The organism is Clostridium algidicarnis DSM 15099 (assembly GCF_002934235.1).
In the GTDB taxonomy this organism is placed as follows: Bacteria; Bacillota; Clostridia; order Clostridiales; family Clostridiaceae; genus Clostridium_L; species Clostridium_L algidicarnis.
In genome coordinates this window covers 288,358-346,028 of sequence record NZ_PTIS01000001.1, presented here as the reverse complement: position 1 = coordinate 346,028, position 57,671 = coordinate 288,358, and the positions used below count along the sequence as shown (strand labels likewise).

The 57,671-nt window shown below is 29.9% G+C and carries 57 protein-coding genes, 1 tRNA gene and 1 riboswitch (2 of these 59 only partly in view); of the genes, 5 read left to right on the top strand and 53 right to left on the bottom strand.

Translation table 11 applies throughout. The features are described from left to right. The 18 genes from rpe to BD821_RS01580 form a co-directional block, all read right to left on the bottom strand. Window positions 1-368: the 5' portion of a ribulose-phosphate 3-epimerase gene (rpe, locus tag BD821_RS01665; RefSeq protein ID WP_104409015.1), read on the bottom strand. The gene continues 286 nt to the left of window position 1, outside the view; the window shows 368 of its 654 coding nt (coding positions 1-368); its start codon is at window positions 366-368; its stop codon lies off the left edge, out of view. Next, on the bottom strand, window positions 362-1,225 hold the full coding sequence (gene rsgA, locus BD821_RS01660; RefSeq protein ID WP_104409014.1) for a ribosome small subunit-dependent GTPase A: 864 nt from the start codon (window positions 1,223-1,225) through the stop codon (window positions 362-364). The genes rpe and rsgA overlap by 7 nt, the downstream gene beginning before the upstream one ends. Window positions 1,226-1,248: 23 nt before the next feature. Beyond that, the gene (pknB, locus tag BD821_RS01655) at window positions 1,249-3,243 is read right to left on the bottom strand and encodes a Stk1 family PASTA domain-containing Ser/Thr kinase (protein WP_104409116.1); all 1,995 of its coding nucleotides are present in this window, start codon (window positions 3,241-3,243) and stop codon (window positions 1,249-1,251) included. Continuing rightward, on the bottom strand, window positions 3,218-3,979 hold the full coding sequence (locus BD821_RS01650) for a Stp1/IreP family PP2C-type Ser/Thr phosphatase (RefSeq protein ID WP_104409013.1): 762 nt from the start codon (window positions 3,977-3,979) through the stop codon (window positions 3,218-3,220). The genes pknB and BD821_RS01650 overlap by 26 nt, the downstream gene beginning before the upstream one ends. 2 nt (window positions 3,980-3,981) lie before the next feature. Then, on the bottom strand, window positions 3,982-5,031 hold the full coding sequence (gene rlmN, locus BD821_RS01645) for a dual-specificity RNA methyltransferase RlmN (RefSeq protein ID WP_029453295.1): 1,050 nt from the start codon (window positions 5,029-5,031) through the stop codon (window positions 3,982-3,984). Between the two features lie 10 nt (window positions 5,032-5,041). After that, window positions 5,042-6,361 carry a 16S rRNA (cytosine(967)-C(5))-methyltransferase RsmB gene (rsmB, locus tag BD821_RS01640; protein ID WP_104409012.1) on the bottom strand — a complete coding sequence of 440 codons (1,320 nt, stop codon included), beginning with the start codon at window positions 6,359-6,361 and terminating at the stop codon, window positions 5,042-5,044. Between the two features lie 18 nt (window positions 6,362-6,379). Next, window positions 6,380-7,066: a zinc metallopeptidase gene (locus BD821_RS01635; protein ID WP_104409011.1), complete on the bottom strand. Its 687-nt coding sequence runs from the start codon at window positions 7,064-7,066 to the stop codon at window positions 6,380-6,382. 14 nt (window positions 7,067-7,080) lie between these two features. Next, complete coding sequence (fmt, locus tag BD821_RS01630; RefSeq protein ID WP_104409010.1) at window positions 7,081-8,010, bottom strand: methionyl-tRNA formyltransferase; 930 nt, start codon at window positions 8,008-8,010, stop codon at window positions 7,081-7,083. A gap of 7 nt (window positions 8,011-8,017) precedes the next feature. Beyond that, window positions 8,018-8,467 (bottom strand): peptide deformylase, encoded by a 450-nt coding sequence (gene def, locus BD821_RS01625; RefSeq protein ID WP_104409009.1) that lies wholly within the window; start codon window positions 8,465-8,467, stop codon window positions 8,018-8,020. A gap of 43 nt (window positions 8,468-8,510) precedes the next feature. Then, complete coding sequence (gene priA, locus BD821_RS01620; RefSeq protein ID WP_104409008.1) at window positions 8,511-10,724, bottom strand: primosomal protein N'; 2,214 nt, start codon at window positions 10,722-10,724, stop codon at window positions 8,511-8,513. Between the two features lie 33 nt (window positions 10,725-10,757). Continuing rightward, window positions 10,758-11,945, bottom strand: coding sequence for a bifunctional phosphopantothenoylcysteine decarboxylase/phosphopantothenate--cysteine ligase CoaBC (gene coaBC / locus BD821_RS01615; RefSeq protein WP_104409007.1), 1,188 nt, complete (start codon window positions 11,943-11,945; stop codon window positions 10,758-10,760). A 2-nt stretch (window positions 11,946-11,947) separates the two neighbouring features. Continuing rightward, complete coding sequence (rpoZ, locus tag BD821_RS01610) at window positions 11,948-12,166, bottom strand: DNA-directed RNA polymerase subunit omega (RefSeq protein WP_029453302.1); 219 nt, start codon at window positions 12,164-12,166, stop codon at window positions 11,948-11,950. After that, window positions 12,147-12,776 (bottom strand): guanylate kinase, encoded by a 630-nt coding sequence (gene gmk, locus BD821_RS01605; protein ID WP_029453303.1) that lies wholly within the window; start codon window positions 12,774-12,776, stop codon window positions 12,147-12,149. Before gmk ends, rpoZ begins: the two co-directional genes overlap by 20 nt. Continuing rightward, window positions 12,776-13,048, bottom strand: coding sequence for an extracellular matrix/biofilm regulator RemA (gene remA, locus BD821_RS01600; protein WP_029453304.1), 273 nt, complete (start codon window positions 13,046-13,048; stop codon window positions 12,776-12,778). The genes gmk and remA overlap by 1 nt, the downstream gene beginning before the upstream one ends. A 20-nt stretch (window positions 13,049-13,068) precedes the next feature. Continuing rightward, window positions 13,069-13,950 carry a YicC/YloC family endoribonuclease gene (locus BD821_RS01595; protein ID WP_104409006.1) on the bottom strand — a complete coding sequence of 294 codons (882 nt, stop codon included), beginning with the start codon at window positions 13,948-13,950 and terminating at the stop codon, window positions 13,069-13,071. A 92-nt stretch (window positions 13,951-14,042) separates the two neighbouring features. Next, window positions 14,043-15,197, bottom strand: coding sequence for a pyridoxal phosphate-dependent aminotransferase (locus BD821_RS01590; protein ID WP_029453306.1), 1,155 nt, complete (start codon window positions 15,195-15,197; stop codon window positions 14,043-14,045). Between the two features lie 242 nt (window positions 15,198-15,439). Then, window positions 15,440-16,801: an NCS2 family permease gene (locus BD821_RS01585; protein WP_104409005.1), complete on the bottom strand. Its 1,362-nt coding sequence runs from the start codon at window positions 16,799-16,801 to the stop codon at window positions 15,440-15,442. A gap of 162 nt (window positions 16,802-16,963) precedes the next feature. Continuing rightward, window positions 16,964-17,063: riboswitch (purine riboswitch) on the bottom strand. 120 nt (window positions 17,064-17,183) lie between these two features. Further along, window positions 17,184-18,173, bottom strand: a complete 990-nt coding sequence (locus tag BD821_RS01580) for an asparaginase (protein ID WP_104409004.1) — start codon at window positions 18,171-18,173, stop codon at window positions 17,184-17,186. Window positions 18,174-18,697: 524 nt separating this feature from the next. On the opposite strand from BD821_RS01580, the gene yedE reads away from it, so the two are divergent. From yedE to cls, 4 genes are all read left to right on the top strand, one after another. Beyond that, the gene (gene yedE / locus BD821_RS01575) at window positions 18,698-19,789 is read left to right on the top strand and encodes a YedE family putative selenium transporter (RefSeq protein WP_104409003.1); all 1,092 of its coding nucleotides are present in this window, start codon (window positions 18,698-18,700) and stop codon (window positions 19,787-19,789) included. Beyond that, entirely contained in the window at window positions 19,773-19,988 is a 216-nt protein-coding gene (locus tag BD821_RS01570; RefSeq protein WP_104409002.1) for a sulfurtransferase TusA family protein, read from the top strand. Before yedE ends, BD821_RS01570 begins: the two co-directional genes overlap by 17 nt. Further along, complete coding sequence (locus tag BD821_RS01565; RefSeq protein ID WP_104409115.1) at window positions 19,975-20,229, top strand: putative Se/S carrier protein; 255 nt, start codon at window positions 19,975-19,977, stop codon at window positions 20,227-20,229. The genes BD821_RS01570 and BD821_RS01565 overlap by 14 nt, the downstream gene beginning before the upstream one ends. Before the next feature lie 195 nt (window positions 20,230-20,424). Next, on the top strand, window positions 20,425-21,861 hold the full coding sequence (gene cls / locus BD821_RS01560) for a cardiolipin synthase (RefSeq protein ID WP_104409001.1): 1,437 nt from the start codon (window positions 20,425-20,427) through the stop codon (window positions 21,859-21,861). Window positions 21,862-21,908: 47 nt separating this feature from the next. On the opposite strand, the gene BD821_RS01555 is transcribed toward cls, so the two are convergent. Continuing rightward, window positions 21,909-22,562: a pentapeptide repeat-containing protein gene (locus BD821_RS01555; protein ID WP_104409000.1), complete on the bottom strand. Its 654-nt coding sequence runs from the start codon at window positions 22,560-22,562 to the stop codon at window positions 21,909-21,911. An 89-nt stretch (window positions 22,563-22,651) separates the two neighbouring features. Between BD821_RS01555 and BD821_RS01550 the strand changes: the two genes are divergently transcribed. Further along, window positions 22,652-23,230 (top strand): HdeD family acid-resistance protein, encoded by a 579-nt coding sequence (locus BD821_RS01550; RefSeq protein WP_104408999.1) that lies wholly within the window; start codon window positions 22,652-22,654, stop codon window positions 23,228-23,230. A gap of 125 nt (window positions 23,231-23,355) precedes the next feature. Here BD821_RS01550 and BD821_RS01545 read toward each other — a convergent pair whose 3' ends face one another. From BD821_RS01545 to BD821_RS01380, 34 genes are all read right to left on the bottom strand, one after another. Then, a complete protein-coding gene (locus BD821_RS01545; RefSeq protein ID WP_104408998.1) occupies window positions 23,356-25,221 on the bottom strand; it encodes a type IA DNA topoisomerase in 1,866 nt (621 codons plus the stop codon). A gap of 216 nt (window positions 25,222-25,437) precedes the next feature. Next, a tRNA-Glu gene (locus BD821_RS01540) sits at window positions 25,438-25,512 on the bottom strand. Window positions 25,513-25,675: 163 nt separating this feature from the next. Beyond that, on the bottom strand, window positions 25,676-26,236 hold the full coding sequence (gene pyrE / locus BD821_RS01535) for an orotate phosphoribosyltransferase (protein WP_104408997.1): 561 nt from the start codon (window positions 26,234-26,236) through the stop codon (window positions 25,676-25,678). Between the two features lie 18 nt (window positions 26,237-26,254). Then, complete coding sequence (locus BD821_RS01530; RefSeq protein ID WP_185158481.1) at window positions 26,255-27,157, bottom strand: dihydroorotate dehydrogenase; 903 nt, start codon at window positions 27,155-27,157, stop codon at window positions 26,255-26,257. Window positions 27,158-27,166: 9 nt separating this feature from the next. Next, window positions 27,167-27,922, bottom strand: a complete 756-nt coding sequence (locus BD821_RS01525) for a dihydroorotate dehydrogenase electron transfer subunit (protein ID WP_104408995.1) — start codon at window positions 27,920-27,922, stop codon at window positions 27,167-27,169. Between the two features lie 16 nt (window positions 27,923-27,938). Then, entirely contained in the window at window positions 27,939-28,802 is an 864-nt protein-coding gene (gene pyrF / locus BD821_RS01520) for an orotidine-5'-phosphate decarboxylase (protein ID WP_104408994.1), read from the bottom strand. Window positions 28,803-28,804: 2 nt separating this feature from the next. Beyond that, on the bottom strand, window positions 28,805-30,001 hold the full coding sequence (locus BD821_RS01515; protein WP_104408993.1) for a dihydroorotase: 1,197 nt from the start codon (window positions 29,999-30,001) through the stop codon (window positions 28,805-28,807). A 15-nt stretch (window positions 30,002-30,016) separates the two neighbouring features. Next, window positions 30,017-30,448 (bottom strand): aspartate carbamoyltransferase regulatory subunit, encoded by a 432-nt coding sequence (locus BD821_RS01510; protein WP_104408992.1) that lies wholly within the window; start codon window positions 30,446-30,448, stop codon window positions 30,017-30,019. Between the two features lies 1 nt (window position 30,449). Further along, entirely contained in the window at window positions 30,450-31,373 is a 924-nt protein-coding gene (gene pyrB / locus BD821_RS01505; protein WP_104408991.1) for an aspartate carbamoyltransferase, read from the bottom strand. 298 nt (window positions 31,374-31,671) lie between these two features. Then, a complete protein-coding gene (gene gltX, locus BD821_RS01500; RefSeq protein WP_104408990.1) occupies window positions 31,672-33,330 on the bottom strand; it encodes a glutamate--tRNA ligase in 1,659 nt (552 codons plus the stop codon). A 293-nt stretch (window positions 33,331-33,623) separates the two neighbouring features. Further along, window positions 33,624-35,102: a stage IV sporulation protein A gene (spoIVA, locus tag BD821_RS01495; RefSeq protein WP_029453324.1), complete on the bottom strand. Its 1,479-nt coding sequence runs from the start codon at window positions 35,100-35,102 to the stop codon at window positions 33,624-33,626. 99 nt (window positions 35,103-35,201) lie between these two features. Beyond that, window positions 35,202-36,194: an NAD(P)H-dependent glycerol-3-phosphate dehydrogenase gene (locus BD821_RS01490; protein ID WP_104408989.1), complete on the bottom strand. Its 993-nt coding sequence runs from the start codon at window positions 36,192-36,194 to the stop codon at window positions 35,202-35,204. Window position 36,195: 1 nt separating this feature from the next. After that, entirely contained in the window at window positions 36,196-37,512 is a 1,317-nt protein-coding gene (gene der, locus BD821_RS01485; protein ID WP_029453326.1) for a ribosome biogenesis GTPase Der, read from the bottom strand. After that, window positions 37,497-38,828 (bottom strand): DUF512 domain-containing protein, encoded by a 1,332-nt coding sequence (locus BD821_RS01480; RefSeq protein ID WP_029453327.1) that lies wholly within the window; start codon window positions 38,826-38,828, stop codon window positions 37,497-37,499. Before BD821_RS01480 ends, der begins: the two co-directional genes overlap by 16 nt. Window positions 38,829-39,047: 219 nt before the next feature. After that, window positions 39,048-39,704: a phosphate signaling complex protein PhoU gene (gene phoU / locus BD821_RS01475; RefSeq protein WP_029453328.1), complete on the bottom strand. Its 657-nt coding sequence runs from the start codon at window positions 39,702-39,704 to the stop codon at window positions 39,048-39,050. A 20-nt stretch (window positions 39,705-39,724) separates the two neighbouring features. Beyond that, window positions 39,725-40,474 carry a phosphate ABC transporter ATP-binding protein PstB gene (gene pstB, locus BD821_RS01470; protein WP_029453329.1) on the bottom strand — a complete coding sequence of 250 codons (750 nt, stop codon included), beginning with the start codon at window positions 40,472-40,474 and terminating at the stop codon, window positions 39,725-39,727. Between the two features lie 11 nt (window positions 40,475-40,485). Continuing rightward, entirely contained in the window at window positions 40,486-41,370 is an 885-nt protein-coding gene (pstA, locus tag BD821_RS01465) for a phosphate ABC transporter permease PstA (protein WP_207655259.1), read from the bottom strand. A 2-nt stretch (window positions 41,371-41,372) separates the two neighbouring features. Further along, on the bottom strand, window positions 41,373-42,254 hold the full coding sequence (gene pstC, locus BD821_RS01460) for a phosphate ABC transporter permease subunit PstC (RefSeq protein ID WP_029453331.1): 882 nt from the start codon (window positions 42,252-42,254) through the stop codon (window positions 41,373-41,375). Window positions 42,255-42,302: 48 nt separating this feature from the next. Then, window positions 42,303-43,211: a phosphate ABC transporter substrate-binding protein gene (locus BD821_RS01455; protein ID WP_104408987.1), complete on the bottom strand. Its 909-nt coding sequence runs from the start codon at window positions 43,209-43,211 to the stop codon at window positions 42,303-42,305. A 293-nt stretch (window positions 43,212-43,504) separates the two neighbouring features. Then, complete coding sequence (locus BD821_RS01450; protein ID WP_104408986.1) at window positions 43,505-45,214, bottom strand: HAMP domain-containing sensor histidine kinase; 1,710 nt, start codon at window positions 45,212-45,214, stop codon at window positions 43,505-43,507. 2 nt (window positions 45,215-45,216) lie between these two features. Beyond that, window positions 45,217-45,921 carry a response regulator gene (locus BD821_RS01445; RefSeq protein ID WP_104408985.1) on the bottom strand — a complete coding sequence of 235 codons (705 nt, stop codon included), beginning with the start codon at window positions 45,919-45,921 and terminating at the stop codon, window positions 45,217-45,219. Window positions 45,922-46,005: 84 nt separating this feature from the next. Then, window positions 46,006-46,719 (bottom strand): peptidoglycan editing factor PgeF, encoded by a 714-nt coding sequence (pgeF, locus tag BD821_RS01440; protein ID WP_104408984.1) that lies wholly within the window; start codon window positions 46,717-46,719, stop codon window positions 46,006-46,008. Between the two features lie 124 nt (window positions 46,720-46,843). Beyond that, complete coding sequence (gene nrdR, locus BD821_RS01435) at window positions 46,844-47,296, bottom strand: transcriptional regulator NrdR (RefSeq protein ID WP_029453336.1); 453 nt, start codon at window positions 47,294-47,296, stop codon at window positions 46,844-46,846. 72 nt (window positions 47,297-47,368) lie between these two features. After that, a complete protein-coding gene (locus BD821_RS01430; protein ID WP_029453337.1) occupies window positions 47,369-47,626 on the bottom strand; it encodes a YlmC/YmxH family sporulation protein in 258 nt (85 codons plus the stop codon). 209 nt (window positions 47,627-47,835) lie between these two features. Next, window positions 47,836-48,609 (bottom strand): RNA polymerase sporulation sigma factor SigG, encoded by a 774-nt coding sequence (gene sigG, locus BD821_RS01425; RefSeq protein WP_029453338.1) that lies wholly within the window; start codon window positions 48,607-48,609, stop codon window positions 47,836-47,838. A gap of 72 nt (window positions 48,610-48,681) precedes the next feature. After that, on the bottom strand, window positions 48,682-49,386 hold the full coding sequence (gene sigE, locus BD821_RS01420) for an RNA polymerase sporulation sigma factor SigE (protein ID WP_104408983.1): 705 nt from the start codon (window positions 49,384-49,386) through the stop codon (window positions 48,682-48,684). A 14-nt stretch (window positions 49,387-49,400) separates the two neighbouring features. Continuing rightward, window positions 49,401-50,213 carry a sigma-E processing peptidase SpoIIGA gene (gene spoIIGA / locus BD821_RS01415; protein ID WP_169993889.1) on the bottom strand — a complete coding sequence of 271 codons (813 nt, stop codon included), beginning with the start codon at window positions 50,211-50,213 and terminating at the stop codon, window positions 49,401-49,403. Window positions 50,214-50,396: 183 nt separating this feature from the next. Beyond that, window positions 50,397-51,500, bottom strand: coding sequence for a cell division protein FtsZ (gene ftsZ, locus BD821_RS01410; protein WP_029453341.1), 1,104 nt, complete (start codon window positions 51,498-51,500; stop codon window positions 50,397-50,399). Window positions 51,501-51,515: 15 nt separating this feature from the next. Beyond that, window positions 51,516-52,766 carry a cell division protein FtsA gene (ftsA, locus tag BD821_RS01405; protein ID WP_104408981.1) on the bottom strand — a complete coding sequence of 417 codons (1,251 nt, stop codon included), beginning with the start codon at window positions 52,764-52,766 and terminating at the stop codon, window positions 51,516-51,518. A gap of 181 nt (window positions 52,767-52,947) precedes the next feature. Further along, window positions 52,948-54,222: a glycosyltransferase family 2 protein gene (locus BD821_RS01400; protein ID WP_029453343.1), complete on the bottom strand. Its 1,275-nt coding sequence runs from the start codon at window positions 54,220-54,222 to the stop codon at window positions 52,948-52,950. 212 nt (window positions 54,223-54,434) lie between these two features. Next, window positions 54,435-55,490 (bottom strand): type IV pilus twitching motility protein PilT, encoded by a 1,056-nt coding sequence (locus BD821_RS01395; protein WP_104408980.1) that lies wholly within the window; start codon window positions 55,488-55,490, stop codon window positions 54,435-54,437. Between the two features lie 17 nt (window positions 55,491-55,507). After that, window positions 55,508-56,269: a shikimate dehydrogenase gene (aroE, locus tag BD821_RS01390; RefSeq protein WP_104408979.1), complete on the bottom strand. Its 762-nt coding sequence runs from the start codon at window positions 56,267-56,269 to the stop codon at window positions 55,508-55,510. Between the two features lie 85 nt (window positions 56,270-56,354). Continuing rightward, a complete protein-coding gene (gene sigK, locus BD821_RS01385; RefSeq protein WP_104408978.1) occupies window positions 56,355-57,059 on the bottom strand; it encodes an RNA polymerase sporulation sigma factor SigK in 705 nt (234 codons plus the stop codon). 76 nt (window positions 57,060-57,135) lie between these two features. Then, on the bottom strand, window positions 57,136-57,671 hold the 3' portion of the coding sequence (locus BD821_RS01380; RefSeq protein WP_104408977.1) for a penicillin-binding transpeptidase domain-containing protein. Its footprint extends 1,108 nt past the window's final position; only the last 536 of its 1,644 coding nucleotides appear in the window; its start codon lies off the right edge, out of view; the stop codon is at window positions 57,136-57,138.

Below are 57,671 nucleotides of genomic sequence, written 5' to 3'. Positions count from 1 at the left end.
AATACATTAATAGGTGTTGCTGGATTTAATGCTACAGCAGCTTTTATTCCAAGCTCTTTTATATGAGTAATAGTTTTATCTAAATGCTTTTCTGATTCATAATGTACAGTAATAATATCTGCTCCTGCTTTAGCAAACTCTTCTATATATTTTGACGGTTCCTCTATCATAAGGTGTACATCAAATTCTTTCTTTGTGTAAGGTCTTATAGATTTAATAATTGGCATACCAAAACTAATATTAGGTACAAACCTTCCATCCATAACATCTATATGTATAATGTCCGCCTCGCTATTATCTAATCTTGTTATATGCTCTCCTAATTTTGAAAAATCTGCTGATAATATTGAAGGTGCTATCTTTACCATTTTTTTCTCCTCCCCATAATTTCTTCTAATGTTTTAATATAAAAGTCATACCTAACTTTACTTATGTTACCTTTATCTAATGCTTCTTTTACTTTACAACCTGGCTCTTTATTATGAAGGCAAGAATTAAACTTACACTGCCTGTAAGATGAAAATTCCGGAAATAAATATTGGAGTTCTTCCTTTGGCATAATATCAACATCTAAAGTAGAAAATCCGGGAGTATCTAATAAAAATCCCTGTTCTATTTGAATTAATTCACTATGCCTTGTAGTATGCTTTCCTCTACCAATTTTTTTACTTACTTCGCCAGTCTCCATCTTATAATTTCCTATAAGACTATTTAATATAGTGGATTTCCCAGATCCAGAAGGACCACAAAGTACTGTTACATTATCTTTAAGCATTTTTTTTAATGGCTTAAGATTATCCTCTTCTTTTGCTTTTATAAATAAAAGTTCATAACCCAAATCTTTGAAAATATCTTTAATATAAAGATATTCCTCTTTTTCACAAAGATCTATTTTATTTATACATATTATCGGTTTTATATTGTTGTATTCACAAAGTAATATAAACCTATTTAAAAGTTCCATATTAAGGTCTGGGTCTTTAATTGCAAAAACTATAAATGCTTGACTTACATTGGATACCATAGGTCTTGTAAGTTCGGAGCTTCTCTCATAAATCTTTTCTATTACGCCCTTACCGTTTTCTACTGTTATTTCAACTTTATCACCAACCATAGGAGTAAGTTCATCATGTCTGAACTTACCCCTAGCCTTACACTCAAAAACTTCATCTACAGTATCTATATAGTAAAATCCTCCGATGCCTTTTGTTATTATACCTTTCATCTATAGCCTCCATTATTAATAAGTTATGGTTTAGGTTTCTCCCCTGGTTCTACTGGTTCTACTGGTTCTACTGGCTTTTCTGGCTTTTCTGGTTTTTCTGGTTTTTTAGGCTTTTCAGCCGCTGTAACCGTTACAGTTCCCCCAGGTAAAACACTTGTCACATCTAGTGCAGTAATTTTATCTTCAGCAGCAAAACCACCTATATTAAGTTTTACACCTAAAGAATTTGCTCTTCCTTGAGCTTCACTTATTGTTTTACCAACAAGTTCACCTACATTTAATTTTTCTGGCTCTTTATAGACGTAATATTTTATATTAATAGTAGATCCTGCTTCTACTTTGGTACCTGCTTCTATTGATTGATAAAATACTTTTTGATCTTTACCTTTATCTGTAGTTTCTTCCGTGGATTTATTTACAGCTAACTTAGAACTTTTCAAAGCATTTTCAGCATCATTAATATTTGCACTCATTACATTTGGAACACCTATTAAAACAACCTTAGGTCCCTTACTTACAACCAAATTAATTTTTGTACCCTTTTCAACTTGCTTATCTGGAGCTGGATCTTGTTTTATTACATTATCTTTACTTACTGTATCACTAAAATCTGAATCAATACTTCCGACTTCAAGTTCATAACTTTCTATCATATCCTTAGCTGATTTTATGTCTATATCTTTAAGGTCCGGAACATTTACAGATGACTTTCCTCCGCTTATAATAACTTTTACTACATCGCCTTCTTTTGCTGTTTCACCTTCTTTAGGGTTTGAATCTATTATGGTCCCTTCTTCTTTGTCACTTTTCTCTGTACCTGCTACTTCCATTTTAAGTTTATTGCTTTCAAGAACCTTTTTAGCCTCTTCTTTTGTTAGATTTAATATTTGAGGCACTGTTACTTCTTTATTCTTTTTAGTTGTGAGTGATGATCTATCAATTAAATAAGCACTTAATAGTCCTAAGGATATGGCTAATACAGCCATAAGCGATATTATTATTATTTTTTTACTTTTCTTTGTTATCCCTGCTTTTTTCTTATGATCTTCATCTTTATATTCTTCTTCTTCTTCATCTTCATCATTATCCTCTATAATTGTTTTGTCCTTTTCAAGTTCCTCTTGAAGTAGGGCTTGATTTACAGGATCCATTATTCTAGTAAATCCATTGTCTATATTAGCATACTGCATTTGAGAATCCGGATTCTTTTGTATTTTAATTAAGTCATTCATCATATCTTTAGCAGTTTTATACCTTTTAGCTGGCTCTTTTTCTATAGCATTTAATATTAATTTATTTAAACTTTCAGGTATGTTTTGAACTATTTGCTTAGGTGGTATAGGTGCTTCTTGTATATGTTTTAATGCTACAGAAACTGGACTTTCAGCATCAAATGGGACTCTTCCTGTAACCATTTCATATAGCACTATTCCTAAAGAATATATATCCGTCCTAGCATCAATATAGGCTCCCTTTGCTTGTTCTGGAGAAAAATAATGAGCAGAACCTAATATCTTTTTAGAATTAGTTATAGTGGCTGAATCTGGTGATTTTGCTATACCAAAGTCTGTTACTTTTAAAACGCCTTCTTCTGTAACTAAAATATTTTGGGGCTTTATATCTCTATGAATTATATTATTTCTATGGGCACAATCTAGTGCCTTTGAAATTTGTATACCATAATCCAAAACCTTATCATAAGGTAATCTTCCATCTTCTTTAATAACTTCCTTTAATGTTTTTCCTTTTACATATTCCATAACAATATAATTTATATCACCTTGACTTCCAACATCAAAAATATTAACTATATTATTATCCGATAAGTTAGCAATTGCTGTAGCTTCTTTTTTAAACTTATCAACTAAATCACTATCTGATACAAATTCTTTCTTTAAAATTTTAACGGCATCAAACCTATTTAATTTATGGCACCTAGCTTTATAAACTATAGCCATGCCACCTTCTCCTATTTTTTCTAAGAGCTCGTATCTATCGCCTAATATCGTTCCTATCATCATAATCTTGCTCTCCTTTAACTAAAATTAAAGATATGTTGTCTCTTCCCCCGCGTTTTTTAGCCTCTTCTATTATCTTTTTGCAAAGTTCATCGTAGCTCGCGCAACTATTTTTATTAATAATATTATATAATTCATCTTTTGGTATATCATTAGTTAGGCCATCTGTACATAACAAAATCATATCCATATCTATATCAGATATATCAAATATATCTATTTCTAAATGTTCATATGTGCCAACTGCTCTTGTTATTACATTTTTATTTGGGTGATTCACAGCTTCTTCCTCCGTTATGCTTCCCTTATCTACAAGCTGCTGTACTAAAGAATGATCTTTAGTTATCTTAATTATATTATCTTTCTCTATAATAAAGCAACTACTGTCTCCTACATTTGCTATTAAAGTCTTATCTTCATACATTATGCAAGCTGTTATAGTAGTTCCCATTCCTCTGCATTCTTTTTTTTCATTTGAAATGTTAAATATCTTTTCATTAGCATAAGTTATAGCCTCTTTAAAATCACTTGATAAATTTTCTTTTAAGATATTTTGTTTTGCCTCAAAATAACTTTTTACAGTCTCTACAGCTGTTTTACTTGCTATCTCTCCTGCATTATGGCCACCCATACCATCAGCTACTATAAATAATTTAATATTATCATTAATTAAATAACCAACATAATCTTCATTTAGGCTTCGTACCATTCCTAAATCTGTTATCATTCCAAACATGACTAGCACCCCTTTTTTGATATTTGGGTCTTCTCAATGTGGCTTCTTCTAAGTTGTCCACATGCAGCATCAATATCTGATCCCATTTCCCTTCTTACAGTGGTGTCAATTCCTCTCTTATTCAAAACATCTGCAAACTTCTTAATATTTTCTTCGGAAGATTTTACATATACCTTTTCTTTAATTTCATTCACGGGTATTAAATTCACATGACATAAAATACCCTTAAGTAAATTACTTAATTCTATAGCATTTTCTTTGGAATCATTTATTTCATTAACCAATGCATATTCAAATGTAATTCTTCTGCCTGTCTTATCAATATAATCTTTGCATGCATTAATTATTTCTTCTATAGAGTACTTATTAGCTATTGGCATTATCTTCTTTCTATCTTCATCGTTAGATGCATGAAGTGAAATAGCCAACGTTATTTGCATGTTTTCTTTTGCCATTTCATTTATTTTAGGCACAATTCCACAAGTAGATAGTGTAATATGCCTTTGCCCTATGTTTAGTCCATATTCTGCATTTACTATCTTCAAAAATTTAATCACATTGTCATAGTTATCAAATGGTTCTCCGCTTCCCATAAGCACAACATTTGATATCCGATCTCCATTCAACTTTTCTGCAGCTAATATCTGCGAAATCATTTCCCCCGCTGAAAGGCTTCTAATTACGCCATCTACTGTAGATGCACAAAATTTACATCCCATTCTACATCCTACTTGCGTAGATATGCAAATAGACTTACCATATTTATAATCCATTATTACACATTCTATAAGATTATTATCTTCAAGTGCTAATAGTAATTTTTTAGTATTATCTTTTTTTGACTGAAAGCTATTAACCACTAGTGGTATATATATTAAGAAGTGACTTTTTAACTTCTCTCTAAGAGGTTTTGATAAGTTTGACATAAGATTAAATTCAAAAATACCTTTATAAATCCAGTCCATAACTTGCTTTGCTCTAAATTCACTTTCTTTATTCTCTTTCATCCAGATTTTTAGTTCTTCTAACGATAGGTCTAAAATATTTTTCATACAGCACCTACTAAACTCTCATTAATTTAGCTATAAAAAAGCCATCCATGTTCTCTTGTGGTAATATAGTAACAGAACCTTCTTCACTATAAATAATATTATTTGCTTCTTTAAAATATACTTTTTCCAACTTAAAATTATTGTTGTTTTTCAAAAACCATTTTATATTATCTTCGTTTTCTTCTTTATTTAATGTACAAGTAGAATAAAGGAGTATACCACCTTTTTTTACATATTGAGAAGCATTTTTCATAATCTCTCTTTGTATAGCTATTAGTTCCTTAAGATTTTTTAAATTTTTATTCCATTTTATTTCTGGTTTTTTTCTTATTATGCCTATACCAGAACAAGGTACATCTATTAACACCTTATCTGCTTTATTAATAAGCTTTTCATTAAACCTTGTAGCATCCATAGTATCAAGTACTATGTTTGAAAGTCCCAATCTGTCCATATTCTCTTTTATAAACTTTAATTTACCCTCTTGTATATCAAAAGCCAAAACCTTACCAGTACCCTTTAAAAGCTCTGCTATATGCGTAGTTTTACCTCCTGGTGCTGCACATAAATCTAAGACTATATCATCTTTATTTATATCCATAACATTTGCTACAAGCATAGCGCTTTCATCTTGCACTGTAATTTCACCTTCTACAAATGCTCTGTTTTTTTCTATACTGCTACCCTTTGATATAACTATGGCATCATCGCATACATATCCCCTACTAATTTCATACCCAGCATCTTGTAAGCCTTTAAAAATGTCATCATAAGAACCTTTAATTGAGTTTGTTCTAACCGTTACTGCTGGTCTGTTATTCAAACCTTTTAATATAAGTTCTGTATATTTATTTCCATACTGTTTATATAATGATCTTATCATCCAAGGTTCAAAAGAATACTCATAGGCCCATCTTTCAAATCTATCTTGATTATTTAAAAAGTCCTTTTCTTCATTTCTCAAATAATTTCTAAGTACTGCATTTACAAATTTAGAAGATGCTTTAGATTTTTTCTTAGCCAAATTTACAGCTTCATTTACTGCAGCATAATTTGGAACTTTGTCTAAATATCTAATTTGATATACAGTAATCCTTAATATATTTAATACATAATTATCTACTTTTTTTATATCTTTTACAAAAGATTTTATAATAATATCTATAGTATATTTATATTTTATAGTCCCATATACTATTTCAGTAATAAGTCCCCTGTCCATATCTTTTAATTCTTTACCTTTTAATTCTTTATTTAATGCAATATTAGAATAAGCATTTTCATTAAATACTTTACATAAAACATTAGTGGCTAATTCTCTCGCGTTCATATTTCTACCTCAAATTCCTTAATCATTTCTTCTATTACTTAATGCCATTAATCTTAATAATTGTGATATTGCTGTAAGTGTAGCTGCCACGTAAGTAAGAGCTGCAGCACTTAACACCTTTTTTGCGCCAACTATTTCATTTTCATAAAGTATAGATTTATCTTCTAGTATTTTAATAGCCCTATTAGAAGCATTAAATTCAACTGGCAAAGTTATAAGTTGAAATAAAACTACTGCTGAAAATAATACTATTCCTATGTTTGTTAAAAGTGGCAACCCCATTATTATTCCAATAAAAAATATTATCCAGGATGCACTAGAACTTATATTTACAACAGGTACTATATTATTTCTAATTATAAGAGGTCTATAATCCTGTTGATGTTGAATTGCATGACCTACTTCATGAGCCGCAACTCCTATAGATGCAACTGACGTGCTAGAGTACACCTTTTCTGAAAGCCTAAGTACCCTATCCCTAGGGTCATAGTGGTCTGTAAGATTACCAGCCACCCTCTCAATACGTACATCAACGAGTCCATTACTATCAAGAATCATCCTTGCAACCTCTGAACCTGTATATCCTTTGGAACTATATATTTTTGAATATTTATTGAAAGTAGATGATATTTTAGATTGAGCCCATATAGAAAGTATTAAGGCTGGCACTAAAATTAAATAAGTACTATCATAAAACAAAAAAATTACCTCCCTTTAATTTAAATTAATATTAAACCTTCTTTGATATCATGTCCATTTATATATTCTTCAACCTTTAGTGGTTTTGCATTAGGAAATTGTATAATTTCAATACGAAGTATACTATCCTTTGTAGCTACTTCTATACCTTCTTTACTTACATTTAATATTGTTCCTGGTGTTTTTGTGGACTTTTTATTTATAACACTACTTTTATATATTTTCATTCGTTGTCCTTCGTAATCAGTATGAGCTATAGGCCATGGATTTAATCCTCTTATAAGGTTATGTATATTTAAAGAGTTTTCATTCCAATTTATTTTAGCAATATCTTTATTTAACATAGATGCATAACTATTTCCCATATTTTCTTGCTTTATTGACTTTAAACCTCCCTTATACATAGACTCTATAGTCTCTATAAGAAGATCTGATCCACTACTCATTAAATTATCATGAAGCTCACCTGCTGTAATCTCATTATCTATATCTACCTTATTAGTTAAAAGTATATCTCCTGTATCTAACCCTACATCCATAAGCATAGTAGTATTTCCACTTTCTTTTTCGCCATTAATTATTGCCCAGTTAATTGGAGCTGCTCCCCTATATTTAGGTAGTAATGATGCATGAAGGTTTATACATGCGTACTTTGGCAGTTCCAAAACTTCCTTTGGTAATATTTGACCATAAGCAACTACTATTATGAAGTCTGGATTTAAATCTTTAAGTATTCTAATAACTTCTTCATTGCCCTTTACTTTTTCTGGTTGAAAAACAGGTATATTATAATCTAAAGCTAATTCTTTAACCGGAGACATAGAAATCTTTTTTCCTCTACCCTTTGGTCTATCAGGCTGTGTAAATACTGCAACTACACCATACTCATCTATAATCTTTTTAAAAGAGGGTACTGCAAAATTTGGAGTACCCATAAATACTATATTCATTTATCTTTTATTCCTCCTCTGGAATAACTTTGTCCGTAAACAAAATACCATCTAAATGATCTACCTCATGACAAATCGCTCTTGCAAATAAATCTTCTGCGTCAAAGTTAATTTCTTTTCCTTCTTCATTTAAAGCTTTTACCTTTATGTGCTGTGGCCTTTCAACTTCACCCTGCTTTTCTGGTAAACTTAAGCACCCTTCTGTATCTATATAAGATCCTTCTTTTGAAATTATCTCAGGATTGATTAATGCTATAGGACCTTCTCCAATATCCACTACTACAACTCTTTTTAGTATACCTACTTGTGGAGCAGCAAGACCTACGCCATCTTCATAATACATAGTTTGAAACATATCCTTAATTAAAATCTTTATTCTATCGTTAACCACCTCTACAGGTTTGCTTTTTTTTCTTAGGATAGGATCTCCATAAATTCTAATATTTCTTAATGCCATAAAAACTCTTCCTTTCTATATTAAAATAATAAGCTAAGTTACATTATATTAGACTACTGGGGTTAATATCAATACTTAATCTTATATCTTTATAGTAACTTTTAGTACTGGCATATAAAAAGTCTTTTATTTCCTTTGCTAATTGGTCATTTATTTCACCTTTTATTATTATTTGCCATCTATATAATTCTTTAATCTTGCTTATCATACAAGGACAAGGTCCTAGTATGACTATTTTATCATTATATTGTAGCTTATTCTTTAAATTAATGCTAATATCTTGTATACATTTTATTAATAATTCTTCATTTTTAGAGCTCATATTTATAAGCAATATTTCTGCAAAAGGTGGATAATTCATACTCTTTCTAATAGATAATTCTTCTTTATAAAAACTACTATAATTGTATTCCTTCGCAGCCTTTATACTATAACTATCTGGTAGATAACTTTGAACTACTACATTTCCTATAGTTTTACCCCTTCCAGCTCTACCAGAAACTTGTGTTATAAGTTGAAATGTTCTTTCCGATGCCCTATAATCAGGTAAATTCAAAGATAAATCTGCTGCCAAAACGCCTACTAGAGACACATTTGGGAAATCTAATCCTTTAGCAACCATTTGAGTTCCAATTAAAATATCTGCTTCACCTTTTTTAAAGGAGTTATATATCTTCTCATAGGAATCCTTCCTTCTTGTAGTATCTAAGTCCATTCGTAATATTTTAGCCTCTTTAAAGTATTTCTTTACTTCTGTTTCTACTTTTTCAGTACCTACTCCAAAATACTTTACATATTTACTATTACAAACAGGGCAAACGTTGGTAGCTCTAGACTTTTTTCCACAATAATGACAGGACAAATAGTTACCTGAAAAATGGTAAGTCATTGATATATCACATTTATCACATTTGAATACATATCCGCATTTTCTGCAAGATACAAAAGTAGAAAACCCTCTTCTATTTAAAAACAAAATTATTTGTTCTTTTTTTTCTAAGGCATCTTTCATGCTACTATATAATAAATTACTAAAAATAGATTTGTTATTATTTTCAAGTTCTTCTCTCATGTCAATAACTTGTATCACTGGCATAAATGCATCATCTATTCTTTTTTCCATATTTAGTAATTCTATCTCTCCAACTTCAGCTTTGTAATAGGATTCTATACTTGGCGTTGCAGTTCCTAAAACTACCCTACACCCTTCTAGTTTACTCCTATATTCAGCAATTTCTCTAGCGTCATATTTAGGGTTACTATCAGACTTATAACTAGTTTCATGTTCTTCATCAATTATTATAATACCTAAATCCTTAAAAGGCAAAAATATAGCAGATCTTGCTCCTACAGCTAATTTAGCTTTTCCTTCTTTGACTCTAAACCATTCATCAAATCTTTCTCCATCAGAAAGTTTACTATGAAATACAGCAACATCTTTACCAAATCTTCCTTTAAATCTTTCTATCATCTGTGGCGTTAGTGCAATTTCCGGTACCAAGATTATAGAAGACTTACCTTCTTTTATACAATCTTCTACCAAGTTCATATACACTTCAGTCTTACCACTTCCAGTGACCCCATGGATAAGAAATACCTTTTTATCTGAATTTAAAATTTTATCAATAACATATTTTTGTTCGGCGTTAGGTATTTTTTTTCCATAATGTTCAAATTCTCTGACATTATACCTCTGTACTGTTTTAGGCTCTGAAAATATAAAACCTTGCTTTATTAATGTATTTATAGAGCTTAATGACATAGAATAATTTTTACTTAATTCCGCTCGTGTTACATTTCCATTTAGTTCTTTTACTTTATTCCATATAGACTCGTAAGGCTCTTTTTTATATCGACCCTCTAAGATTTCTTTAGTAAATAAAACTTCTATGGTTTTATTTTTCATTCCACCTACAATTCCTTTAGGCAAAAATTGTTTTAAAGCATCCACATATGAACAAAGATATCTTTTTCTCATAAACTCCATAAGATTTACGTCTTTTTCATTAAAAAGTTCCACTTCTTTATAAATCTTTTCAATACTTTTCATTTTTATATTGGAGTCTTTAAATTCATGTGATTCATCATAGACGTATAATACAAACCCATCTACTAATCTATCACCTCTTCCAAACGGGACTTTAACCCTATAGCCTATATTTATATTATTAGCATCTTCTGCTTTAATTGTATACGTAAAAATTCTATCTAATTCATTTGCATCCTGGTTTATAACAATACCAGCAAACTTTAACATTTAATCACCCTTTATAAAATAAAAAAGCGCAGACTAGCGCCTTTTATTTACAATATCAAATAATTCTTTTGCAACCTTTTTTTTATTCATAGATTGTAGTTTTATAATATCTCCATCTTTACATATTATACTTACCTCATTGTCTTCTGAAGCAAATCCCGTGTGAAGAATATTATTTGCAACTATATAGTCTAAATTCTTTTTAGTAAGTTTAACTTTGGCATTTTCTATAAGATTACTGCTTTCCGCAGCAAAGCCTACTAAAATTTGATTTTCTTTTTTTTGTCCTAAGATTTTAAGTATATCATTATCTTTTGAAAATTCTATACTCATACTGTCTTCGGTTTTTTTAATCTTTTCTTTACTATAATACTTAGTTTTATAATCGGATACTGCAGCTGCTTTTACCACAATATCTGCTTTTTCATAATGCAAAAGCACTTCTTTTAACATTTCTTCATTTGTAGTTACACTTATAAATTCAACTTCAAAAGGCCTTTCTAAATTAGTAGGACCAGATATTAAAATAACCTTTGCCCCTCTATCTCTAGCTTCCTTTGCTATAGCATACCCCATCTTTCCTGTAGATTTATTTGTTATATATCTTACGGGATCAATGTTTGCTATGGTCGGTCCTGCTGTAACTAATACTGTTTTGCCTTCTAAATCTTTAGGATTATAAAGCATACTTTCAACCTTACCCGCTATATATTTTGTATCTGCAAGTTTACCTTTTCCTTCATCTCCACAAGCAAGCCTTCCACTAATAGGTTCAATAAATTCATACCCATATCTTTTTAACTTAGATATATTTTCTTGAACTATTTTGTTATTATACATATTGGTATTCATGGCTAGAGCAAATACAACCTTTGCTTTTGTAGCCATTATGGTTGTAGATAACATATCATCTGCAATGCCATTTGCTACCTTACCTATGATGTTAGCTGTAGCTGGTGCAACAAGAAGTATATCCGCCTTTTTAGCTAATGAAATATGTTGTATTTCAAAGGCTTTAGGCTCTTCGAACATATCTGATACTACTATATTTTGACTAAGGGTTTGAAATGTCAAAGGTGAAACAAATTCTTTGGCAGACTTTGTCATTATTACATTAACTTCTATGTCTTTTTTCTTTAAAGCACTAATAATATCTAGAGCTTTATATGCAGCTATGCCTCCTGTGACACCTAAAACTACACAATGAGAATTCTTTGTCATAACTATTTTATTCCTTCTTTTATTGTTTCATATTTAACATATCCTTGATCTACTTCGCTAATGGCTCTAGTTAAAGGTTTTTTAGAGTCTACCTCTACCATTGGCTCAGCACCATCAATTATTTGTCTTGCTCTTTTTGAAGTTACTGTAACTAAAGTGTATCTATCATCCACCTTTTCTAATAAGTCTGTTATTGATGGATTAATCATAGAGTTGTTCATGTATTAAGCCCTCCTTAGAATCTAATATTTTTTCTTTTATTCTGTCTACCCTGCATCTTTCTGCGGTTAGTATGCTCTCTATTTTGTTAACAGCCTCACTTACTGTATTGTTTACTACTGCATAATTATATGTTGAAATATAATTAATTTCTTGATATGCAGATTTAAATCTAGTCATTAATGATTCTGGTGTTTCACTACCTCTTTTTATTATTCTTTGTTTTAATTCTTCCATAGATGGAGGTAGTATAAATATAAATACACCATCTTCTATTTTATCTTTAACTTTTAATGCTCCTTGAATATCTATCTCAAGTATAACATCTTTTCCACTATCAAGCATAGCCTGAACTTTTGATCTAGGAGTTCCATATAAGTTTCCATAAACCTCAGCACATTCTAAAAAATCATCTTCCTTTATTTTATTTTCAAATTCATCTCTATCCATAAAATAATAGTTAACTCCATCAACTTCTCCCTCTCTAGGTTTCCTAGTAGTTGCTGAAATTGAAAGGTAATATTGGTTTTTTTCTAGCAAAGCCTTACAAATAGTACCCTTACCTGCTCCTGATGGCCCTGATATAACTATTAATATACCTTTATTAGACATTATTCTTCAACCTCATCTCCAGGCTCTTCTCCCTTTGATGATAGTCTATGTGCTACTGTTTCTGGTTGTACTGCTGAAAGAATCACATGGTCACTATCTGTAATTATTACAGCTCTTGTTCTTCTACCATATGTTGCATCTATTAACATTCCCCTATCTCTTGCCTCTTGGATTATTCTTTTTATCGGCGCAGACTCAGGACTTACTATCGCTACTAATCTATTAGCAGAAACAATATTTCCAAAACCTATGTTTATTAACTTAATACTCATTGTCTTCCTCCTAAAATTCATTATTCTACGTTTTGCACTTGTTCTCTTATTTTTTCAATATTGTTTTTTATATTAAGTACTTGATTTGTTATTTCTAAATCTGAAGATTTAGAAGCTATAGTATTAGCCTCCCTATTCATTTCTTGAACTATAAAATCAAGTTTTCTACCTACAGGCTCTTTTAAATTCAAAGTGTCGTTTAATTGTTCAATATGGCTATTTAATCTTATTATTTCTTCATCTATACTTGCTTTATCTGAAAATATAGCCACTTCCATATTTAAACGACCTTCATCTAGTTTTCCATCTTCTATCAGATTTTTTATTCTATCTTGAAGCTTTATCTCGTATTCCTTAACCACTGTTGGAGCCTTTACTTCTATTTTATCTAACTCAGCTTTTATATTATCACAATTAGATTTTATATCTTGATTTAGTTTAATTCCTTCTCTTTCTCGCATAGATAACAAGTTTTTTAACGCATAATGTATAGAAGGGGATATTTCTTTCCAAAGTTCCTCAATGTCTTCTTCATCTTCTTCTATATACATAACATCAGGTAACTTTGATACAAAAGACAGTGATATATCATCTTTAACATCATAATTATCTTTTATTTCATTAAGACAACTCATATAGCTATCTAATAGATTTGTGTTAACCCTTACTCTACCTTCTACTTTTTCATAGTTTTTATAATTTAAAAATAAATCCACCTTGCCTCTGTTTAAATATTGAGAAATGATGCTTCTAATTCTTTCTTCTAAAGCAATCATGGCTTTAGGCATTTTAATATTTAAGTCTAAAAACCTGTGGTTTACACTTTTAACTTCTATTACAAAGTTATGTTTGTTCCCCTCTTCACTATTGGCTCTGCCAAAACCCGTCATACTTTTAATCATGAAACTCCTCCTTATGCTTTTCCAATTCATCATACCTATTATACATAAACAACCTGCAATATTTCAAGTTTTATTTTAAAAATAGAATTTATCTAGTTTTTACTGTACCTATCTAGTTTATTCAGTGTATTTCTTATAACTTCTTCATCCTTAGTAAGCGCAATTCTAAAATAACCGTATCCTAGTCTCCCAAATGCACTTCCAGGTGTTACAACAATACCCTTTTTCAAAAGTAACTCACTACAAAATTCATCTGTGGTATAACCTGTAGGAATTTTACACCAAATATAGAAGGTACCTTCTCCCTTAAAATATTTTATATTCTTTTCATCTAAAATAGACTCTGCTAAAACTTTTCTTTTTCTGTACACCTCATTTATATATTCTATATAGTAGCTACAATCTTTTATTGCCCTTAAAGCTGAATATTGAATAGGCATAAATTGACCTGAATCCATATTGTTTTTAACTTCTCCCAAAGCCTTTATAATATTTTTGTCACCAGCAACATAGCCTATTCTATATCCTGTCATACTAAACGCCTTAGAAAAACTGCTAAATTCAATGCAGTTGCTTATTCCTCCCATAAGAATTGACAACCTATCTTCTTTTTTATTTACAATCTCTTTATAAGCTCCATCGTTACAAAGTACTATATTATACTTTGCACACATTTCTTTAACCTCCTCTAAAAAGTCTTTTTTTAAATTAGCTCCCGTAGGGTTATTGGGATAATTTATTATCATAAGTTTAGATACTTTTTTTATATTTTCAGGAATTAAGTTAAGGTTTGGATAATAATTTTTTTCTTCAATTAAAGGCATCTTATATGGGATTACACCCCAAAGCCTACTGCAAGATTCATATGCTGGATATGAAGGATCTGGTAAAATAATATAATCGTTTATATCACAAACTGTTGGGATTATATTACTTAACGCTTCTTTAGAACCTATAGTTATCAGTACTTCATCTTCAGTTAAGTCTACACCATAATTAAGCTTATAATCTTTAACCACTTGTTTCTTCAATTTAACTATCCCACTTCCTTTAGGATAGTTATGATATCCCTTATAGCTTAATGCTTCTATTAGCGCCTCATTGACCTCTTTAGGTGGTTCTAGATCTGGATCACCTATACCAATATCTATTAACTCTCTTCCTTCTTTTCTTACCTTATCTTTTAAGATATCAATCTTATCAAAATGGTACTGTGGAAGATTTGTCGTCCTATTATTTATTTTCAAATAAACTCCTCCAAAATATTGTTTTTAACATAATATTCATTATTATATCTTTTTGATACAGCAACCATTAGTTAGTTACTACTTATACCCTTAGATTAATATAATAAAAACCTGTATTTATAAATTATAGAATTTATAAATACAGGTTTTAGATTTTCAATGTATACTCTGTTTAAAGTAATATTCACAATATATAAAGATACATTTATTCAAGTACAAATAAGTTTTATTAATATATTTATTTAGGAAAGTCCAGTAAATATTATCTTAGCCATAAATATAATACCTAGAATTATCATTACAGGAGATATCTTTTTCTTTTCTTTACTAAATAAGTTATTCACTAAATTTATTATTACATAAGATAGTATACCAATGGTTAAACCATCTCCTATACTATATGTAAGTGGCATGAGTGCAATAATTAAAAATGCTGGCACCCCTTCTGTAAAATCGCTAAAGTTAATTTTAACTACATTTTCCATCATAAAAAATCCTACTATAATAAGCGCAGGCGCTGTAGCTGCAGATGGTATAGCTACAAATATTGGTGAAAAAAACATAGCTATTAAAAATAGTATTCCAGTAACAATAGATGTAAGTCCTGTTCTTCCACCTTCTGCTACTCCAGCAGAGCTTTCAACAAAAGTTGTTACTGTTGATACTCCTATTAAAGCTCCAAAGGTAGTTCCAACCGCATCTGATAATAAAGCTCTTCCAGCTCTTGGAACCCGCCCATTTTCATCTAACATATTGGCCTTTGATGCTACTCCAACCAAAGTCCCTATAGTATCAAAGAAATCTACGAATAGAAAGGTGAAAACTATAACTACAAATCCCCATATCTTTGAAGGATCTGTCATATATGAAAAATCTAACTTAAATGCAATTGGTGCTAAAGATTCAAACTTAAAAATACCACTAGGCAAAAATATATTATACAAGGCTGCAGATTCAGGGCTAATAATTGCATATATCCAAGATAAAATAGTGCTACCAAATATCCCAAATAATATAGCTCCTTTAACGTTCTTTTTTGAAAGTACAACAATAATTACTACTCCCACAGCTGTAATTAAAACCGTTGGTGACATAAAGTTGCCAAGTCCCACTAAAGTAGCGTCGTTTTTAATAACCATTCCACTATCTACAAATCCAATGAAGGTTATAAATAGACCTATCCCTGCTGTAACAGCTAATTTTAAGTTCATAGGTATACTATTTATTACTGCTTCTCTTACGTTAGTTAATGATAAAACTATAAATATAATTCCTTCTACAAATACTGCTGTAAGTGCTACTTCCCAGGGTACATTCATTTTTATAACAACTGTATAGGCAAAAAATGCATTTAAACCCATACCTGATGCAAGTGCAAATGGTAAATCTGCATATATGCCCATCATTATTGTGGCAACACCTGCTGAAAGGCATGTAGCTGTAACCAAAGCTCCTGCTGGCATTCCTGTGGCTCCTAGTATAGTAGGATTAACTGCTATAATATATGCCATAGTTAAAAAGGTAGTAATTCCTGCAATTATTTCTTTCCTTATGTTTGTATCTTTCCTTTCTTTTAACTTGTTAAAACTAAATAACTTATCCATAATCATCCTCCTAAATTTTATCTTATGTTGCACACTAAGTTCTTTTAATAAAGCAAAATACCTATATAAATTCCCTGAGGAATCTATATAGGTATTATCTTAATTAAAATATAATTACATATGAATTACTAAAAAAGTTAAATTTCACATGTAAAATCAAGATAATTCTAAAGATCCACTCATAGTCAGACATTTATGGTGTCTGGTAGAAACTTTTAGCCCTTATCGCCAAAACTATATGAGTATTACTGTTTACGAATATTATCTTATAACATTAATTCATTATTGTCAACATTACATGCTATTATTTTTAAATCTAATTATATTGTTCGTGTTATTTAGGTTTATATAACAACTTTTATTTTACAATTTATCTTAAAAACTAAATATTATATAAGCTTTTTTCAAATATAGACTTAATTTCATCTAAATCTTTAGTGTAGCTAAGTGCTACTAGTAACTTAATTCTAGCTTTTTGCCCTGGCAAATTATCGCCAAATATAACACCTAAATTTCTTAGTTCTTTTCCTCCTCCGTGATATCCATATGAATCAAAGACCCTTCCTTCAAAACATCTAGAAACAATAACCACAGCAATTCCTTTATTTATAGCATTTTCTATACCTTCTACCATAAGCGGTGGTATATTTCCCCTTCCCATAGCCTCTACAACGATACCACTGTTTCCTTCACTTATGTAATAATTTATTACACCTGAATCCATACCTGATGCGCATTTTATAAGAGCAACTTTACTATCTAATTCTTTTATACTCATGGTTTGTTTTTCTATGTTATTTCTATAAAATATAACTCTATTATTATCCACTATACCAATTGGTCCAAAGTTTGGAGTTTTAAAAGCATTTAAACTCATAGAATTAGCTTTTGTCACTTCCGATGCACAGTTCAATTGTCCATTTAAACAGACTAGAACCCCTCTATTTTTTGATTCATCTGATATTGCTGTACAAATGGATTCAGCTAAATTAGAAGGTCCATCATATCCAAGCTCTGATCCACTTCTCATAGATCCTGTAAATATCACAGGTTTTATAGAATTAATAGTTAAATCCACAAGATACGCAGTTTCTTCAAGAGAATCTGTACCATGTGTCACTACAACACCTGCTATATCTTCTCTATCTAAAAGCTTTTGGATAAACTTTGATAGATCTAGCATAATCTCTGGTGTCATATGTGGACTTGGTAACATTGAAAAATTATGTGATTCTATATCTGCATATTTTTCTATACCCGTTACCATAGACATTATTTCTTCTCCAGTAAGGCTAGGAACTGCCGCCTTTATCCTAGGATCCACCTTCATAGAAATAGTTCCACCATTAAAAACAATTGCTACCTTTTTCATAAAATACCTCCTATTATTTAAAATCATTTACTCTACAACCCTTAGTTTTAAGTTAATAAATATTTAAAACCAATGACTTATAAAATTAAAATATACACTATCGCCTTTTTAAATATAATATCATATTAATTATCTATGTTTTAAATATGCCTCCTAGTAAATTTAACATAATTTCATTAAATAATATATATATACAAATTTATATATTATTCTTTCATTTTATAATAAGATTTATTAGTTTTTTTATCTTAAATTGAAGTTATTTTTATTATTACTGCAATTTTAAAATTTAGTGAAGATGTAATTTTTATATTATTTGTTTAAGATACCTTATTAAAAATAAACAACTTTTTAGAAGAACTAAAAAATATATTATATGAATATTTAAGTATATAGTCTATTTACAACTTACAGTATTGTATTTGCTGATAGAGAAGACTTTACCAATCAGCTTTATATATTTAACATGCATTGAATAATTTGTTATATTTATATAGAAGTAATAAAACTAAGGGGGAATTTTCATGAAAGAAAAAAGGGGGATTATAGCGGCTGGTGCAATAGTTGGTATACTTTCAGTAATACTTGTGTACTTTGGAAACCCTATTAACATGGGACTTTGTATAGCCTGTTTCATACGTGACACAGCAGGTAGTCTAGGTTTACACAGGGCGGAAGTTGTTCAATATATAAGGCCTGAAATTATAGGTATTGTATTAGGCGCATTTATAATGGCATTCTTTAAAAAAGAGCTTTATTCTAAAGGGGGTTCATCGCCATTTACCAGATTTATATTAGGGTTTATTGTTATGGTAGGTGCTTTAATGTTCCTAGGATGTCCTTTAAGAATGGTGCTTAGGCTTGCAGGTGGGGACTTAAATGCCATTACAGGTATAGTAGGATTTACAGCTGGTATTTTTCTTGGAATACAATTTTTAAATAAAGGATTTTCTTTAAAAAGAAATTATACAATAACAAAACTTGAAAAGTACTTATTTCCTGCAGTTAATGTAGGGTTATTTGCTCTTCTTATTTCAGCACCTGCTTTTATATTTTTTAGTAAGAAAGGTCCCGGTGCTTCTCATGCTCCAATTTATATGGCCTTAATTGCAGGGCTCGTTGTAGGTGCAATTGCACAAAGGACTAGGCTTTGTATGGTTGGAGGAATTAGAGATGTTATAATGTTTAAAGATACCTATTTATTATCTGGCTTTATTTCTATATTTGTATTTGCGCTTATAGGAAATTTAATAATAGGCAAGTTTAATTTAGGATTTATAAATCAGCCTGTAGCTCATAACGATGCTTTATGGAACTTTTTAGGCATGGCTTTAGCTGGGTGGGCATCAGTACTATTAGGTGGTTGTCCTTTAAGGCAACTAATATTATCTTCTGAGGGTAATATAGATTCTGTTATAACAGTTTTAGGCCTCTTTGTAGGTGCAGCTTTTGTACACAATTTCAATTTAGCTTCTAGTGCTAAAGGACCTACATTTAATGGTAAGGTAGCAGTGTTAATTGGATTTTTAGTTGTAGGTTTAATATCCTATATAAATATAGAAAAAGGTACTAAAAAAGTAAATATAGTTTCAAAGGGAGATGTTAACATTGGTTAAAATAGATGCTAGAGGTATATCTTGTCCACAGCCAGTTTTGATGACAAAAAATGCTTTAATGAATAATCCTAAAGAAGTTGAAGTTACTGTGGATAATGCAACTGCTAAGAATAATGTTGAACGTTATATGAAACAATCAGGTTATTCTGTATCTTCAACAAATAAGGAAGATGATTTTATATTATATGGTGAAAAATAATGATGCAAATTATATTTGTTTATTTTATACTCATTCCGGTGCTATAAAGTTTACTAATATAATAAACGCCGAAAATATTTCTTACAAAATATTACCTACACCTAGAAAACTAAGCTCTAACTGTGGCATTAGTGTGGAATTTTGTTATGACAAAGATATAAATCCCTTTATAATTAGTGATATAGAAAAGGTGTTTTTAATTAATGATAGGAATTATGAACTAATATATGAAAATGAATAACTATATTATAATATTTAATTAAAGCACCATAGGGTAAGACCTTTTGTAAAATTACAAAAGGTCTTACTTTTTTTATGAAACAAAATACTACAATTTATTGTTCTTATATGTTTATAAATAAAGGAAATTAAATAATTATGTAGAATTAGTATGTTTGATCATACGTAGTTCAAATATTTTAAGGAGTATAAATTTATGAAATTAAATATCATACTAGGAATTCTAGTTATTGTTACTAATTTGTTTTTTGCAACTATTCTTATATTTTTTGAAAGGAAGAATCCTTCTACTACCTGGGCATGGTTATTAGTTATAATATTTTTACCCTTCATAGGCTTTATTATTTATATGCTTCTAGGTAGAAATTTAAGCAAAGAAAAACTATTCACCAAAAAAATTATTGTTGATGAAAGAAAAAAATGTGATTATTTACTCAACTCGCGAAAAGAATATGTATTAGATGAGGGCACTTTTGAAAATATAGACTTAATTAAAATGAATTATAGAAACTCTAATTCATTTTACACTCAAAAAAATAATATTGACTTGATTTTTGATGGTAAAGAAAAATTTAAAGAACTTTTTAGCGCTATCGAAAACAGTAAAAGCTTTATTCATATTGAATATTATATTATAAGCAGAGATGAAACTGGTAAAATGTTAATAGACCTACTTACTAAAAAAGCAAAAGAAAATGTAGAAGTTAAAATTTTATTCGACTCAATGGGATCTTATAAAATTAATAGTAAAAGCTATTTAAAAAACTTTGTAGATTCAGGTGGAAAATACGCCGTATTTTTTCCTGCACTATTTCCTCATTTAAATAAAAGAATCAATTTTAGGAACCACAGAAAGATAGCTGTAATTGATGGTAAGGTTGGATTTGTCGGAGGATTTAATATCGGAAATGAATATTTAAGTAAGGATAAGAAAATTGGATACTGGAGGGATACTCATTTAAAAATTGCTGGAGAGGCTGTAAGAGATCTAGAAGAAAGATTCCTTATGGATTGGACCTATGCTTCGGAAGAAATAATACATGATTATGGAAAGTATTTAACCATTGATATGTCTATAGATGAGATAACCGGGACTCAGATAGTTTCAAGTGGTCCAGACCATAAAAGTCCTTACATTAGAAATGGATTTGTTAAAATTATAAATAATGCTAAAAAAAATGTATATGTCCAAAGTCCTTATTTTATTCCGGATGAGACTACTTTAGAATCTTTAAAATTATCTGCTTTATCTGGAGTTGATGTTCGTATTATGATTCCTGGAGTCCCTGACCATAAATTTATGTTTTGGGCTGCTAGTTCTTACGTTGGAGAACTTTTAAAAAGTGGTGTCAGAGTCTATTATTATAACAAAGGATTTTTGCATTCTAAAACCATAGTCTCTGATAGCAACGTGTGTAGTATTGGAAGTGCAAATATGGATATACGTAGTTTTAAATTAAACTTTGAAACAAATTGTTTTATTTATAACGAAAATATCTCTAATAAAATGGAAATCCAATTTAAAAGGGATATATTAGATTCCAAGGAAGTAACTCTTGACTTTTTTGAAAACAGAGGCCTTTGGGTTAGATTTGCAGAATCTATTACAAGACTACTTTCTCCCATATTATAATATAATGGTACATCAAACTTTTTATGAAAAATTTGATGTACCATTAATCATTTTATAATAATATCCATAAGTTTAGATAAAGAAACTGCTTGAATTGGTGATACTATAACACCCTTAAGATCTTCTATCCTAATTGCAATGCCTTCTATATCACAACTAGTTAAATCTATATCTTTTAGTTTAGTACCTGACATCTGGCACTCTGAAAGCTTTGAATCATAAAATCCAACTTTAGAAAAAGTAGCTTCTTGAAAATCAGATAAAGCTAGGTCACATTCATTAAACTTTATTTCATTAAACTTAGAAAATGAAAATAGAGTATATCTTAAGTTACACTCACTAAAAGTAATGTTTTTTAAATTTGCTTCACTTAAATTGATACCTATAAGTTTACAATTTATAAATTCCACTCTATGTATTATAGCATTTTCTAAATTCACATTAGACAAATCACAATTTTCAAACCTTACATCTACTAGTTCAGATCTTGAAAATGAACATCCTATAAAAGTGCTTCCTTTAAATATTGTTTCCTTTAAATTAACTCTTTTTATACTTTCACCTTCAAGATGAAAGTCAGTTATACTAGCAGAAGATATATAGCTTTCATCTTGTAAATCCTCATAGGATAAATCCATATCTTCTAATAATAAGGGTAATCTCGGTTTTTCTACAGAGAACTCGCTTTTTTTACTTTTCATTTAGCACCTCTTTCTTTACTATACAGCTATTCTTTATAGTCTTTATCCTTTATAATATATCTATAATATATTATAAAGGAGGAAATTTTATGAAGCATATTAAGATGTTATCAATATTACAAGGTATATTATTCCTATTTATAGGTATTATAAGCTTTGTATATCCTACAGAATCTCTTTCTATTTTATCATTAATATTTCAAATACTTTTAATAACTTTAGGTTCTGTAAAACTTATAAAAACCTTAGTAGATAAACGTAGATTTAAAGAAAATTATATGTTTATTTTAAACTTATTTGAAGGGATTATTTTCATTATTGTGGCTATTTTGTTTTATTTCAACGAAAGCCTATCAATATTGTCATTTTCTATCATATTAGGTTTATGGTGTGCCTATATTTCAATAACCTTATTTTTAAAATCCTTTAAAGGCAGAAGTGTGGAAAAAGGATATTTAGGTATAATTCTATCCTTCATATCTTTATGTTTTGCCTTAATGATTATATTTAAACCTTATATTGCTTTTGTAACCTTATCAAGATTAATTGGTATATACTTTATTTGTACAGGCATAGAGGTTTTATTTGTCACTTTATATCTTGAAAACAAGCTAAAAAAATTAAGGCTTTTCGGTGAAGATCCTAATGAAATAAATATTGATATGTAAATAGCCTATCAATATTTATATTAATTTGCAATCTCTTTGTCTTTTACTTAGTTATACACTAAAAATCTGTCTTAATATTTTAATTTAAGTAACTATTAATTCATAGTGTAAAAGCTAATTAATAGTTACTTTTTTATTTCTTTTGCTTCTCTTGTATCATTTATTATGGTGGCTCTACTAGACTTCATCCTCATTACTCCAACCCTTGTAAAATTATATATTTCTTTTAAAAACTCATCTTTATTATAGCTTCCTTTTTCTATATCATATAACTTTTTTTCAAGCCTTCCTGTATAGTCAGTATCCATTAATTCTTTCACAGGAAAGTTTTCTATAAGCTTACTTCCTATATCAGTTATTAATAGTGATTTCCCCTTTGTAGAGATATACCTTGCATACTTTAGCTTATTTATGGTATCTGCTCTTGTAGCTGCGGTACCTATAGAATATCCATACAATATTTGAGACTCTTCATCATCTTGTTCTTGCGATTTATTACCTTTACCACAGGTTTCCATAGATTTCAAAAGTGTCTTTTCTGTATAATGAGCAGGTGGTTTACTCTTTTTAGATACAACAACAGTATCACTGCTTTCAACCTTCTCATTTTCACTTATCTTTGGTAATAGTTCTTCCTTTTTATCTTCATTATAAAGCTTAAGCCAACCTTTATTTATAAGTATCCTTCCTTTAGTCACAAATAGCCTTTCATAATTATCTCCCTGTACAGATGTTACAATCTCAGTATTTTCATACTGCGCTGCATCCATGAATTGAGATAAAAATCTATTTTTTATACTACTATACAGTTCCATTTCATCTTTATCTAAATTTTTAGGAACAATATAAGTTGGTATTATAGCACTATGACTTTCTACCTTTTCATTATTAAATACTTTCTTCGACTCATTAAAAACTATTTCATCTTTAAATGGAATATCCTTTTTAAGTATCATTAATACATTTTTAGCCTTATCCTTAATGCTTTCCTCTAACGCTGTACTTTCGGTCCTAGGATAAGTTATGTATTTTTTCTCATATAAACTTTGTGCTACCTTTAATACCTTATCCGCGGTCCATCCATTGAATTTACTAGTAACAAATCCTTGGAGATTACTTAAGTTAAATAGTGATTGTGGATATTCATTTTTTATTTCCACCTTTTTGCTCTTTATCACACCAGGTTTTCCCTGAACCTCATCCTTTAACCTAACAACGCTTTCCTTATTTTTAAATTTATCTTTACTTCCATGAAAAAACTTACCTTTATACTTTCCAAATTGATTTTCGAAAGTAGTAAACAATTCATTAAAAGCTTCTGGTTTAAAGTTTTTTATTTCTAATTCTCTATCATAAATTAGCTTAAGTGTTGGCATGAGTACCCTTCCAATATTAAGTAAGTTCCCCCTTCCCCGTGTATACTTCATTGTAGCAACTGCAGTGAAGTTTATACCTATTACCCAGTCTGCTAGTTGCCTACTAAGTCCAGCATCTTGTAGGGTACTCATTTGCTCATTTGTCTTTAGGTTATTAAGCCCTTTATTAACCTCTTCTGGAGTCCATTCATTAATTAGTATCCTATGTATAGGTTTTTCTACATTTAAATATTTAAATATAAGAAGGGCAATAAGCTCTCCCTCTCTATCAAAATCTGTAGCCGTTATAATTTCTTCAATATCTTTTCTATTTATAAGGCTGCTTATAATATCTAATTGCTTTTTTGCCCCTTTATCCACTACCTTTTTATTCTTACTGTCATTTTTAATTTTATACTTGAACTCATCTGGTATATATGGAAAGTAATCAAAATCCCATAAAGCTAACTTTTCATCATAATCCTTGCCATCATACAAGGTCAACAAATGACCAAATGCCCAAGTTATTACATATCCTGGACCTTCAATATATCCATCTTTTTTAATTTTACATCCTAGTGCTTCTGCTATATTTCTAGCTACAGAAGGCTTTTCTGCCAATATTAATCTTCCCATAATTCACCTTCACTACATTATTTATATATTTTAAGTACAATGCTATTATACTTACTTTAGCCAAAATTGAAAAGAGATAAAGTTCTACTTTCGAAAATCAAACAGTTTTTTATCCTTGTATTTTAAACAAAACATTATTTTCATAGCGTATAAACCCTTACTAAGACAAAAAAATATAAAGATCTGAATTCCTTCAAATCTTTATATTCTAACATTTGGTGACTCCTAGGGGAATCGAACCCCTGATTCCACCGTGAGAGGGTGGTGTCTTAACCGCTTGACCAAGGAGCCTAGTATTTTTAGGTGCGTACCCAATATTAATATAGTAACACCTTTTATACTTTATATCAAGTTAGTATTTTAAATGTAATCATATTATTCTATTAATAATATCTATAGTTCGTTTATGTTGCCTTATCCGAGTAATCACATAACCTTATCTTAAATCATAACTTTATTTAATATCCCTACTACCAGGTTTTATATAAGGTATTGATTCTTTGCATAAAGGACAGTCTTTTGGATCGTAGTTGTCTACCTGAAGCTTTATAGCACTGTATAGTGGCCTTTCATGTATCTTTCCATTACTTCTATCCACTATGCATGCAACAGCCACTACTTCTGCTCCGTATGATTTTATAACCTCTTCTGTTTCTTTAAAAGATTTCCCTGTAGTTACAACATCTTCTGAAATTATAACCTTTTGTCCTTTTTTTAATTCAAACCCTCTTTTTAGTGTCATCTTCCCATCTTGTCTTTCTGTGAAGATACATGTCTTCTGAAGTTGCCTTGCTAATTCATAAGCTACAAGTATTCCTCCCATAGCAGGTCCAACAACAACATCAAATTCAATATCTTTTAGCTGTGTTGCTACATTTTCTAAAACCTTTTCTGCTTCTTTTGGATCTTCTAATACCTTAGCGCACTGGCAATATTTATTACTATGCATCCCCGATGATAATAAAAAGTGACCTTCTAATAAAGCTTTACTATTCTTTAATATATCTATAATCATAATAACAACTCCTTAAAATTATATTTGTGCTATGCCTCTTATTTCCGACAAATCCTTTATTCCTTCTTCTTTCATATACTTATGTATACCATTAACTACTTCTATTCCAACCCTTGGATTATAAAAATTTGCAGTTCCTATCTGAACTGCTGTAGCTCCTGCCATTATAAATTCAAGTGCGTCTTCTGTGGAAGCTATACCACCTATTCCAACTACGGGTATATTAACTTTAGAAGAGACTTCATAAACCATTCTTAGTGCTATAGGTTTAACTGCCGGACCAGATAATCCAGCAAATATGTTATTAAATACAGGTTTCTTTGATTTTATATCTATAGCCATACCCTTTAATGTATTTATTAATGACAAACTATCAGCTCCAGCCATACAGCAATTATATGCCATATCTACAATATCCTCTGCATTAGGAGATAACTTTACCATTATCTTCTTTTTACTTATCTTTTTTATCCTAGATACTACATCATAAGCAACTTCAGATTTTATACCAAAGGCCATGCCACCCTCCTTTACATTAGGGCAAGATATGTTAAGTTCTATCATATCTATATCACTACTGTTTAAAATCTCTACGGCCCTTTCGTAGTCTTCTATAGATCCTCCACCTAAATTAGCTATTATATTTGTATTTAGTTTTTTCATTTTAGGAAGTTCACTTGTTACAAATTCTTCTACACCTATATTTTGTAGTCCTACACTGTTTAGCATACCTAAAGGAGTTTCATAGGATCTAACGCCTTCATTTCCTTCTTTAGGATTTAGAGTAAGCCCTTTAGTACATATACCTCCAAGCTTTCCTACATCATAAAAATCATTGTATTCTTGCCCAAATCCAAAGGTACCAGAGGCTGCTATAACAGGATTTTTAAATTCAATACCATTTATATTTATTTTCATAATACTCTCCCTTTAAAATTCTAAGGTTTCACCTAAGAAAATTGGTCCATCTTTACATGTTCTTTTATTTCCCTCTTTAGTTTTACATGTGCATACAAGGCAGGCTCCAACACCACAGGCCATATGACCTTCCATAGATATATAAGATTTAACCCCACATTCCTTGCAGCTTTGTGCAACCTTTTTCATCATAGGTAAGGGCCCACAACAAAATACTAAATCATAATTTTTATAATCTATAATATCTGTTATAAAGCCTTTATGTCCTTCCTTTCCACTATCCGTAGCTATATAAATTTTGTCGGCTGTATCTTTAAAGCCTTCCATAAAATAAGGTTCTTCCCTAAAACCTGAATATAAGTGTATTATATCTATATCCTTTGAATCCTTTAAACTTTTTATGAGTTCTTTCATTGGTGCTATGCCAATGCCTCCCGATATAATAGCTATCTTTCCTTTAGCTTCATGCACTGGAAACCCATTTCCTAAAGGGCCAATTATATTTATATATTCTCCCGTAGAAAGGGTACTAAAACTTTTAGTACCCTTTCCCACAACTTCATAAAGAAATTCCAGTTTATTTGAATTAAAACTGCATATACTTATTGGTCTTGGTAAAAGGGTTTCAGTATCTTCTAGCTTTAACATATAAAACTTACCTGGAAGTAAATTTTCTACATCTTCATTTAATTCAACACAAAGGCTAAATATATTATTATAAACTTCATCATTTTTTATTACCTTTACTTTCGTAAAATTAGCACTCATATATACCTCCATAAATTTAAATATTTAAAGCATTTTTTATTTCATCATTCATCCTCATTACTTCCTGCCGAGCATAAAACCCTACATCTTCTCCTTTATGCTCTTTATAAGCTAAAATTATCTTTCTAGAAGAGTTCACAACTCCTCCATTACCTTTATTTAAATAAATTGCTACATCTTCTGCTCTTCCCCCTTGAGCACCATATCCAGGTATTAAAAAGAAGGTATTATTTAACTTTTCTCTTAAATCTTTTCCTTCTTCTATGTGAGTGCATCCTACAACAGCTCCTATTTGGCTATATCCTTTTTCACCTATATATTCCCTGCCCATACAAGATATCTTTTCGCCCATGATATCATATACTCTTTTTCCATCCTTTGATTCTATATACTGTATATCCTCGGCTCCCTTATTAGAAGTTCTAATTAAAATAAAAACTCCTTTATCTCCTTTTTTTATATAAGGAAGGTAGGGTTCTATGCTATCCATTCCCATATAAGGATTTAAGGTTATAAAGTCACACTCTAAGTCTCCTTCAAAATGCGCTTTTGCATACATCTTTGCTGTATCTTTTATATCCCCTCTTTTTATATCACCTATAGCTAAAGAGTCTTTTTCTTTTATATATTTTAATGTCTTTGAGTATGCTCTTAAACCTTCTATACCTTGTGCCTCATAATAAGCTATCTGAAGTTTAAAGCAAGCCACCTTATCAAAGGTTGAATCTATTATCTCCTTATTAAAATTAAATATCATATCTTCATAATTTGTAAATTTTATCTTTATTGATGGAGGTATATAATCTAAACTGGTATCTAAGCCTACACAAGTATTCCCTCTTTCTTCAACCTTTTCGTAAAGTTTATCCATTATACTCATAATTATATATCTCCTTTATAAATAACTTTGCCACCTTTTATAGTTGCAAGTATTTTCCCATATCCTTTAAACCCTATAAAGGGAGTGTTGTTACTTTTTGAAATTATATCTTCCTCATATATTTCGCATTGTTTTTCTGTATCTACTAAAACAAAGTCTGCATCAAACCCTATGCTAATTTTCCCCTTATTAAGCCCCATTATTCTAGCTGGATTATATGACATAATTTCTGACAACTTATTTATAGATATTCCTTCTTCTTTAACTAAAGTTGTGTAACATACATTAAAGGCACTTTCAAGCCCTATAAGCCCTGGGGATCCTTTTTCTTTATCCTTTTTGCTATGAGGTGCATGGTCTGTAGCTATTGCATCTACATATCCATCTTTAATAGCTTTTATCAAAAACTTTCTATCCTCTTCTTCTCTTAAAGGAGGGTTTACTCTATAATTTGTTTTAGAAGTAAGGGCTATATGATGAGGTGTTACCTCGCAGGTTACCTTAGATCCTTCCTCCTTAGCTTCAATTATATATTTCATAGATTCTTTTGTACTAACATGCGCTAAGTGAAGCTTTACTCCCGTAAATTTAGCAAGTACTATATCTCTCCATGTCATAGTATTTTCAGCAAGCCTCATATCAATATCTGATAATTCTTGACTCTCAGCATGCGAAATCATTGTAATATCTTTATCTTTGCATACCCTCATGGCCTCAATCATAACTTTGCTATCAGATACACCTTTGCCGTCGTCACTTACAAATTTAATCTCATCATACCTTGTTATTTCTTTAAGACTATCAATGTTTTCACCCTTAATATCTTCTGTAATTGCCATACACTGATTTATGTCAATGATATTTATTTCTTTAGCTTTATTTCTTATACTACTTAATACCTTTGTATTGCTGCAAACAGGATTTGTATTTGCCATAAGATTTACTACTGTATATCCACCCTTCGCTGCTGCTTTACTTCCTGTATATAAATCTTCTTTATAGGTATACCCTGGATCTCTAAAATGGCTATGAAGATCTACAAAAGCCGGAAGTAACTTATATCCCTTTCCATCTATGATTTCACATTCTTTATCTATATTTTTTCCTATACTAGTTATTTTTCCTTCTTCTATATAAACATCTCCGAAAAAATTATCCTTGTAATCTATTATATTTACGTTCTTTATAAGCAACCTCATTATTACTCCTCCTTTTTATATATCTTCAAGATTAGAAGCTTCATCACAATAAGTACATCTATACTCACTATTTTTTCTATCTGATAAATAAAAGCTTTGAGGAATATAATTTTCTACAGAAGTTATACACCTTGGATTTTTGCATTTTATTATATTCTCAACATTTAGAGGTAGTTGAAGTTTTAATTTTTTTACTATCTTTTCATCCTCTATTATATCTATAGTTATTGAGGGATCTAAAATCCCAAGTACTGTGTAATCTATATCTAGCTCGTTTTCTATTTTTATCATATCTTTCCTATTAAGTTTAGAACTTGGAGCATTCATAATTAAAGCCACGGTATAATTTGCATTATCTAAACCTAGATATTTAAATATTTTCATTCCAAGCCCAGCCTTTATGTGATCTATCACAATACCTTTTCTAATACTATTTATAGAAACCATATTAGTTCACCCCCAAAAGTTTAGCCATTAAAGCCATTCTTACATACATTCCATATTTAGCTTGCTCAAAATAACAAGCTCTTGGATCTTCATCTACTTCATAGGCTATTTCGTTAACTCTTGGTAAAGGATGCATAACTATCATATCTTCTTTAGATTTGTTCATTTTTTCTTTATTTAATATATAACTATCTTTAAGCTTTAAATACTCATCTTCATTAAAGAATCTTTCTTTTTGAACTCTTGTCATATAAAGAATATCTAAATCTTTTATTACATCATCCATTTTTTCTATTTCTAGGTATTCTATATTATTCTTTTTTAATACTTCTTTACTTATATAATCTGGTATGCTTAATTGCTTTGGAGATATTAATACGAATTTATTGTTTTTGTATCTAGACATGGATTTTATTAGAGAGTGTACTGTTCTTCCAAATTTTAAATCACCACAAATACCAATTACATTATTATCTAAGTTTCCTTTTATGCTTTTTATGGTGAGTAAATCTGTAAGTGTCTGAGTTGGATGTTGATGTCCCCCATCTCCTGCATTTATTACTGGAATAGAGGAGTACTGAGATGCGATTTTTGAAGATCCCTCTTTAGGGTGTCTAATAGCTGCTATATCAGCATAGCAGCCTACAGTCCTTATAGTATCTGCAATACTTTCGCCCTTAGCTACAGAACTAGAATTTGCTTCTGAAAAGCCTATAACCTGTCCTCCAAGTCTTAACATAGCGGCCTCAAAGCTAAATCTGGTTCTAGTGCTTGGCTCATAGAATAGACTTGCTAATATTTTACCTTTACAAATATCTGAATAATCATTTGGATTTAAAATAATTTTTTCACTTAGAATAAGTATTTCTTGAATTTCCTCTAGAGTAAAATCCATAGGGTCAACTAAGTGTCTTCCTTTTAACATAATCATCTCTCCTTTTAACATCACTGTGTTAATTTTAAAGGTTATATAATATTTAATTTTTGTAGGCCTTAACTTTCATCGCTATTGTTTTACATTTCTATAGATGCATTTATATAAATTGAATAAGTTATTATCTAAACAACTTAACAAAAAATGCCTTCCTTAAAAAGGAAGGCATAACAATAACATAAATATTGTTATATTCATCTATATCTTCCTTACTGATTTCTCTGAATCAAATTAAAGGCTTACTATCTTATTTAGACTACCATCTGTAATTATAATTGTCAATATGTTTTTATAAATTTAAAAACTTTTCAAATCTTTCTTCTACCTTTTCTTTACCCATTATTTGAATTATAGTGTGCAAATCAGGTGTATTTGTTCTATGTGTGAGCGCACTTCTTATAACTCCAGCAACATCTGAAACCATACCTTTATAGCTTTCTGGATCCTTTTTAAAAGTTTTTCTATCTCCTGCATAACCTAATTTTAAAGCTAGTGACTTTAGGTTTTCAAACCATACATTATTGTCTTCGTTTATATTAAATATTTTAATATATTCTTTAACTATACTTTTTGCTTCATCTAAGCTCATATTTTTAGGAAGTTCTACATCCTCTACCCCTTTAAGATAGAATAGTTCATCAAAGAAATAAAATATCTTTTCTTTAACATCACTCCACTTTTCAAAGTCTTTTCTTGGCTTTGTTCCTTCTTTATCTATATTAAAGACTTTTCTTAATTTATCTTCATACTTAACTGCAAGATCATAACTTTCTTTGTCAAATTCTTTTGCCCACTCTATATATAATTCATATACTTTGTCAGAGTTCATTTTAGCTATTATATTTTTACTTACATCATTTAGCTTAATTATATCAAATAAAGCTCCACTTTTGCTCATCTTCTCTAAAGATACTGGAAAGTCCTTATAACTTAGTTTAGGATTTTCTTCTCTCCATTGTTCGAAATTAGAATTTATTATATTCAAAAGATACTCAGTAACTGATTCCACAGGATACCCCTGCTCTTTGTAATAAGAAACAGCACTTTCTGGATCTTTTCTTTTGCTTAGTTTTCTTTTAGCATCTCCATCTTGTTTCATTATAGTTGGAATATGAGCAAACTTTGGAGCATCAAATCCCAAAACCTCAAATAATTGAACATGTATTGGTAATGATGATAACCATTCCTCACCCCTTATTACATGAGTTGTCTTCATTAAATAATCGTCAATAGCATGTGCAAAATGATAAGTTGGAAGCCCATCTGACTTTATTATAACTATGTCCTGATTGTTTTCTGGAAAAGAAATATCTCCTTTTATTAAGTCATGAAATTCAACTCTATTTTCTATATCCCCTGGCGATTTTAATCTTAAAATAAAATTATCACCCTTTTCAATATGAGACTTAATGTCATCTAAAGATAAATTTCTACATTTTGCATACTCCCCATAGTATCCTGGAGTAACCTTTATTGAAATTTGATTTTCTCTAACTTCGTTTAATTCTTCTTGAGTGCAAAAACATGGATATGCTAATCCTTTTTTAACTAAGTCTTTTGCAAAAGTTTGGTAAATTTCTTTTCTAAGGCTTTGTTTATAAGGACCATACTCGCCTATTTCTTTATCATCTCCTGTGACACCTTCATTAAAATTCATGCCAAAGTGTTTCATGGTTTCTATAGTGTCATAAATAGCTCCTTCAACCTCTCTTTTTTGATCAGTATCCTCTATTCTTAATATAAAAACCCCTTCACTTTGACTTGCTATTCTTTCATCTATAAGCGCTGCAAATACACCACCTATATGCTGAAATCCTGTAGGGCTTGGAGCATATCTAACTACCTTAGCTTCTTCTTTAATCTCTCTTTTTGGATAACGTTCTAAATAATATTTCGGCGTTTTCTCTATTTTAGGGAATAAAAGTTCTCCTAGTTCTTCATTACTCATGCTATTCATCCTTTCAAGTGTGTACTTTAAATGTACTATATGTTATTTTAAAAAATAAAACCTATCATCTTCTATTTAAGATGAAGGGCTATATTTCACAATATTAATTTATTGGTTATAATAACCTACTTACTTATTATTATAGCTTTATATTATCTTTATGTAAATATATTAAAGTCTTATTATAACAAGACTCTAATATGTAAATTATAATTATTCAAAGGTGTGACAAAATATCATGTATACTTTGTCACACCTTTGATTTAAATTTAATATTTAATCTAATATTAAACTTATAATATTATACAAATGAGCCCACCATTTCCTTCATTAATTATCTTTTGAAGTGTCCTTTGAATTTTGCTTTGGACATCTTCTGGCATCTTATATAATTTATTTTGAAGTCCTTCTTTTACTAATACTTCTAAGGACTTACCAAACATATTACTTTGCCACATTTTTGAAGGATCACTTTCAAATTGTTCTAATAAAGATTTTACTAAATCTTCACTCTCCTTTTCAGATCCCATAATAGGAGATATTTCTGTTTTAATATCAGCCTTAATAAAGTGCAAGGATGGTGCGCTAGCTTTTAATTTTACGCCATACTTATTGCCCTGTTTTACTATTTCTGGCTCTTCGAACTTCATTTCAGCTAATTGAGGTGGTACAAGTCCATAGCCTGTTTCTTTTACATCTTTTAATGCCATAGATATTTTATCGTATTCAACCTTTGCTAGATGAAATTCTTTTATAACAGTTAAAAGTTCATCTTCCCCCTTTATACTAGAATCACATATTTCGCTAAGTATTTGATAAAATACTCCACCTTTAGGATTCATAGTAACCCTAGCTATACCTTCTCCCATATCCATCTCATCAATTAAAGCATTTTCTAGAAATTCCTCTTCTTTTATTCCATCTAAAGTTTTCTTTATATCTCTTACTTTATAAACATTTTTGCACATATCCTTTATTATGTTCAGGAAATTAATTTTAAGCCAGTGTGTGCCCTCAAGTTTTTCGATCCAATGAGGCATATCTATATTTATCTCTTTAATTGGGAACTCTTTTAGTACCTTTTGGAAAAGATTCATCATATCTTTTTCTTCCATATTCAATACATCTAATGTTTGGACTGGTACATCATATTTATCTTCTAACTCTTTCCTTAGTGCTATAGTTTCTGGAGCATATTCTTTAGATGAGTTAAGAACAATTATAAATGGTCTATTCATATTTTTTAATTCTTCCACGACTCTTTCTTCTGCTTCTACATATTCCTCTCTTGTTATATCCGTTATACTTCCATCTGTAGTTATTAAAAGCCCTATAGTAGAATGCTCAGTAATAACTTTTTTTGTTCCTATTTCTGCTGCTTCTTCAAATGGTATTGCATAATCATACCAAGGTGTAGTAACCATCTTAGGCTCTTCTCCCTCTTTATAACCAAGTGCTCCTTTTACAATGTATCCAACACAATCAACCATTCTAACTTTAAATTTTATTCCATCTTCTAAGCTCATTTCTATAGCTTCATTTGGAACAAATTTTGGTTCTGTTGTGTGAATACTCTTTCCAGAGGAGCTTTGTGGTAATTCATCCTTCGCTCTTTGTTTCTTATAGGCATTTTCGATTTTAGGAATTACCATGGTATCCATAAACCGTTTAATAAATGTTGATTTACCAGTTCTAACAGGACCTACAACTCCTACATATATATCCCCTTGGGTTCGTTCCGATATATCCTTGTATATGTTAAAATTATTCAATTTCTACCCTCCTAAACTATATGTTAACATTATATATATATTGATACTTTAATCACTTTATTACTTCTAACAAAAAAAAGAAGACTAATTTTAGTCTTCTTAATAAATTTCATCTTTTTTGTCCCTTTGCATTAATTCTTTAACCCCTTCTTCTGGGTCTTTGTTTTGAAAAAGAACCTTATATAGAGTATCGGTTATGGGCATAGATACATTTAGCTTTTCTTTTAATTCATAAAAAGCCTTACAACTTTTTATGCCCTCTACTACCATACCTACACTTTCAATAGATTCATCCATAGTCTTTCCTTCACCTATTAGTATGCCAGCTCTCCTGTTTCTACTATGAAGAGAAGTACAGGTTACTATTAAGTCCCCCATGCCTGTAAGTCCAAAAAATGTTTCTTTTCTTCCTCCAAGGCATTCACCAATCTTAATTATCTCATTCATCCCTCTAGTCATTAAAGCAGCTTTTGCATTATCACCATATCCTATACCATCTGATATACCAGCTGCCAAAGCTATTATATTTTTTACAGCTCCGCCTATTTCTACACCAATTAAATCATCATTAGTGTAAACCCTAAGGCTTTGTGTAAAAAATAAGTCTTGAACAATCTTTGCTTTATCCATATCTTTTGAACTTACAACTACTGTTGTAGGTATATCTAAAGAAACTTCCTCTGCATGACTAGGTCCTGAAAATACTACAACTGGATTTTCTAATTCTTCTTCTATAACCTGTGATAATCTCTTGTAGCTTCCTTCTTCGATTCCCTTTGCAATGCTTATAACAATAGATTCTTTTGATATATATGGCTTTATAACTTTTGTTATCTCCCGTATAGCATGAGATGGTACTGCAAGGATTACAAATTCTGAATCTTTTAAAGCTAATGAAATATCTTCTGTTGCAAATATATTTTCAGGAAAATTTACATCCTTTAGATATTTATGATTATTTCTATTATTATTTATATCATCTATGACAGACTTCTTCCTATCCCAAAGGGTTATATCATGGCCCTTTTTAGCTAAAAGTATACTTAAGGCACTACCAAAACTTCCTCCGCCAAGAAAGGTTATTTTACTCATATTATTCCTTCTTCTCTCTAAATTCTAACTTAATTCCAGTACCTTCAAAATTAAATCCAGCTCTTAACTGATTCATTAGGTACCTTTCATAAGAAAAGTGTAATGTACTTTTATTGTTTACAAAAAATACAAATGTAGGCGGTTTTATACCAGTTTGAGTAACATAATATACTTTTAATCTCTTAAGTGCAACTACAGGTGGTTCTTTCATAAGTATTGCTCTATTTACAACTTCATTTAATAATCCTGTAGTTATTCTTCTAGAGTAATTATTATAACAATCCTTTGCCATAGCTAAAATCTTATGTGTTCTTTGTCCTGTAAGTGCTGAAATAAATAGATATGGCGCATAACTTAAAAATGATAGCTTTATAGCTATTTCCTTTTTAAATTTTTCCATAGTTTTATCATCTTTTTCTATTAAGTCCCATTTGTTAACTACTATCATTACAGCCTTATTAAGCTCATGAGCATATCCTATAATCTTTTCATCTTGATCAGTAACACCATCTTGTGCATCTATCATAAGTATACACACATCTGATCTTTCTATAGATGTTAGAGTTCTTATAACACTATATCTTTCAATTTCCTTTTTAACTTTACTCTTTCTTCTAAGTCCTGCTGTATCTACTAATATAAATTTTCCTAAGTCATTTTCTAAGTAACTATCTATAGAGTCTCTTGTAGTTCCAGGAATATCACTTACAATTACTCTATCCTCACCTAAAAGTTTATTAATTAATGAAGACTTACCTACATTAGGTTTCCCTACCATAGCTATCCTAATGTATTCATCATCATTCTCTTCATAATCACTATCTTTAAAGTGTTCTACTACGGTATCAAGCATATCTCCAAGACCTAATCCTTGAGTAGCTGATATAGTTATAGGATCACCTATTCCTAAATTATAAAATTCAAAAGCATTATTTTCATCTTTAAGTGAATCTACCTTATTTACTACAAGCACTACAGGCTTTTTACTAGTTCTAAGCATATGTGCTACTTCATGGTCTGCTGGTGTAAGCCCCTCTTTACCATCTACTATAAATATTATTACAGTAGCAGTTTCAATAGCAATTTGTGCTTGCCTTCTCATTTGAGCAATTATAATATCATCATTTTGTGGCTCTATACCACCTGTGTCTATCATTGTGAAATTATACCTTAACCACTCAGCCTCTGCGTATATTCTATCTCGTGTTACTCCTGGAGTGTCTTCTACTATTGAAATTCTTTTACCTGCTAATTTATTAAACAAAGTGGATTTACCTACATTGGGTCTACCTACTATTGCAACTACTGGTTTTGCCATATTTGTTCCTCCTTACAATTACTGTTTATTATATCTATCAAGTCTTCGCCTGTATAATCACAAACTAGTACTTCCTTGCCTAGTTCACTTTTCATTTTATCTAAAGTTACATCATCTAAAAATACTTCTTCGCCGCTTCTTAACATATTTTTAGGTATAATTATGAATTCACCTAATTGTTTTTCTCTTAAATTATCTATTATATCTTTTCCTGTTAGTAATCCTGCTACTGTTATAGTTTCTCCAAAAGCCTTATTAATAGTCTTTTCTACCTTTATATCAATTTTAGGATTACTTTCCATGATATTTTTTGATGCCATTAATATCTCTTCATAGGCAGAGACCCCTGTAACCATAGTAAAACTACCTGTGCTATATTTATTTAACTTGTGTAAATCTTTTTTTATTGTATCTCTAAAGAATCTTATCATTCCAATACCATCTTCTAATTGTTTAAATCCCCTATAAAACTCATCTTCTGGAATTTCTATACCTGCTGTTATATAAAATTCATCAGATAATCGTACAAAAGGTTCATGAATTTCACCTTCATATATATCTTGAAGTTTTCTAACACTTTTTATTTCTTCTGTAGCTAATGCTTTATTATACAACTTTAATGGGAATAATCCTTCTCTATGCATAGTAACTCCAACTGGTACTACAGCCACATTTTCGATATAAGGATGAAGTTTATAAAGATCTTGAATCGTATTTATTAATTCTTTTCCATTATTAACTTCAGGACAACTAACTATTTGACAGTTCATTTGTATTCCTGCCGCAGCTAGTTTTTTTAGTTTATCATATATATCTCCTGCAAACCTATTGTTTAGCATTCTTTTTCTTAACTCCCCATTAGTTGTATGTACAGATATATTAATAGGACTAATTCTATATCTTATAATTCTATCTATATCATCATCTTTCATATTGGTTAGGGTTACAAAATTCCCTTGTAAAAAGGAAAGTCTTGAATCATCATCTTTAAAGTAAAGTGATTTACGCATCCCTTTTGGAAGTTGATCTATAAAACAAAATATGCACTTATTACTACAACTTCTAGCATCATCCATTATGGCATCTTCAAATTCTATTCCTAGTTTCTCATCATAGTCCTTTTCTATCTCTAGAATCCAACGTTCTTTATCGGACTTCTCTATCTCCACCTCTACATATTCGTCTGCCATAAGAAATCTATAATCTATTATATCTTTTATTTGATTTCCATTGATACTAATTATTTTATCTCCAACCTCTATGCCTAACTCTTCTGCTATACTGTCTTTAAATACTTCGCATATTTTTGTATTCATATTCCCACTCCCATATTTATTGCTATCAATTAGTTATATTACATTAATTGGCCTTTATAGTCAATAAAATAAGAGAAGATGAAAAAGCATTTTTACATCTTCTCTTAAAATATAAATTACTTTAATCTACTCTCTTAAGTATAAATCTAAATTAATATTCCATTATACATTATACAGCTTATTGTAACTTTTATCTACATAATTATTTTTTAGTATTTATTAATCGTTTAAATCCACAGTCTCGCCTGTAACTAAATATATGGTCCATTCACATATATTGGTTACATGATCTGCTATTCTTTCTAGAAATTTAAATACAAATAAAAACTGAGTAGCTTGTTTTGCATTGCTTTTATCTTCTATTATATACTTTAAAAGCTCTGTAAATGAATGCTCGTATATATCATCTATCTCATCATCCATCTTACATACATCATAAGCTTTGGATGAATCAGCATTTATATATGCATCTAGTGAATCTCTTATCATTTGTTGAATAATTAAAGACATTCTTGGTATATCTGTTAGCTCTCTTATATATTTTTCATCTTTTAATCTTATAACAATTTTTGCAATGTCTACAGCATGATCCGCCATCCGTTCTAAATCTGTTACTATCTTTATAGTTGTAAATACATTCCTAAGGTCTTTAGCTAAAGGTTGTTGCATTGCTATAAGTTTTATACACTTATCTTCTATTTCTCTTTCAAGATCATCCACTAAATCATCTTGTTTTATAACTTGAATAGAAAGACTTTCATCTTGCTCTTCAAGAGCTTTTATAGATAGGTGTATTTGTTTTTCTACAATGCTTCCCATTCTTAAGACTTCCCTGTGAAGATTTTTTAAATCCGTATCAAAAGATCTTCTTGTCATGATATCACCTCATTTTAAATTTAACCAAATCTACCTGTTATATAATCTTCTGTTCTTTTATCTAAAGGTCTATGAAATATCTCTTCTGTTTTTCCATATTCAATAACTTCTCCTGTTAGAAAAAATGCGGTATTATCTGATATTCTTCCTGCTTGCTGCATATTATGTGTAACTATAATCACTGTATATTGCTTTTTTAATGTATCCATTAATTCTTCTATCTTCAACGTAGATATTGGGTCTAAAGCAGATGTAGGTTCATCCATAAGAATTACTTCTGGCTCTACGGCTAGGGTTCTTGCTATACACAGTCTTTGTTGTTGTCCTCCTGAAAGTCCCATTGCATTCTTTTTTAATCTATCTTTTACCTCCTCCCAAAGCACAGCTTCTTTTAAGCTATTTTCTACTATTTCATCAAGCTTTGCCTTGTTTTTTATTCCATGTATTCTAGGACCATAAGCTACATTATCATAAACCGACATAACAAATGGATTTGGCTTTTGAAATACTATCCCTATTCTCTTTCTAAGTTCAATCACATCATAGTCATCATATATATTTTTACCTTCAAATAAAACCTGCCCTTTTATTTTTACTGAATCAATTAAGTCATTCATTCTATTTATAGTTCTTAAAAATGTAGATTTACCACAGCCTGAAGGTCCAATGAGGGCTGTAACTGTATTTTTGTCTATATTTAAATTTATCTTTTTTAAGGCCTGTGAATTTCCATAGTATAGGTCAAGATCTTTTGTTTGAATTATGCTCATTACAATTCCCCCTATATCTTTCCAGTGTAAGATTCATGTAGCTTTTTACCTAATATTCTAGCTGTAAAATTAAATAACAATATCATTATTACTAAAACTGCTGATGCTCCATTAGCAACCTTTGTAGCATCTGGTAACATACCTTCTGAATTTATCTTCCAAATATAAACTGCCAGCGTTTCTGTAGAACGCGTAATAGCGAAAGGAGATGCCTTATCTATAAAACTTATATTACTAAAATTTAATGGGCTTGCACTCATTCCTGCTGTATATATAAGCGCCGCTGCTTCTCCAAATATTCTTCCAGAAGCTAAGATTATTCCAGTAAGGATTTGTGGCATAGCCATTGGTAAAATCACCTTCTTTATTGTCTGCCATTTAGTAGCGCCAAGACCTAAACTAGATTCTTTTACTCCAAGCGAGGCCACCCTTATAGCATTTTCACATACCCTTGTCATAGATGACAAATTAAGTATGGTTATGGCTAAAGCTCCTGCTATAAGTGAGTATCCCCATTTGGCCATTTGTACAAAAACTACAAGTCCAAATAATCCTACTACTATTGACGGTAGTGCAGCCATTGTTTCAATAGATAGTCTTATTATATTTAATATTTTACCTTTTCTTGCATATTCAGCAAGATATATTCCAGCTCCTACACCTATTGGAATAGTAATAATTAATGTTATAACTAAAAGATAAAAGGAATTAAACAATTGTGGGCCTATTCCTCCTCCTGCTTCAGTAAACTTTGGATTCCCAAATATAAAAGATGGTGTAAGGGAACTTCCACCTTTTATTAATATATATGAAATAAATGCTACTAACAGCAATATTACAAATCCTGAAATTACATATAATATTATAGTGGCTATCTTGTCCTTAGTCTTTTCCATTATCAGATTTCACCTCTTTTTGAAATAGCTCTTATTATAAGTATGAATATAAATGAAATTATTAACAGTAATAGTGCCATAGACCATAATGCATTATTCCATTCAGTACCCATTACAGTATTACCCATATCCATAGTTATAGCCCCTGTTAATGTAGATGAGGGTTTTAGTAGCTTTGATGGAATTCTAAGAGCATTTCCTATAACCATTTGTACTGCAAGAGCTTCACCAAAAGCTCTTGCAAGTCCTAATACAATTCCAGTAGATATTCCAGTTTTAGCTGAGGGTACTACTATCCCTTTTATAGTTTGCCACCTAGTTGCTCCTAGTCCATAAGAGGACTCCATATATTCTTTAGGTACTGTTTTAATAGCGTCAGAGGCTATGCTTGTTATTGTTGGAAGAATCATTACACTCAAAACTAATATTCCTGCTAAAAGACTAAATCCAAGACCTCCTAAATAGTTCTTTATGATTGGTACTAAAACGCTTATACCAATCCATCCATAAACTACCGATGGTATACCAACAAATAACTCCATAGCAGGTTGCATTACCTTTTCTCCAAGTTTTGGAGATATCATATTCATAAAGATAGCAAGCGCTATTGCCAGTGGAGTACTTATTATAACTGCTCCAAGTGACACAGCTGATGATCCTAATATATATATTAATGCACCATACTTCTTCTCTTCTGGATCCCAAACTTTAGAAAACAAGAATTCTAAAATGGATTGTTTATTTTGTGTAAATAATTTTATACCTTTTGATGTAATAAAATATATTATAGATATAGTTAAAATAATAATAAGCATACCGCAAAAGGTAGCATATGCTCTACCTAAATATTCATTTTTAATCTTATTTTTAAGACTTTTTTTCATATCATCACAACTCCGCTATTCTAATTCTTAGAATGTATAAACGTAATCTTATTTATCTCTAGTAACCTTCATGTCACTGGTTGGATAATATCCTAGTTTTTCCATGGTGCTTTTAGCTTCATCTGTAGCAAAGAACTCTATATATGCCTTTGTTACTCCAGCTGCTTCACCTTTTGTATACATGTGTTCATAAGACCATATAGGATATTTTCCTGTAGTTATATTTTCTTTTGACATCTCTACATCTTCATACTTTAGAACTTTAATTCCTTCTAAGTTCTTTTCGTTTGATAAGTAGGATGATGCTAGATAGGATATTGATCCTTCTGTTTCTTTAACTGCTTTAGCTACAGCACCACTTGAATCTTCTTTTAACGCTTCTCCTGTTGCTTCTTTAGCTCCATCTAAAGCGTATTTTTTAAAAGTTGCTTTAGTTCCTGAAGAATCTGGTCTACTTATTATAGTTATCTTTATATCATCTCCACCAAGTTCCTTCCAGTTAACTATTTTGCCTGTAAATATATCTATAAGCTGATCTTTAGTTAAGCTATTTAGGGTTACTTTAGAGTTAGCAACAGCTGCAAATCCAACTACACAAACTTTGTTATCTATAAGTTCTTTAGCTTTATCTTCATCCAGCTTTTCTTCTGCAAAAACATCTGAGTTACCGATATCAGCATTTCCTGCAGACACATCTTTAAGCCCTGTACCACTTCCGCCTCCTTGGACATTTATAGTGGCATTTGGATTTTTTTCATTAAACATTTTAGCAATTTGCTGTGCTAAGGGTTGAAGCGCTGTAGATCCTGTAGCTGTTATACTTCCTTCTATTTTATTTTCACTTTCTTTATTTTCACTTTCTTTATTTTCTGATTTAGTTGAACACCCTGCTAAAATCCCTCCAATAAGTACTATTGATAAGCCAGTTTTAATAAACTTTGATACATTTTTATTCATCTTCCTACCTCCATTTTTAATATCTAACTTATTTACTACAACTTTATAATAATACTTGAAAGTTAATAGCGTATTATTCCAGTGTTAATTAAAGTTAACATACATCTTTTATATAACTTCTTATATATGATAAATTAATTAATATTTTAAAACTTATCTGCATATATATCATTCTCTTTACTAAGACACTTTATTCTAAATATTATTTTTCACATTAATTTCATTGTTAATTTGTATTCATTTGAAAATAAGCCTTTATCTTCTATTACATTACCAATAAAAAAAGAACTCTTTTAGAGTCCTTTTTTTATTGGTAATGTAATTATAAATTTACTTCCTTTAGAAACCTCGCTTTTAACGTCTATATTTCCACCAAACCCTAGTACTATATGCTTTACTATAGCAAGTCCAAGTCCGGTACCTCCATTAGCCCTAGACCTAGCTTTATCAACTCTATAAAACCTTTCAAAAAGTCTATATATATGCTCTTTTTGAATTCCAACCCCTGTATCTTCTACAATTATTATGCAGTCTTTCTTATAGGTCTTAGAACTTATATAAACACTAGATCCCTTATCTGAATATTTTATAGCGTTATCTATAAGATTTATCATCATTTGTGTAAATCTATCTTCATTCCCATATAAAACAATGCCACTTTCAAGATTTAGCGTAATACTTATATCTTTATTCGATGCTACACTTTTCATTAAATAGTAAATATCATTAATTTTATATTCTACGTTGATATCAGAACTTTTTTCGTCCTTATGCTGTTCTATATCTGAAAGAATTAATATATCTTCAATAAGCCTTGTGAGTCTTTCAGCCTCTTCATTTATTATGTTTAAAAATCTATCCTTTTTCTCATCATCATCTACATATCTTAAGGTTTCTGCAAACCCTCTAATAGAGGTTAATGGTGTCTTTAACTCATGAGATACATTTGCTACAAATTGAGTTCTCATATTTTCTAATTTTTTAAGATCTGTTATATCTTGTACCACAGCTACTGTGCCTATAAGCTTTCCATCACTTATTATATCTCCTGTTTTTATTCTTAATTCCTTTTCTGAAGGCCAAAGTATATTTATTTCTTTATACTCATCCTTTCTTTCTTTAAATACGTTTTCTAATTCAAAGTCTCTTATATGTTCCATAAGATTTTCACCTATAATGTTTTTTCTTATACCAAATATCTTTTTTGCATAAGGATTAATTATAATAACATTATAGTTTTCATCTACTGCAATAACGCCACTATCCATACTTTTAAGTATAGCTTCTAACTTATCTTGCCTATCCACAGCTTCCTTTATAGTACTCTCAAGTTTATCTGCCATATCATTAAAGGTTCTGCCAAGTTTTCCTATCTCATCATTTGTTAATATATTTACCCTTTTATGTAGATCTCCGCTTGCAACCTTTGATGTAAGGAATTGAAGTTCTTCTATAGGTCTTACTATAAAATGACTAAACTTAGAGGATAATAAAACTGAAACCGCCATTACTAAAATCAGAGTTAAAATATAATACTTTAAATATCTTTGTTGAACACTTTTCATACTGTCAACACCCATTGACACCCTTAGTATAGATCCATCTTCTAATAATAAAGCATTATATATCATATTTTTGTCTAAGGTATTACTATATCTAACACTATAGCCTTCACCATTCCTTATGGCATCCGAAACTTCTTTTCTTAAATTATGATTATCCATATATTCTTCATCTTTTAGTGTATCAATTATAACTTCCCCTTTTTCATCAATGTATGTAACTCTAATATGAGATTCATCAACACTTTCTTTTAACCATATTAATGTTTCTTCCCTTGTCTTATCTTTTATGCTATTTGCTATTAACTTATTATCTATACTAAGATTACTCTTCATTTGCTCTATATATTGATAATTCCATATTATTATAAATATTGAACTTACTAATATAAGGCTAAATGTTATTATACCTAGCACAAAGAGCATAATTTTTTTCTTCATAGCTAGTCTCCTCTATACTCATTGTTAAACCTATACCCAATTCCCCTTATAGTTTCTATGTATTTCGGGTTTTTGTCATCATCTTCTATCTTTTGTCTTAGATGCCTTATATGAACATCTACAGTCCTCGTTTCTCCTATATATTCATATCCCCATATCTTATCTAAAAGCATTTCTCTTGTTAGAACCTTTCCTTTATTTTTAATTAAAATTTCTAAAAGTTCAAATTCCTTAAGGGTTAAATCTATCTTTTTAAGATCTTTTATAACTTCATGTTTTTCAAAATCTATGGTTATATTAGAAAAACTATATCTTACATCTAGAGGCTTGGTATTTACCCTCCTTAAAACTGCCTTAACTCTTGCAGTTAATTCTCTAACTGAAAATGGCTTAGTTATATAATCATCTGCTCCTAATTCTAATCCTATTATCTTATCTAACTCTTCACCTTTTGCCGTTAACATTATTATAGGAATATGAGCTGTTAAGTTATCTTTTCTTATTTCTTTACATACATCATATCCATCCATGCCTGGAAGCATTAAATCTAGCAATATAAGTTTAGGTATTTCACTTTTAGCTTTACTTATAGCATTATTACCATCCATAGCCACTAATACCTCATATCCGGATTTTTCTAAATTAAATTTTAGTAGCTCTATTATATGCTCTTCATCGTCTACTATTAATATCTTTTCTTTAGACATCATTAACCCTCCGTATCATTTTACTTTTAGTAAATCTTAATCTACTGTGATAAACGCACTTAAAATGTTAGATACTTAATTCACTTATCTATAATATAAAAAAGAAAACAACCTACCTGAATTAACTCCTGTTTTTCTATAAGAATGCAATTTATAGTCTTTTGCACAATATGTACATAAATTAGTATCAAGTATATTATGCTCTAAGACTCCAAATGAATGTAGTTGATATCTAAGGCAGGCAGTTATATTCAAATTTTTTCCTTCAAATATATTTTTATTATTATAAAAATCTTCCTTTTTAAATTCTTCATTAACGCCCTGACCTACTTCATAGCAACATACCCCATTATGAGGACCTATGTAAGCTATAATATTCTCTGCCTTAGTTCCATACTCCTCCTTCATTTTCTGTAATGTCTTAAGCAAAATCAATTTATAAGTTCCTCTCCATCCACTATGAACAGCTGCCATAGCCTTTGTATCTTTATCAAAAATAAGTATAGGTGCACAATCTGCTGTAAAGACTCCAATAGCTATATTCTTTTCCTTACATATAATTGCATCACCTATTTCTTCGCTTTTTGGATTAACTTTTATAATATCACTATGCAATTGTTTTAAATATTTAATTTCTTTTAAATTTATAATCTCTTTTAATTTATCTATATTTAAAATTCCTTCATTTTCATCTATTTTAAAACTTATTTCATTATACGCTGTGGAAAAATAAAAATTAGCTCCACCCATAGATTCATGAACAAACTCAAATCTTTCATCTAATAATATATTTTTCATTAAATTCCTCCATTAATAAAAACATACTTTAACTTTATATATTTCAATAAAGTTATTTTATCTTGTTAATTGTATATTCAGTATTATAACATTTTAGCCAAACTGCTAGAGCTTGGCTAAAATATCATTTACTCATTATATTTTTAATTTCTTCCATGAAGGAATTTATATCCTTAAACTGTCTATATACTGATGCAAATCTAACATAAGATATTTCGTCTAATTCCTTTAACCTATCCATGATCATTTCGCCTATATCCTCTGATTTTATTTCTGTAGTCATGCTATTACTTAATTCTTTTTCTATATCACTTGCTAAATTTTCTATTTGCAACCTTGATATAGGCCTTTTTTGACAAGCTTTTATTAATCCATTTATTATTTTATTTTTATCAAAGTATTCTCTTGCAAGATCTTTCTTTATAACTAATATAGGAATGTCTTCAATCTTTTCATAGGTTGTATATCTTTTACTACAAGATACACATTCACGTCTCCTCCTGATAGCTAGCTTGTCTTCTGTAGCTCTAGAATCTACAACCCTACTTTCTTCGTAAGCGCAGTATGGACATTTCAAAGCATTCCCACCTTTCTTCATAATTATTGCTTTTATTTAATTATACACACTTTTCTATGTAATTTCTACATACTATGCATCTTCTCTGATTATATAATTATCAACCAATATAACATCTACACCTATTTTAAGAATCTTTTCCCAAGGTATTTCTATAACATCTATTTTACTAAACCAAGAATTTTTTTGAACTGGTACTATTACAGAAATTATTTTATAATTTTCACAATCAACTTTTACATCTTTTATATAGCCAAGTTTCACCCCTGTATTTATATCTATAACTTCCATAACTCTTATATTGTTTATAGAATGCATATCCATTTCCATGAAAATCCCCCCTATTAAATTCACTTAATTATAATTTGAGATCTTTTACAATATGCAAATACATATTTATATTTCTTCCCTTAGTATATTAATATTGTAGATAATAAATTCTATGACATTTATAAAACCTTCTAAGGTTCATATGTAAAGAATACTCTAACAAATAATCTCCATATAAACCTTAGAATAATTTTATGCATTAATATTATTTATATGTACTTTTTCATATGTTTTAATGCTGTTTTTTCTAATCTAGATACTTGAGCCTGGGATATACCTATTTCTTCTGCTACCTCCATTTGAGTTCTTCCATCAAAAAATCGTAAATTTAATATAAGCTTTTCTCTATTATTTAGCTTTTTCATGGCTTCTTTTATGGATATATCTTCTAGCCAACTATCATCAATATTTTTAGTATCTTTTATTTGATCCATCACATATATAGCATCTCCTCCGTCATGATATATAGGTTCAAATAAAGATACTGGATCTTGTATTGCGTCTAAAGCAAATACAACCTCTTCCCTTGGGATATTTAGTTCCTTTGCAATTTGAGATATGGTAGGTTCTTTATTATTTTCATTTACTAATTTATCTCTTGCCATTAAAGCTTTATATGCTATATCCCTTAAGGATCTACTAACCCTTATAGAGTTGTTATCTCTTAGATACCTTCTTATTTCTCCTATTATCATAGGAACAGCATAGGTTGAAAATCGAACATTTTGACTTAAATCAAAGTTATCTATAGCTTTCATAAGCCCTATACATCCTACTTGAAAAAGGTCATCTGCATTTTCTCCTCTATTGTTAAATCTTTGAATCACACTTAAAACCAATCTAAGATTACCTTTAATAAAATCATCCCTTGAGCTATCATCACCATTTTGAATCTCAAGTAGCATCTTTTTCATTTCTTTATCTTTCAAAACCGGTAACTTAGATGTATTAACTCCGCAAATTTCAACTTTATTGATCATCATAAAAATCAGTCCCTTCAGAGTAATTGCATTTTAATTATTCCCTGAAGAAATAACTTTTATACTAAAGACAAACTATAACATTTTATTTATTTCCTTTTTCAATCTTTTAATTATTCTTTTTTCTAACCTAGAAATATAAGATTGTGATATTCCAAGCATATCAGCTACTTCCTTTTGAGTCTTTTCATTTTTCCCAACTAATCCAAACCTTAATTTAACTATTTCCTTTTCTCTATCATTAAGTTTTTCCATGGCTAAAAATAATAATTCTTTATCAACCTCATCTTCTATAATGTTATACACCATATCACTTTCTGTTCCTAATATATCAGATAGTAACAGTTCATTTCCATCCCAGTCTATATTTAAGGGCTCATAAAATGATATTTCGGCTTTTATCTTACTATTACGCCTTAAATACATCAGTATTTCATTTTCTATACATCTAGATCCATAAGTTGCAAGCTTAATCTTTTTTTCTGGATTAAAGGTATTTACAGCTTTAATAAGTCCTATAGTTCCAACAGAAATTAAATCTTCTATAGCAATACCTGTATTTTCAAATTTTCTTGCTATATAAACAACCAATCTTAAATTTCTTTCTATTAAAACACTTCTTACCGTTTCTTCCCCCTTCATAAGCCTTAGCACTAAATCTTCTTCCTCTTCTTTTGTTAAAGGTGGGGGTAATGCATCGTTACCTCCTATATAATAAATTTTTTTAAAAAATAATTCAAACTTTGATATTATCCTATTAATAAGTACCTTAATATTCATTTTTCTTACCCCCTTTATAATATTCCTCTTGATAATAAAGCAGAATACTCTCCACCTTTGCTTAGTGAATTATCACATATACATATAATAGCTTCTATTGGTTTAATAGATACTTTCTCATCTTTGTTGTAATACAATTTAATATATTCTGGTTTAAATCCCTGTAGCCTTCCCTTAGAACCATTTACAACTTCATATGGTATCATGTATCTTTCTTTGTCTTCTAATGTGATATCACCTAATGCCCCCCTTTCTACAATGATAACAGGCAAATCAGTAGCAGGTTCCCTGAGTTCATTTCCAGTATCCAAAAAACCTTTAAAAGATTTTACTTTCCCCTTGTAAAATATTTCCACACTATATATTAAATTATCAACAATATATCTATCTTTTATAAAATTTATTATTCGATTTATGAATATATATAATATCATCATAGACATTAATATATATTTATAAGAAAAGCTCTCCAAAGTCCTATTTTGATCCATTATATTTATATTATTTATACCTATAAAGAAACATAACCCACTTAATAACATAGAATATATAATATAAATTGCAGAAGATTTTAATATAAATCCTATATCTAATTTTTTAAATGCAATAATCATAAAAACCATAACTAGTGGTATCTTTATGTAAATTGCATTAAAGACATTTAATTTTGGTATCAATATAACCATTACATATGATGTAGCAAAAACTGCAGATAATATAGCATTTGTAACTTTGAGCTTTATTTTCATAGTATCTGAAGTTATACATATCAAAAATAAATTTACTATGAAGTTTTCAATTAGCAGTACATCTAAATAAATTATCAATTTCACCACTCCCTTAATAACATTATATAGCTCTCTTATTCAAAATTTTGTCATTTCATATAGATTATATATTTATTTTTAAATTATCTTTTTACAAAAAACACTTTAAAATTCTAATAAATGTTAAAGATTAAACGCAAAAAAAACTTGATGAAATTTCATCAAGTTTTTTTATTCTTCTATTTATCTTCTTTGTTTTCTCAAAAACGCTGGTATTTCTAGCTGGCTATCTTCGTAAGTATCTGCTGAAGTTGCAGCTGCTTCTTCTATAGGCTCTTTATTATTTTTATCGCTCATTATATTTTGCATATCCTTTTTAGGTTTCTTCGAGGTTTCTTCCTCAAATCCAGTAGCAATAACAGTAATTCTTATCTCATCTTTTAGGTTTTCATCTATTACAGCACCAAATATTATATTTGCATCTGGATCTGCAGCTCCTTGAACTATTTCAGCTGCTTCATTTATTTCAAGCAAGCCAAGGTCTGAACCTCCAGTAACATTTAATAACACTCCTGTAGCTCCAACTATTGATGTCTCCAAAAGAGGGCTTGATATAGCTTGTTTTGCTGCATCTTGAGCTCTGTTTTCTCCATTTCCTTTTCCTACTCCCATATGTGCAAGACCTTTATTTAACATTACAGTTCTTACATCCGCAAAATCTAAATTAACAAGTCCTGGTATAGTGATAAGATCAGATATACCTTGTACACCTTGGCGTAATACGTCATCTGCCTTTTTAAAAGCTTCCATAAGAGAAGTCTTCTTATCTACTAATGAAAGAAGTTTTTCATTAGGTATAGTTACCAACGTATCAACACTTTCCTTTAGATTATTTATACCCATATCTGCATGTAACATTCTCTTTCTACCTTCAAAAGGGAATGGCTTTGTTACCACTCCTACAGTTAAAATGCCCATGGCTTTTGCAATTTCCGCCACTACTGGAGCCGCGCCCGTACCAGTACCTCCGCCCATTCCTGCAGTTATAAAAACCATGTCTGCGCCTTTTATAGCTTGAGATATTTCTTCTTTACTTTCTTCAGCTGCCTTTTCTCCTATTTCAGGATTTGCTCCAGCTCCAAGTCCTTTAGTCAATTTATCACCAATTTGTATTTTTTGTGTAGCATTAGATAACATCAAAGCTTGTTTATCTGTATTAATAGCAATAAATTCAACATTCTTAAGTCCTTCAATTATCATCCTATTAACAGCGTTATTTCCTCCGCCCCCGCATCCAACTACTTTTATTTGAGCAAATTGTTGAACATCTAAATCAAAATCTAACAAAATAATTCCTCCTTTTTAGAAAAATCCATCTAAAGCCTTTTTTATTTTACTTACAAAGCTTTTATTACTTCTTTTTCTTATTCTTGCATTTTTAAATTCTAAATCCTCTTTATCAATCTTCTCCTTTTGTTTATCATATTGAATCTCATTTGAATTATTATTATTATTATTTAATTTTAACTCATTATATACATTTTTAACAATACCAAATGAATTAATTGCTAAAGGTTTATTTAATGTTTCTTTTGGGTTTAATATGTATACAGGTTTATTCATGATGCCACTAGCAAGCTCTCTTATTCCTTTAAATAAACTTATTCCTCCACCTAATAATACAATGCTATCTATCTCATATCCTCTTTCTTTGGCTTTTGTTTCAATAAGAGATAGTATTTCTTCAACTCTAGCTAAAATAATTTGTTCAACTATATTAGATTGCATTAAATCTTCTTCTTTTTTTATACTTATAAGTATCTCACTTAAATCAATATCTTTCTTTTTTAGACTCTCTGCTGACTTATTGTTAATGTTATTGCAAAAAGCAATATCCTTAGTTATAATGTTACCACCTAATGGAATAGAAAAAGTATCTATTAAAATTCCCTCTTCATAATAGGCTACATCACTAATATCAGACCCTGTATCTATTATCATAGTATTTTCTTTAAAGTAGGTAGTTTCATCATACATGTCCTTTGAGGATTCTGATTGAATAAGTAAGGCTTTTATATTAATACCGATACTTTGAAAAACTTTTAATCTTGATATAATCATAGGCTTCTTTGCCACTACAAGCTTTGTATTTGACTCTAATCTATTAGCTTTAAGCCCAATAGGATCTTTTATCTCTATATCGTCATCAACAATATATCTATACGGTATTATATCTATTATTTCTTCATCATTAAGTGCCGCATCTTCTTTGGAAACTTTTAAAACTCTTTCTATATGCCTTTCTTCTATTTTTTCCTCTTCTTTAGATAATCCTATATCTCCTTTTCCATCTAATATCTTGCATATCCCACCTGGAATTCCAAGGTAAACTTCTTTAATTGGCGAATCTATTAATAATTCGAGATTGCTTATACATTCTTTTAATATACTTGCTACTTCATTAATATTAATTATTTCTCCATTTTCTATACCTTGGCTTTCTAATACAACACTATCAAGTATTATGAGTTCATCATTATCGTCTACTTTAGCTACTGTTGCACTAACTTTAAAGGAACCAATATCCACTCCTACTATACATTGTTTTTCCATATATTCTAATACCTCCTTCCTAAGTAATGCCACATATATTTATATATTCAACGTTATTTGAAGATTTCCTTTATAATGATAAAAATATTATTCTCATTGTGTATATAATTTTAAAATTAAAAATTAAGAGAACTCTAATTCCTAAAAGGTTTGAGTTCCCTTAATAATTATAATTTATTGTTTAATTTGCCTTTTCAAGATCATGTATTTTTATATTCCTAGTATGCAATGTGTGAGACCATTCTTTATTATCTTTATGAATTATACCTTGGATTGATATAGGTAGCCATGTAGCAGCATATATCGGATATATAAGATAATATAAGAATATTTTAAGACTTAACTTTTTTTCTAAAATTAATATAAATGGAGTATATACAAATTGCATTATCATTGCTAATACACTTGCAAGCTTAATCATAGTAAAATTAGCAGTTTTTATTGTTTGAATTGTTGTTGCTATAAGTTGTGGTGCTGCTACAAATGAATGGAATAAATTCATAATCATAGCTATACCAGCGAGTATTATAATTACTGGCTGTATTGTGTAAAGAGCACAGTCCAGTGCCACAAAATTAAATTCCTTTATGGCCTTTTTTATAAGTTTAAAGAAATATCTACTAGATACATCTGCAAATCCTTGCATCCATCTTTTTCTTTGCGCCCAGGACTGAGCTAATGTAAGTGGCTTTTCATCATATATTATTGCATCATGAGCCCATCCTACTTTATACCCATTCAAAACAAGCTTACAAGTAAATTCTAAGTCTTCAGTAAGGCAAGTTGCTCCCCAACCTAATTCTTTTAATATACTCGTATCTATACAAAACCCTGTTCCTCCAAGCTGATTAGATAACCTAAGGTTACTTCTAGAAAGTTGAAACATTCTATTAGAAGTCCAAAAAGCTATAGAGTATCCGCCTGTTATCCATGTATCATTAGGGTTCTTGCTATCTAAATAGCCTTGAATAACTTTATGACCATCACATAATTTATTATTCATTTCTTTAAGAAAGTTCTTGTCTACTAAATTGTCTGCATCAAAAACTACAACTGCATCATAACTTTTGTCCATTTTGAACATTTTATCAAATATCCACTCTAATGCATACCCTTTACCTTTTTTGTCCTTCATATTTCTTTCGAACACATTAGCACCAGACTTTCTAGCCTTCTTTGCTGTGCTATCAGTGCAGTTATCTGCAATTACTATTATATCATACAGTTCCTTTGGGTAATCCATCATATCTAAGCTATGTATAATATTTTGGATTACATTTTCTTCATTATATGCCGCTACAATTAAAGCGAAACTTTTCTTTGGCTCAAATTGCTTTTTACTTTTAAATCTTATTATTCCAAAAAACGAAAGGAATAAATAGTATGTCGAAATTATAAATACTAGATTTGTAAAAGTTGCGGATAAAATTTGAATAAATGAATTTAAAACATCCATTCATATCCCCCCTAGTTCAAAGTTATTTTAGCACAAATACAGATTAAATACTATATGCAATTAGGGTTTTTGGATAAAAAATTGATTTTAAATGCAACCTTTTAATAATTTTATACATATTTTATAGTTTTTTAATATAAATTTAATAAATTAGTGGGTCTAATTACTATACTTCCCACTTAGTTAAAATTACTATTGTTAAACAATAAATACTAAAGTAGTAACATTCTAGTTAAAAGTTCTTTATCGACACAATACGTAAGAGCCACTTCATTGGTTATTATGCCCTTTTTATATAATTCAACTAAAGCCATATCCATACTCTTCATACCGTACTTGCTTCCAGTTTGTATAGATGATTCTATTTGGTGAGTTTTACCTTCTCTAATCATATTTTGTATAGCTGGAGTAACTACCATAGTTTCAAGCGCTGCAATCCTTCCTTGCTTATCTGCCTTTTCAATTAGTTGTTGAGATATAATACCTTGAAGTACCGATGCTAATTGTATTTTTATTTGTTGTTGTTGATGTGGTGGAAAAACATCAACTATTCTGTCTATAGTTTTAGTTGCTCCAATAGTATGTAAAGTTGATAATACTAAATGTCCTGTCTCTGCCGCAGTTATAGCTATAGATATAGTTTCTAAATCTCTCATCTCACCTACTAGTATAACGTCAGGATCTTCTCTTAGTATTGCCCTTAAAGCATTTTTATAACTACTACTATCTTTTCCTATTTCCCTTTGATTTATTATAGATTTATTATGTTTATGTAAATACTCTATAGGGTCTTCTAAAGTAATTATATGCGCCTCTCTTGAATTATTTATTTCATTAATCATAGCTGCAAGAGTAGTACTCTTACCACTGCCCGTTGGACCTGTAACAAGTATAAGTCCTCTTTTTTTATTTATGAGTTCTTTTATTATAGGCGGATGTGCAAGTTCCTTTAGTGTTGGTACTTTTAATGATATAGTTCTTATTGCAAGAGCACTGCTTCCTCTTTGCTTAAATACGTTAGCTCTAAACCTTCCAAGTCCCGCTACAGAATAAGAAATATCTAGTTCACCTTTTTTTAAGTATTCCTCATATAATTCTCCCAATATATCCTTTGCATATTGTTCAGTTTCGTATTGTGATAATTTACCTTCATCTATAGATTTTAATCTCCCATTAACCCTTACAGTTGGTGACACACCTACAGTAAGATGAAGATCTGACGCTTCCATTTTTGTTGTAATTTCTAATAACTTATTTAAGTCTAACAAAACAATTCCTCCTATATTTATGTATTTAAGTTCCATATGTCAATAGCTTTATAGGCTTGTTTTTCTAACATAATTCTGCCATTAATAGCCTTTAACCCTTTATTTTCTGCCTCTATTAGTAATTTTGTTTTTTCAGGTGCATAGTTTAAATCATAGATTATTAAATTATCTTTGAAACCCTTTAACTCTATTGGTATTATTTCATTATTTACGTTTCCTAAAGGCGTACAGTTAATTATCATATCATATTTATACATGTCTTTGATATTCTGTATATCTATAACATTTTTTACACCTTGGAATTCTCTCCTTACTTTTAATACATCTCTTCCGGCTATATCTATATCTTTTACTTTTAAGTCTTTTAGTGCATAAGAAACTGCCTTAGCAGCTCCACCACTTCCTAATATTAATACATAATAATCTTCCACATTTATCTTCCAATGTTCTAAGCTATGAATGAATCCGAAGTAATCAGTATTGTGTCCTATAAGAGCACCATTTTTAATTGAAATTGTATTCACTGCTTTTATCAAACTTGCTGGATACGTTAATTCATCTAAATAATTTATTATAACTTCCTTGTAAGGTATTGTAATATTAAATCCAACATATTCATTTTCATTTACCACCTTTAAGAATTCAATTAATTCATTTTTATCCATATCAAATAGCTCATATTTTAAGTTAATCTGATTTTTCTTATAGTAATCATTATGAATTTTTGGAGATATAGAATATTGTATGCCCTTACCTATCAATCCACATCTTTTTATCATTACCCACCTCCTACTTACTAATTCTACAAAAATATGCTAAATCCCTTTTATACAATGTAGACTAAAGGGATTTTAGCATATTTTTTTATATTTTATTTTTACCATCCATCTCCTTTAAAAGTTTTTTTAGAGCCCTTTTTTCTATTCTCGAAACATAGGACCTAGATATGCCTAGAAGTTTTGCTATTTCCCTTTGGGTTCTGTATCTACCATCTCTTAATCCATACCTCATTTCAATTATAACTTTCTCCCTAGGCTGTAATGTTGTACTAATCTTACTATATAACTTGCTTATTTCTATTTTCTGCTCTACCAAATCTACTACTGAGTTTTCATCACTGCTTAAAACATCCATTAGCGATATTTCATTGCCTTCCTTATCGATGCCTATAGGGTCCTGTAGATATACCTCACCCTTAATCTTTTTATTGTTTCTAATAAGCATAAGAATCTCATTTTCTATACACCGTGCTGCATAAGTTGCAAGTCTAGTTCCCTTTGTATTATCGAAAGAATCTATAGCCTTTATAAGTCCCACTGTTCCAATAGAAATTAGATCATCAATATCCTTTCCAGGATAAGAGTATTTTTTTACAATATGAGCTACAAGTCTTAAATTTCTCTCTACAAGAATATTTTTTGCTTCAATATCCCCTTCTTTAAGCCTATCTAAATAATAAGCTTCCTCTTTTTGATCCAATGGCTTTGGAAATGAATTTCCACTAGTAACATATCCTGCAAGTACAGTAATTCCGCCAAACATATCTAACAGATAATTAATTAACAACAAAGGTGCTCCTCCTAATAGTGCTTATTAATATACTATTCAGATAGCAATATAATGTTTCCTGTTTAGCTTTCTTATTTTACTTTGTAAAATTCTCAACAATTTCTTTGAATATAGGTCCTGCGTCGCCACCACCTGTTTGATTATCCTCATTTATATCCTTTACAAATACTACTAATGAATAATATTTTCCTTCATGCTTATAATATCCAGCAAACCATCCATCAGAGTGTTTTTCCATAACATCCTTACTTTCATCCTTTGATTTAGAAGGTTCCATTCTAGTAGTTGTACCAGTTTTCCCTCCAGTTTCTACTCCTTTAACTAGAGCATTTTTGCCAGTTCCTTTTTCTTCTCTTACAACTTTCACCATTTGATCTTTCATTATTTTAGCGGTTTCTTTTTTTATTACTCGATTTTCCTCTATAGGTATTTCATTTATAATATTATTGTAATTATCTACATACCCCTCTAATATATTTGGTTTTACGTATATGCCATCATTTATTATTGTACTTATAATATTGGTAGCTTGAAGAGGTGTTATTCTCATATTTTGTCCTATAGCGAGAAATCGTGGACCATCTTCATATATTTTGGGTAATGCAAAATCAC

Coding starts and splice junctions, on each gene's coding strand:
- rsmB (WP_104409012.1), bottom strand. CDS start 6,361: ATGAACGCGAGAGAATTAGCCACTAATGTTTTATGTAAAGTATTTAAT.
- phoU (WP_029453328.1), bottom strand. CDS start 39,704: ATGACAAGAAGATCTTTTGATACGGATTTAAAAAATCTTCACAGGGAA.
- BD821_RS01515 (WP_104408993.1), bottom strand. CDS start 30,001: ATGAGGTTGCTTATAAAGAACGTAAATATAATAGATTACAAGGATAAT.
- pyrB (WP_104408991.1), bottom strand. CDS start 31,373: ATGTTAAAAGGAAGACACTTAGTTGACCCTATGGATTTTACTCTAGAG.
- pstA (WP_207655259.1), bottom strand. CDS start 41,370: ATGGAAAAGACTAAGGACAAGATAGCCACTATAATATTATATGTAATT.
- BD821_RS01490 (WP_104408989.1), bottom strand. CDS start 36,194: ATGAGTAAAATAACCTTTCTTGGCGGAGGAAGTTTTGGTAGTGCCTTA.
- ftsA (WP_104408981.1), bottom strand. CDS start 52,766: ATGGAAAAACAATGTATAGTAGGAGTGGATATTGGTTCCTTTAAAGTT.
- BD821_RS01400 (WP_029453343.1), bottom strand. CDS start 54,222: ATGGATGTTTTAAATTCATTTATTCAAATTTTATCCGCAACTTTTACA.
- gltX (WP_104408990.1), bottom strand. CDS start 33,330: ATGAGTAATGAAGAACTAGGAGAACTTTTATTCCCTAAAATAGAGAAA.
- sigE (WP_104408983.1), bottom strand. CDS start 49,386: ATGAATATTAAGGTACTTATTAATAGGATAATATCAAAGTTTGAATTA.
- BD821_RS01430 (WP_029453337.1), bottom strand. CDS start 47,626: ATGGAAATGGATATGCATTCTATAAACAATATAAGAGTTATGGAAGTT.
- BD821_RS01650 (WP_104409013.1), bottom strand. CDS start 3,979: ATGTTTGGAATGATAACAGATTTAGGAATGGTACGAAGCCTAAATGAA.
- rsgA (WP_104409014.1), bottom strand. CDS start 1,225: ATGAAAGGTATAATAACAAAAGGCATCGGAGGATTTTACTATATAGAT.
- BD821_RS01480 (WP_029453327.1), bottom strand. CDS start 38,828: ATGAATACAAAAATATGCGAAGTATTTAAAGACAGTATAGCAGAAGAG.
- priA (WP_104409008.1), bottom strand. CDS start 10,724: ATGTTAAAGTTTGCTGGTATTGTTATAAACCAGGATGCAAATGAATTA.
- gmk (WP_029453303.1), bottom strand. CDS start 12,776: ATGTCTAATAAAGGTATATTAATAGTTATATCAGGGCCATCAGGAGCA.
- pstB (WP_029453329.1), bottom strand. CDS start 40,474: ATGAGCATAATTCAAACAAAAGATCTTGACCTATACTATGGAAATTCA.
- pyrF (WP_104408994.1), bottom strand. CDS start 28,802: ATGAGTATAATGGATAAACTTTACGAAAAGGTTGAAGAAAGAGGGAAT.
- BD821_RS01565 (WP_104409115.1), top strand. CDS start 19,975: ATGGTGAAAAATAATGATGCAAATTATATTTGTTTATTTTATACTCAT.
- rpoZ (WP_029453302.1), bottom strand. CDS start 12,166: ATGAACAACTCTATGATTAATCCATCAATAACAGACTTATTAGAAAAG.
- pyrE (WP_104408997.1), bottom strand. CDS start 26,236: ATGATTATAGATATATTAAAGAATAGTAAAGCTTTATTAGAAGGTCAC.
- fmt (WP_104409010.1), bottom strand. CDS start 8,010: ATGAATATAGTATTTATGGGTACTCCAAATTTTGCAGTACCCTCTTTT.
- remA (WP_029453304.1), bottom strand. CDS start 13,048: ATGAGTATTAAGTTAATAAACATAGGTTTTGGAAATATTGTTTCTGCT.
- BD821_RS01555 (WP_104409000.1), bottom strand. CDS start 22,562: ATGAAAAGTAAAAAAAGCGAGTTCTCTGTAGAAAAACCGAGATTACCC.
- yedE (WP_104409003.1), top strand. CDS start 18,698: ATGAAAGAAAAAAGGGGGATTATAGCGGCTGGTGCAATAGTTGGTATA.
- BD821_RS01580 (WP_104409004.1), bottom strand. CDS start 18,173: ATGAAAAAGGTAGCAATTGTTTTTAATGGTGGAACTATTTCTATGAAG.
- BD821_RS01455 (WP_104408987.1), bottom strand. CDS start 43,211: ATGAATAAAAATGTATCAAAGTTTATTAAAACTGGCTTATCAATAGTA.
- def (WP_104409009.1), bottom strand. CDS start 8,467: ATGGCATTAAGAAATATTAGAATTTATGGAGATCCTATCCTAAGAAAA.
- rlmN (WP_029453295.1), bottom strand. CDS start 5,031: ATGAAAAATATTTTAGACCTATCGTTAGAAGAACTAAAAATCTGGATG.
- BD821_RS01545 (WP_104408998.1), bottom strand. CDS start 25,221: ATGGGAAGATTAATATTGGCAGAAAAGCCTTCTGTAGCTAGAAATATA.
- pgeF (WP_104408984.1), bottom strand. CDS start 46,719: ATGAAAAATATATTATTAGATGAAAGATTTGAGTTTGTTCATGAATCT.
- BD821_RS01525 (WP_104408995.1), bottom strand. CDS start 27,922: ATGAGTGCTAATTTTACGAAAGTAAAGGTAATAAAAAATGATGAAGTT.
- BD821_RS01570 (WP_104409002.1), top strand. CDS start 19,773: ATGTTAACATTGGTTAAAATAGATGCTAGAGGTATATCTTGTCCACAG.
- BD821_RS01585 (WP_104409005.1), bottom strand. CDS start 16,801: ATGGATAAGTTATTTAGTTTTAACAAGTTAAAAGAAAGGAAAGATACA.
- aroE (WP_104408979.1), bottom strand. CDS start 56,269: ATGATAAAAAGATGTGGATTGATAGGTAAGGGCATACAATATTCTATA.
- BD821_RS01445 (WP_104408985.1), bottom strand. CDS start 45,921: ATGTCTAAAGAAAAGATATTAATAGTAGACGATGAAGAGCATATAATA.
- pknB (WP_104409116.1), bottom strand. CDS start 3,243: ATGATAGGAACGATATTAGGCGATAGATACGAGCTCTTAGAAAAAATA.
- BD821_RS01450 (WP_104408986.1), bottom strand. CDS start 45,214: ATGAAGAAAAAAATTATGCTCTTTGTGCTAGGTATAATAACATTTAGC.
- der (WP_029453326.1), bottom strand. CDS start 37,512: ATGGCAAAACCAGTAGTTGCAATAGTAGGTAGACCCAATGTAGGTAAA.
- pstC (WP_029453331.1), bottom strand. CDS start 42,254: ATGAAAAAAAGTCTTAAAAATAAGATTAAAAATGAATATTTAGGTAGA.
- BD821_RS01550 (WP_104408999.1), top strand. CDS start 22,652: ATGAAGCATATTAAGATGTTATCAATATTACAAGGTATATTATTCCTA.
- sigG (WP_029453338.1), bottom strand. CDS start 48,609: ATGATGATCAATAAAGTTGAAATTTGCGGAGTTAATACATCTAAGTTA.
- BD821_RS01595 (WP_104409006.1), bottom strand. CDS start 13,950: ATGATTAAAAGTATGACGGGTTTTGGCAGAGCCAATAGTGAAGAGGGG.
- coaBC (WP_104409007.1), bottom strand. CDS start 11,945: ATGACAAAGAATTCTCATTGTGTAGTTTTAGGTGTCACAGGAGGCATA.
- BD821_RS01510 (WP_104408992.1), bottom strand. CDS start 30,448: ATGGTTTCTATAAATAGTATTAGAAAAGGTATTGTGATAGATCACATA.
- cls (WP_104409001.1), top strand. CDS start 20,425: ATGAAATTAAATATCATACTAGGAATTCTAGTTATTGTTACTAATTTG.